Annotated in this window: 56 protein-coding genes, 1 pseudogene and 1 riboswitch (1 of these 58 running past the window's edge); of the genes and pseudogenes, 41 read left to right on the top strand and 16 right to left on the bottom strand. The window is 68.1% G+C overall.

The window, feature by feature from the left end:
* The 4 genes from ABD912_RS18030 to ABD912_RS18045 all read left to right on the top strand — a co-directional run.
* Positions 1–352: the end of a protoporphyrinogen/coproporphyrinogen oxidase gene (locus ABD912_RS18030; protein WP_345152999.1), read on the top strand. 1,034 nt of this gene lie to the left of the window's left edge; the window shows 352 of its 1,386 coding nt (coding positions 1,035–1,386); the start codon falls outside the window, past its left edge; it ends in the stop codon at positions 350–352.
* 42 nt (positions 353–394) lie between these two features.
* Positions 395–1,288: a 4-hydroxy-tetrahydrodipicolinate synthase gene (gene dapA, locus ABD912_RS18035; RefSeq protein WP_345153000.1), complete on the top strand. Its 894-nt coding sequence runs from the start codon at positions 395–397 to the stop codon at positions 1,286–1,288.
* A gap of 3 nt (positions 1,289–1,291) precedes the next feature.
* Positions 1,292–2,788, top strand: a complete 1,497-nt coding sequence (locus ABD912_RS18040) for an alanine/glycine:cation symporter family protein (RefSeq protein ID WP_345153001.1) — start codon at positions 1,292–1,294, stop codon at positions 2,786–2,788.
* A 109-nt stretch (positions 2,789–2,897) separates the two neighbouring features.
* Positions 2,898–4,391, top strand: a complete 1,494-nt coding sequence (locus ABD912_RS18045) for an aldehyde dehydrogenase family protein (RefSeq protein WP_345153002.1) — start codon at positions 2,898–2,900, stop codon at positions 4,389–4,391.
* 122 nt (positions 4,392–4,513) lie between these two features.
* Here ABD912_RS18045 and ABD912_RS18050 read toward each other — a convergent pair whose 3' ends face one another.
* Positions 4,514–4,927: a hypothetical protein gene (locus ABD912_RS18050; protein WP_345153004.1), complete on the bottom strand. Its 414-nt coding sequence runs from the start codon at positions 4,925–4,927 to the stop codon at positions 4,514–4,516.
* Between the two features lie 224 nt (positions 4,928–5,151).
* On the opposite strand from ABD912_RS18050, the gene ABD912_RS18055 reads away from it, so the two are divergent.
* The 14 genes from ABD912_RS18055 (at position 5,152) to ABD912_RS18120 (ending at position 17,080) form a co-directional block, all read left to right on the top strand.
* Positions 5,152–5,388: a DUF6480 family protein gene (locus tag ABD912_RS18055; protein ID WP_345153006.1), complete on the top strand. Its 237-nt coding sequence runs from the start codon at positions 5,152–5,154 to the stop codon at positions 5,386–5,388.
* Positions 5,389–5,526: 138 nt separating this feature from the next.
* On the top strand, positions 5,527–6,465 hold the full coding sequence (locus ABD912_RS18060) for an ABC transporter ATP-binding protein (protein WP_345153007.1): 939 nt from the start codon (positions 5,527–5,529) through the stop codon (positions 6,463–6,465).
* A gap of 2 nt (positions 6,466–6,467) precedes the next feature.
* Positions 6,468–7,316, top strand: a complete 849-nt coding sequence (locus tag ABD912_RS18065; RefSeq protein WP_345153010.1) for an ABC-2 transporter permease — start codon at positions 6,468–6,470, stop codon at positions 7,314–7,316.
* Between the two features lie 119 nt (positions 7,317–7,435).
* Positions 7,436–8,860 carry a sensor histidine kinase gene (locus tag ABD912_RS18070; RefSeq protein ID WP_345153012.1) on the top strand — a complete coding sequence of 475 codons (1,425 nt, stop codon included), beginning with the start codon at positions 7,436–7,438 and terminating at the stop codon, positions 8,858–8,860.
* Positions 8,838–9,578 (top strand): response regulator transcription factor, encoded by a 741-nt coding sequence (locus ABD912_RS18075; RefSeq protein WP_345153014.1) that lies wholly within the window; start codon positions 8,838–8,840, stop codon positions 9,576–9,578. The genes ABD912_RS18070 and ABD912_RS18075 overlap by 23 nt, the downstream gene beginning before the upstream one ends.
* A 5-nt stretch (positions 9,579–9,583) precedes the next feature.
* Positions 9,584–9,748 (top strand): hypothetical protein, encoded by a 165-nt coding sequence (locus tag ABD912_RS18080; RefSeq protein ID WP_345153015.1) that lies wholly within the window; start codon positions 9,584–9,586, stop codon positions 9,746–9,748.
* Positions 9,749–9,827: 79 nt separating this feature from the next.
* Positions 9,828–11,186: a M18 family aminopeptidase gene (locus ABD912_RS18085; RefSeq protein ID WP_345153017.1), complete on the top strand. Its 1,359-nt coding sequence runs from the start codon at positions 9,828–9,830 to the stop codon at positions 11,184–11,186.
* A gap of 170 nt (positions 11,187–11,356) precedes the next feature.
* Positions 11,357–11,962, top strand: coding sequence for a GNAT family N-acetyltransferase (locus tag ABD912_RS18090; RefSeq protein ID WP_345153018.1), 606 nt, complete (start codon positions 11,357–11,359; stop codon positions 11,960–11,962).
* A 101-nt stretch (positions 11,963–12,063) separates the two neighbouring features.
* Positions 12,064–14,298 (top strand): acyltransferase family protein, encoded by a 2,235-nt coding sequence (locus ABD912_RS18095; RefSeq protein ID WP_345153019.1) that lies wholly within the window; start codon positions 12,064–12,066, stop codon positions 14,296–14,298.
* Between the two features lie 224 nt (positions 14,299–14,522).
* Positions 14,523–14,828, top strand: a complete 306-nt coding sequence (rpsF, locus tag ABD912_RS18100) for a 30S ribosomal protein S6 (protein WP_345153020.1) — start codon at positions 14,523–14,525, stop codon at positions 14,826–14,828.
* 41 nt (positions 14,829–14,869) lie between these two features.
* A complete protein-coding gene (locus ABD912_RS18105) occupies positions 14,870–15,460 on the top strand; it encodes a single-stranded DNA-binding protein (RefSeq protein ID WP_345153022.1) in 591 nt (196 codons plus the stop codon).
* A 62-nt stretch (positions 15,461–15,522) separates the two neighbouring features.
* Complete coding sequence (gene rpsR, locus ABD912_RS18110) at positions 15,523–15,762, top strand: 30S ribosomal protein S18 (protein ID WP_149956646.1); 240 nt, start codon at positions 15,523–15,525, stop codon at positions 15,760–15,762.
* A gap of 15 nt (positions 15,763–15,777) precedes the next feature.
* Positions 15,778–16,230, top strand: coding sequence for a 50S ribosomal protein L9 (gene rplI, locus ABD912_RS18115; protein WP_345153023.1), 453 nt, complete (start codon positions 15,778–15,780; stop codon positions 16,228–16,230).
* Between the two features lie 178 nt (positions 16,231–16,408).
* A riboswitch (SAM riboswitch) is annotated at positions 16,409–16,522 on the top strand.
* Positions 16,523–16,570: 48 nt separating this feature from the next.
* Positions 16,571–17,080: a flavin reductase family protein gene (locus tag ABD912_RS18120; RefSeq protein ID WP_345153024.1), complete on the top strand. Its 510-nt coding sequence runs from the start codon at positions 16,571–16,573 to the stop codon at positions 17,078–17,080.
* On the opposite strand, the gene ABD912_RS23590 is transcribed toward ABD912_RS18120, so the two are convergent.
* The 3 genes from ABD912_RS23590 to ABD912_RS23595 form a co-directional block, all read right to left on the bottom strand.
* A complete protein-coding gene (locus ABD912_RS23590) occupies positions 17,077–17,175 on the bottom strand; it encodes a helix-turn-helix transcriptional regulator (RefSeq protein ID WP_425548104.1) in 99 nt (32 codons plus the stop codon). The two genes, ABD912_RS18120 and ABD912_RS23590, sit on opposite strands and share 4 nt — an antisense overlap.
* Positions 17,176–17,701: 526 nt before the next feature.
* Positions 17,702–17,935, bottom strand: coding sequence for a 4-hydroxyphenylacetate 3-hydroxylase C-terminal domain-containing protein (locus ABD912_RS18125; protein WP_345153026.1), 234 nt, complete (start codon positions 17,933–17,935; stop codon positions 17,702–17,704).
* Positions 17,896–18,144 (bottom strand): 4-hydroxyphenylacetate 3-hydroxylase N-terminal domain-containing protein, encoded by a 249-nt coding sequence (locus ABD912_RS23595; RefSeq protein WP_425548105.1) that lies wholly within the window; start codon positions 18,142–18,144, stop codon positions 17,896–17,898. The genes ABD912_RS18125 and ABD912_RS23595 overlap by 40 nt, the downstream gene beginning before the upstream one ends.
* Before the next feature lie 567 nt (positions 18,145–18,711).
* Between ABD912_RS23595 and ABD912_RS18130 the strand changes: the two genes are divergently transcribed.
* The 11 genes and pseudogenes from ABD912_RS18130 to ABD912_RS18180 all read left to right on the top strand — a co-directional run bounded on the left by ABD912_RS18130 (position 18,712) and on the right by ABD912_RS18180 (position 30,063).
* On the top strand, positions 18,712–20,157 hold the full coding sequence (locus tag ABD912_RS18130) for an ABC transporter substrate-binding protein (protein ID WP_345153029.1): 1,446 nt from the start codon (positions 18,712–18,714) through the stop codon (positions 20,155–20,157).
* A gap of 26 nt (positions 20,158–20,183) precedes the next feature.
* Positions 20,184–21,203 (top strand): ABC transporter permease, encoded by a 1,020-nt coding sequence (locus ABD912_RS18135; RefSeq protein ID WP_345153031.1) that lies wholly within the window; start codon positions 20,184–20,186, stop codon positions 21,201–21,203.
* On the top strand, positions 21,200–22,096 hold the full coding sequence (locus ABD912_RS18140; protein ID WP_345153033.1) for an ABC transporter permease: 897 nt from the start codon (positions 21,200–21,202) through the stop codon (positions 22,094–22,096). Before ABD912_RS18135 ends, ABD912_RS18140 begins: the two co-directional genes overlap by 4 nt.
* Positions 22,096–22,971, top strand: coding sequence for an ABC transporter ATP-binding protein (locus ABD912_RS18145; protein WP_345153034.1), 876 nt, complete (start codon positions 22,096–22,098; stop codon positions 22,969–22,971). The genes ABD912_RS18140 and ABD912_RS18145 overlap by 1 nt, the downstream gene beginning before the upstream one ends.
* Positions 22,964–23,812, top strand: coding sequence for an ATP-binding cassette domain-containing protein (locus ABD912_RS18150; protein ID WP_345153037.1), 849 nt, complete (start codon positions 22,964–22,966; stop codon positions 23,810–23,812). Before ABD912_RS18145 ends, ABD912_RS18150 begins: the two co-directional genes overlap by 8 nt.
* Positions 23,809–24,876: a sugar phosphate isomerase/epimerase family protein gene (locus tag ABD912_RS18155; RefSeq protein ID WP_345153038.1), complete on the top strand. Its 1,068-nt coding sequence runs from the start codon at positions 23,809–23,811 to the stop codon at positions 24,874–24,876. Before ABD912_RS18150 ends, ABD912_RS18155 begins: the two co-directional genes overlap by 4 nt.
* Positions 24,877–24,879: 3 nt before the next feature.
* Complete coding sequence (locus ABD912_RS18160; RefSeq protein WP_345153040.1) at positions 24,880–26,319, top strand: FAD-dependent oxidoreductase; 1,440 nt, start codon at positions 24,880–24,882, stop codon at positions 26,317–26,319.
* Positions 26,303–27,409 (top strand): sugar phosphate isomerase/epimerase family protein, encoded by a 1,107-nt coding sequence (locus ABD912_RS18165; RefSeq protein ID WP_345153042.1) that lies wholly within the window; start codon positions 26,303–26,305, stop codon positions 27,407–27,409. Before ABD912_RS18160 ends, ABD912_RS18165 begins: the two co-directional genes overlap by 17 nt.
* Positions 27,410–27,459: 50 nt before the next feature.
* Positions 27,460–28,017 (top strand): aminopeptidase P family N-terminal domain-containing protein, encoded by a 558-nt coding sequence (locus ABD912_RS18170; RefSeq protein WP_345153044.1) that lies wholly within the window; start codon positions 27,460–27,462, stop codon positions 28,015–28,017.
* 15 nt (positions 28,018–28,032) lie between these two features.
* Positions 28,033–28,701: pseudogene (locus ABD912_RS18175) on the top strand (M24 family metallopeptidase); the annotation flags it as partial.
* 117 nt (positions 28,702–28,818) lie between these two features.
* Entirely contained in the window at positions 28,819–30,063 is a 1,245-nt protein-coding gene (locus tag ABD912_RS18180; RefSeq protein WP_345153046.1) for an MFS transporter, read from the top strand.
* Between the two features lie 141 nt (positions 30,064–30,204).
* Here ABD912_RS18180 and ABD912_RS18185 read toward each other — a convergent pair whose 3' ends face one another.
* Positions 30,205–30,858, bottom strand: coding sequence for an EthD domain-containing protein (locus ABD912_RS18185; protein ID WP_345153047.1), 654 nt, complete (start codon positions 30,856–30,858; stop codon positions 30,205–30,207).
* Between the two features lie 399 nt (positions 30,859–31,257).
* On the opposite strand from ABD912_RS18185, the gene ABD912_RS18190 reads away from it, so the two are divergent.
* Both ABD912_RS18190 and ABD912_RS18195 read left to right on the top strand, forming a co-directional pair.
* Complete coding sequence (locus ABD912_RS18190) at positions 31,258–31,929, top strand: GntR family transcriptional regulator (RefSeq protein ID WP_345153048.1); 672 nt, start codon at positions 31,258–31,260, stop codon at positions 31,927–31,929.
* Positions 31,930–32,170: 241 nt separating this feature from the next.
* A complete protein-coding gene (locus ABD912_RS18195; protein ID WP_345153049.1) occupies positions 32,171–32,905 on the top strand; it encodes an IclR family transcriptional regulator in 735 nt (244 codons plus the stop codon).
* Between the two features lie 109 nt (positions 32,906–33,014).
* Here the strand turns inward: ABD912_RS18195 and ABD912_RS18200 are convergent, their stop codons facing one another.
* Positions 33,015–34,607 carry an acyl-CoA synthetase gene (locus ABD912_RS18200; protein ID WP_345153052.1) on the bottom strand — a complete coding sequence of 531 codons (1,593 nt, stop codon included), beginning with the start codon at positions 34,605–34,607 and terminating at the stop codon, positions 33,015–33,017.
* A 65-nt stretch (positions 34,608–34,672) separates the two neighbouring features.
* Positions 34,673–36,124, bottom strand: coding sequence for an aromatic amino acid lyase (locus ABD912_RS18205; protein WP_345153054.1), 1,452 nt, complete (start codon positions 36,122–36,124; stop codon positions 34,673–34,675).
* Between ABD912_RS18205 and ABD912_RS18210 the strand changes: the two genes are divergently transcribed.
* Positions 36,111–37,487: a PucR family transcriptional regulator gene (locus ABD912_RS18210; protein WP_345153056.1), complete on the top strand. Its 1,377-nt coding sequence runs from the start codon at positions 36,111–36,113 to the stop codon at positions 37,485–37,487. The two genes, ABD912_RS18205 and ABD912_RS18210, sit on opposite strands and share 14 nt — an antisense overlap.
* A 159-nt stretch (positions 37,488–37,646) precedes the next feature.
* Complete coding sequence (locus ABD912_RS18215) at positions 37,647–39,008, top strand: MFS transporter (protein WP_345153058.1); 1,362 nt, start codon at positions 37,647–37,649, stop codon at positions 39,006–39,008.
* Positions 39,009–39,104: 96 nt separating this feature from the next.
* On the opposite strand, the gene ABD912_RS18220 is transcribed toward ABD912_RS18215, so the two are convergent.
* Complete coding sequence (locus tag ABD912_RS18220) at positions 39,105–40,310, bottom strand: PucR family transcriptional regulator (protein WP_345153061.1); 1,206 nt, start codon at positions 40,308–40,310, stop codon at positions 39,105–39,107.
* A 120-nt stretch (positions 40,311–40,430) separates the two neighbouring features.
* Here ABD912_RS18220 and ABD912_RS18225 point away from each other — a divergent pair, with 120 nt between their 5' ends.
* From ABD912_RS18225 to ABD912_RS18255, 7 genes are read left to right on the top strand one after another with little or no spacing between them, the layout of a single operon-like run.
* Positions 40,431–41,207 (top strand): amino acid ABC transporter ATP-binding protein, encoded by a 777-nt coding sequence (locus tag ABD912_RS18225; protein ID WP_345153064.1) that lies wholly within the window; start codon positions 40,431–40,433, stop codon positions 41,205–41,207.
* Positions 41,204–41,845 (top strand): amino acid ABC transporter permease, encoded by a 642-nt coding sequence (locus ABD912_RS18230; RefSeq protein WP_345153066.1) that lies wholly within the window; start codon positions 41,204–41,206, stop codon positions 41,843–41,845. Before ABD912_RS18225 ends, ABD912_RS18230 begins: the two co-directional genes overlap by 4 nt.
* Positions 41,845–42,525, top strand: a complete 681-nt coding sequence (locus ABD912_RS18235; RefSeq protein WP_345153068.1) for an amino acid ABC transporter permease — start codon at positions 41,845–41,847, stop codon at positions 42,523–42,525. The genes ABD912_RS18230 and ABD912_RS18235 overlap by 1 nt, the downstream gene beginning before the upstream one ends.
* 31 nt (positions 42,526–42,556) lie before the next feature.
* Positions 42,557–43,396: a substrate-binding periplasmic protein gene (locus ABD912_RS18240; protein ID WP_345153069.1), complete on the top strand. Its 840-nt coding sequence runs from the start codon at positions 42,557–42,559 to the stop codon at positions 43,394–43,396.
* Positions 43,397–43,415: 19 nt separating this feature from the next.
* The gene (locus ABD912_RS18245; protein WP_345153071.1) at positions 43,416–44,231 is read left to right on the top strand and encodes a hypothetical protein; all 816 of its coding nucleotides are present in this window, start codon (positions 43,416–43,418) and stop codon (positions 44,229–44,231) included.
* A gap of 32 nt (positions 44,232–44,263) precedes the next feature.
* Positions 44,264–45,508, top strand: coding sequence for an NAD(P)/FAD-dependent oxidoreductase (locus ABD912_RS18250; protein ID WP_345153073.1), 1,245 nt, complete (start codon positions 44,264–44,266; stop codon positions 45,506–45,508).
* 1 nt (position 45,509) lies between these two features.
* A complete protein-coding gene (locus ABD912_RS18255; RefSeq protein ID WP_345153074.1) occupies positions 45,510–45,881 on the top strand; it encodes a RidA family protein in 372 nt (123 codons plus the stop codon).
* A gap of 72 nt (positions 45,882–45,953) precedes the next feature.
* Here ABD912_RS18255 and ABD912_RS18260 read toward each other — a convergent pair whose 3' ends face one another.
* From ABD912_RS18260 to ABD912_RS18270, 3 genes are all read right to left on the bottom strand, one after another.
* Positions 45,954–47,405, bottom strand: a complete 1,452-nt coding sequence (locus ABD912_RS18260) for an amino acid permease (RefSeq protein ID WP_345153076.1) — start codon at positions 47,403–47,405, stop codon at positions 45,954–45,956.
* Between the two features lie 497 nt (positions 47,406–47,902).
* Complete coding sequence (locus ABD912_RS18265; RefSeq protein ID WP_345153078.1) at positions 47,903–48,715, bottom strand: MoaF C-terminal domain-containing protein; 813 nt, start codon at positions 48,713–48,715, stop codon at positions 47,903–47,905.
* Positions 48,716–48,833: 118 nt separating this feature from the next.
* Positions 48,834–50,276 (bottom strand): APC family permease, encoded by a 1,443-nt coding sequence (locus ABD912_RS18270; protein ID WP_345153079.1) that lies wholly within the window; start codon positions 50,274–50,276, stop codon positions 48,834–48,836.
* Between the two features lie 225 nt (positions 50,277–50,501).
* On the opposite strand from ABD912_RS18270, the gene ABD912_RS18275 reads away from it, so the two are divergent.
* Positions 50,502–51,110, top strand: coding sequence for a TetR/AcrR family transcriptional regulator (locus ABD912_RS18275; RefSeq protein WP_345153082.1), 609 nt, complete (start codon positions 50,502–50,504; stop codon positions 51,108–51,110).
* Positions 51,111–51,177: 67 nt separating this feature from the next.
* Here the strand turns inward: ABD912_RS18275 and ABD912_RS18280 are convergent, their stop codons facing one another.
* The 5 genes from ABD912_RS18280 to ABD912_RS18300 all read right to left on the bottom strand — a co-directional run bounded on the left by ABD912_RS18280 (position 51,178) and on the right by ABD912_RS18300 (position 55,610).
* The gene (locus ABD912_RS18280; protein WP_345153083.1) at positions 51,178–51,846 is read right to left on the bottom strand and encodes a GntR family transcriptional regulator; all 669 of its coding nucleotides are present in this window, start codon (positions 51,844–51,846) and stop codon (positions 51,178–51,180) included.
* Positions 51,847–52,120: 274 nt separating this feature from the next.
* Positions 52,121–53,626, bottom strand: coding sequence for a tripartite tricarboxylate transporter permease (locus ABD912_RS18285; RefSeq protein ID WP_345153085.1), 1,506 nt, complete (start codon positions 53,624–53,626; stop codon positions 52,121–52,123).
* Positions 53,626–54,186: a tripartite tricarboxylate transporter TctB family protein gene (locus ABD912_RS18290; RefSeq protein ID WP_345153086.1), complete on the bottom strand. Its 561-nt coding sequence runs from the start codon at positions 54,184–54,186 to the stop codon at positions 53,626–53,628. Before ABD912_RS18290 ends, ABD912_RS18285 begins: the two co-directional genes overlap by 1 nt.
* Positions 54,176–54,562: a universal stress protein gene (locus tag ABD912_RS18295; protein ID WP_345153089.1), complete on the bottom strand. Its 387-nt coding sequence runs from the start codon at positions 54,560–54,562 to the stop codon at positions 54,176–54,178. The genes ABD912_RS18290 and ABD912_RS18295 overlap by 11 nt, the downstream gene beginning before the upstream one ends.
* 31 nt (positions 54,563–54,593) lie before the next feature.
* Entirely contained in the window at positions 54,594–55,610 is a 1,017-nt protein-coding gene (locus ABD912_RS18300; protein WP_345153090.1) for a Bug family tripartite tricarboxylate transporter substrate binding protein, read from the bottom strand.
* Between the last annotated feature and the right edge of the window lie 184 nt (positions 55,611–55,794).

The raw sequence follows: 55,794 nt of genomic DNA on the forward strand, positions 1-55,794 counted from the left end.
CTCCCCGGCCAGCCTGGGGCGCGCGCTGTTGGAGAAGAGCGACGAGGAAGTCATCCAGACCCACCTGACCGATCTCGACCAGATTCTCGGTCACGGATTCGCCGACAGCGTGGTCGAGGCCGAGACGGATCGGTGGGAGGTTGCTTCTCCCTACTGCTTCCCCGGGCGGGCCAAGCTCCAGTCCACGCTCATGCGGGGAACGGACCGCGTGTTCCTGGCGGGCGACTTCCTCGGAACCCTCTACACCGAAAGCTCCATCACCTCCGGATTCTCGGCCGCCCAAGAGGCAGCCAGCCTTCTGGCCACGCATCGCCAGGCCCCGCCCCATCCCGGCATCTCGTTCGTCGCCTGACCCGTCGTCGCCCCCAACCGTACTGAAGAAGAGGAACCAATCATGTCCAACGAACTCCGCGGTGTCCTCACCGCCCTGTCCACCCCGTTCAACCAGGACGAAACCATCGACGTCGACACCCTGCGCCTGATCGTCGACCGTTCCATCGACGCCGGCGTCGACGGCGTCGTGGCCGCGGGATCGACCGGCGAAGTCGGTGCCCTGTCTTCCGAGGAGCGCCTGCTCCTCATCGAAACCGTCATCAAGCAGGCGAACGGGCGCGTCCCGGTCATCGCCCAGACCGGCGCCACCTCGACGGGCGAGGCCATTCGGCTTTCGCAGGCGGCCGAGAAGCTGGGCGCGGATGTGCTCATGCTGATCACCCCGTACTACGAGCCGCTGTCCCTGGAGGAAACGGTCACGTACATCAAGGACGTTGCCCGCTCCGTCACCATTCCGGTCATGCTCTACAACATCCCGGCCGTCACCGGCGTCAACCTGGATCCGGCCACGGTCCGTGCGCTGGCCGAAGAAGTGGACAACATCCGGTACATCAAGGACTCGAGCGCGAACTGGGAGCAGGCGCTGCAGCTGATCCACCACCACTCGGATGTCATCGGCACCTTCATCGGGTGGGATGTTTACCTCTACAGCGCCCTTGTCGAGGGGGCGGCCGGCGTGATGGCCGGCACGGCCAACGTCGTGCCCAACGAGATCGTTGCCGTCAGCCGGCTGATCGCCGAAGGCGACCTCGCTGGTGCCCTTGAGCTGTGGAAGCAGCTGTACCCGGTCATCGATACGCTCCTCTCCTCTCCGTTCATCCCTGCCGTCAAGGCCGGCCTTTCCCTGCAGGGGCTTCCGGCCGGCGCGCCCCGGCGCCCCACGGCCGACCTCAACGCCGAGGAGCTTGCCAGGCTCCAGGACGCCCTGTCCGCCCTGAAGCAGACCGTGCGCTAAACGATGGGCAACGACGGCTTCGCCGAGCTTCTCTCCGGCATTTCCGACGCGATCTGGGCACCCATGGCGTACGTGGTGCTGGGGCTCGGCGTCGCGTACTCGTTCGCCACCAAGTTCGTGCAGTTCAGAAGGATCCCCGACATGCTCCGGCAGCTCAGGGAAACCCACCATGGCGAGGAAGGGGGCGGCCTGACGTCGTTCCAGGCCCTCGTCCTCGCGCTGGCCAGCCGCGTCGGTGTCGGGAGTATCGCCGGTGTTGCCACCGCCGTCAGTGCCGGCGGACCCGGCGCACTCGTCTGGATGGCCGTCACGGGCCTTGTCGGGTGCACCGTTGGCTACGCGGAGGCGACCCTGTCCCAGGCCTTCAAGCGCCAGGTCCAGGACGAGGACCGCCGCAAGGCCAACGAGGACATCGGCGGCATGCCGTACTACATCAAGTACGGCCTGAAGCTGCCGAAAATCGGTGCGCTTGTCGCCGTCCTGGGCGTGATCGGCTACGGCTTCATCTTCCCCGGATTCCAGGTGAGCACGATCGCGTCCAGCGCCGAACTTGCGTTCAACCTGCCGAACTGGGTTCCCGCCGTTGTTGTCACGGCCCTGATCGCCCTGGTCATCTTTGGCGGGACCACGCGGATCGTCAAGGTCACCCAGGCGCTCGTCCCCGCCTTGGCCATCGGCTACCTGGTCCTTGCGCTGGCCGTCATCTTCATCAACATCTCCAGCGTTCCCCAGGCCGTTGTCCTGATCTTCCAGTCCGCCGTGGGCATCCACCCGGTTCTGGGCGGCATCGCCGGTGCCGCCGTCGCCTGGGGCGTACGCCGGGCGGTGTTCGCCTCGTCCAACGGCCTCGGCGAAGCCACCTTCGCCGCGGCGGCGGCGCGCACCTCCCACCCCGGCAAGCAGGGCCTGGTCCAGACGTTCAGCATCTATATCGATGTGCTGCTGATCTGCATGGCCACCGGCCTCATGATGGTGGTCTCCGGCAAGTTCAACGTTGCCGACGGCTCCGGCGGCTACCTCGTCAACAACCTCCCGGGAGTCCCTGTCGGCGCCAACTGGGTCCAGGAATCCATCGATACGCTGCTGCCGGGTTGGGGAGCCGGGTTCGTTGCGGTCGCCGTGCTGCTCTTCGGGTTCACCTGCTTGCTGGCCTACTTCTACGTCGCCAACTCCAACCTTCTCTACCTGCTGGATGGGAAGCAGGGTCATGCGTGGAAGACGGTCCTCAAGATCGGCACCATGGCCATCGTGTTCTTCGGATCCATCGTCAACGCGCAACTGATCTGGGCGGCGGGCGACATCGGGCTGGGCCTGATCGCATGGGTCAACCTCATCTGCCTGGCTTTCCTGTTCCCGCTCGTCCGCAAGATCTACGGCGACTACGAGCGCCAGCGGAAGCTGGGGCTGGACCCCACCTTCGACCCCAAGGCCTTGGGGATCGAGGGAGCCGAGTTCTGGGAACACCAAAACGAAAAGTCAGCCTCCCCCGTCAAGCAGTAGGCCCCGGCCGGGCCCCTCAGGCGTGGGCCCGGCCTGCCGGCCTCGGCCCAGGCGGCGGATCGTGGCCGTGCGGCACACCCGTAGTCAGAGATAGAACGCAAGGAAAACCATGACCATCGCAGAAACAGGATCGTTCACCGTCCGCCGGGCGGCAGACGCGCCCGCGCCGTCCCTTCCGCCCTTCGGCCAGTTCATCGGCGGGACGTTCGTCGCGTCGAGTTCGGCCTCCACCGTCGATGTGGAGAATCCGGCCACCGAGGAGATCCTCACGCAGGTTCCCGCGGGTTCCGTCGAGGACGTCGACGCCGCCGTCGCGGCCGCCGCGGCGGCCAAGGCGGCCTGGGCGGCGAAGACCCCCAAGGATCGTTCCTCGGTTCTGCTGCGCATCGCGGACATCATCGAGGCCAACCGCGAACTTCTGGAAACCCTCGAATCCGCGAACACCGGCAAGCCGGCCGCCGTGGCCGAAGACGACATCTCGAGCGCGATCGACACTTTCAGGTTTTCGGCCGGCGCCGCCCGGGCCTTCACCACGCTCGGCGCGGACGATTACGCGGAAAACCACACCTCGGTGATCTTCCGCGAGCCCGTGGGGGTCGTCGGCGTGATCACTCCCTGGAACTACCCGCTGCTGATGGCCGCCTGGAAGATCGCCCCGATCCTGGCCGCCGGCAACACCCTGGTGCTCAAGCCCTCGGAGCAGACGCCGCTGACCACCCTCAAGCTGGCCGAACTCATCGCCTCCGAGGTTCCGGCCGGCGTCCTGAACATCGTCACCGGCTCCGGCCGGGTGGTGGGCAACCGGATCTCCGAGCACCCCGACGTCGACCTCGTGGCCATCACCGGAAGCGTCGGCAGCGGCCAGAAGGTCGCCGCCAACGCGGCCTCCACCGTCAAGCGCGTGCACCTGGAACTGGGCGGCAAGGCACCCGTCGTCGTCTTCGAGGACGCCGACCTGGAAGCCGCCGCCAAGGGCGTTCGAGAGGCCGGGTTCTGGAACGGCGGGCAGGAATGCGGCGCGGCGTGCCGCGTCCTGGTCCATGAATCGGTCGCGGACAGATTCACCGACCTGCTGGTGCGCGAGGTCAAGGAGATCTCCATCGGTGCTCCCGGGGCGGGCGAGGACGCCGAAATCGGTTCCATGATCTCAGGAGCCCACTACCGGAGGGTCCTGGAGGCGCTCGAGGACATCCGCAAGGACGGCCTGACGATCGCCGTCGGCGGCAACGCCCTGGAGGGACCGGGCTACTTCATCGAGCCCACCGTCGTGACCGATGTGCCTGCCGGCGCCGCGATCACGAGCACGGAGATCTTCGGCCCGGTCGTGTCGGTGGAAACCTTCAGCACCGACGAGGAGGCCATCGCGCGAGCCAACGAAACCATCTACGGACTTGCCGCCTCGGTGTGGACCACGAACGCCGCCCGCTCGCTGTCCGCCCCCCGTCGGCTCGACTTCGGCACGGTCTGGGTCAACTCGCACCTCGTCATCGCCAACGAAATGCCTTGGGGCGGCTTCAAGGGCTCCGGCTACGGCCGGGACCTGTCCATCTACGCCCTGGAGGACTTCTCCCGCACCAAGCACGTCATGTACAACCGCGGGTGAAAGCCTGCCTTTAGCGTGGTGTTCAGGGGCCACCTCCAACGTTCCCGGCCCCTGAACACCGCTTTTCGGTTCGCGGGCGCCCTTGGCTGCTCCGCGCCTGGGCCCGGGGGAGTCCAGGAGAGCTAGGATCCTCCCGGTCCGAAGATGAACTTCTCGGCGTGGGCGACCGCCTTCTTGAACGAGTCGTTGCGGAGGGCGGCCTGCTGCGCGTCCGCGGCACCGCCGGTTTCCACGTACTGGGTGAATCCCGGGCGCAGGACCCAGATGCCTCCCGTGGGAGGGAGGTAGAAGACCGCGAAGGAACGGGCCTCCTTCTCGTCCTGCCACACCGGAACGACGGCGACGGCCGCACCCGTGTCCACATTGATCCACTGGGCCCGCGGTCGCGGCTGGTCCTCGTCATAGACGCTGGGGTCCAGGAACGGGGCCGTGCCCGGGCCCCACTTTTCCTCGAACCTCTCATGAAACACGGGGAAGAGGTTGTCGTCGTACCGCCGCCAACCGGTATGACCCTCCCGGTCCTGTCCACCGAACATGTCGCTGCCTCCTACAGCTGATAGTCGCCCTGATCTGCATCCGTGGGTGCAGGTATTTTAGTCCCGAAGACCCTGCGGAAGCACGCATTTTCTCCGGACGCTGCCCCGCGGACATCCCCGGGAGCCGGCCCTGAACGTAGACATCGGATTGAGCAGCGACCTACCCTGAAATCGGGCTTTGCAGGTACCGCCCTGGAAGATTCCGCCGATGGCAGGAGCCGACAATGAACAGCCAGAATCCTGACCCGCTGGAGGACAACATCACCGGTTTGGAGCCTGGCGGCGGCGTTCCTCCGGGTGAAACGCCGCCGGCCGAGGCGCAGACCAGCCTCACCCAAGGGCACGACGAGGGCGGCCCGAAACCTTGGGTGCCATGGCTGTGGCTGACGGTGATATTGGGCGGCGCACTCGTCATCGTTCTCTTTTTCCTGCTCTACGCGGGAATCCTCGCCTTCGGCTAGCACCCGGGCACCGGCGATCCCAGACCCGGGCATCCACCCCTAGGGGATCACCCCTAGTCCCTTAGGCGGAGGCCGGCCGCCGCAAGATCATCCGCCGGGACGGCGCGGGCGGGGACCGGCTTCCGTAGCGTTGAAGCCATGATCCAGGCACACTCTCTGGCCAAGTCCTACGGCCCCAAGCGCGCAGTCGACGGCGTCACGTTCACTGTCCAGCCCGGCAAGGTCACCGGCTTCCTGGGCCCGAACGGCGCCGGCAAGTCCACCACCATGCGGATGGCCATGGGCCTTGACCGCCCCACCTCCGGAACCGTCACCGTCAACGGCAAGGCGCTCGCCGAGCACCGGGCCCCGCTGCGCGAGGTCGGTGCCCTGCTGGAGGCCAAGTCCGTCCACAAGTCCCGCACCGCCCGCGCCCACCTCTCGGCGCTGGCGGCCACCCACGGCATCGGCCGGGCCCGCGTCGACGAGGTCATCGGCATCACCGGCCTCGGCGCCGTCGCCGGCAAGAAGGTCGGAGGGTTCTCCCTGGGCATGGGCCAGCGCCTCGGCATCGCCGCGGCCCTGCTCGGGGACCCGCAGACCCTGATCCTGGACGAGCCGGTCAACGGCCTCGATCCCGAGGGCGTGCTGTGGGTGCGCAACCTGGCCCGCAGCCTCGCGGCCGAGGGGCGCACCGTGTTCCTCTCCTCCCACCTGATGAGCGAGATGGCGCAGACCGCGGACCACCTGATCGTCATCGGCCGCGGCAGCATCCTCGCCGACGCGCCGATCGGGGAGATCCTCGCCGCCCAGAACCGCACCCGCACGCTGGTGCGCACCGAGCAGCCCGCCGACCTGGCCAACGCGCTCGCGGCGCCCGGGGTCGGCGTGACCGCGCTCGACGCCGAGACGCTCGAGGTCCTCGGCGTGGACGCGCGGACCATCGCCCGGCGGGCGCTGGACCGGCAGATCCTCATCCACGAACTCACCCCGCTGCAGGCCTCCCTGGAAGAGGCGTACCTGGAGCTCACCAAGGACGACGTCGAGTACCACTCCGCGGGCATCGGGGCCGTCCCCGTCGCCGGAAAGCAGGCATGACCATGGCAACGCAACAGATCGCGGCCCTGCGGAACGACGCCGGCCGCACCGATGGTGCGCACCTGAGCTTCGGGCGCGTGCTGCGTTCCGAAACCATCAAGTTCACCAGCCTCCTGTCCACGCTGATCCTGGTGCTGGCCACCGTGGCCGTGCTGGTCGGCTTCGGCGCCCTCGGCGCCTGGGGCATCGGCTCCTCCCTCGAGGCCATGGGCCCGGAGATCTTCGAGGCCGAGGGCGGCCTCGACGGCATCGCCAACACCCTCGCCAGCACCGGCATCACCTTCGCCCAGCTGATCATCGGCTCGCTCGCGGTGCTGGTCATCAGCTCCGAGTTCGCCACCGGCTCGGCGCGGGCCACCTTCTCCGCGGTCCCGAAGCGCTACCCGGTGTTCCTGGCCAAGGCGTTGCTGGTTGCCGTCGTGTCCTACGTGGTGGCCGCCGCCTCCATGCTGCTCGCCGCCGTCGTCATCAACCCGATCGTCGAGCACTACGGGCTGGAGCAGGACCTCGGGTCCGAGGCCTTCCAGCGCATGCTCTGGATCGGCGCCCTGTACGTCACCGCGGTCGCGCTGATCGGCTTCTCGCTGGGAGCGCTGCTGCGCAACTCCGCCGGCGGCATCGTCTCCCTGGCCGGGCTGTTCTTCGTGCTGCCGATCGCCTTCCAGCTGATCCCGGGCGACTTCATCGCCGACCTGCGCCGGTTCCTGCCCTCCGAGGCGGCCAACCAGCTGATCAGCGGCGTCACGGGGCCGGACATGCTGGAGCTGTGGCAGTCCTGGCTGGTCTTCGGCGCCTGGGTGGTCCTCCCGCTGGCGGCCGCCGGGTTCGTCCTGCAGCGCCGCGACATCTAGCCGCACCACCTCAACAAGCGGTACCCCCACTAAGCCCCGGGCGGGGCGGCGGAACGAACGGCCGCCGCCTCGCCCGGAACACCCCTTCCACCCCGCCCGCCGGAAGCTAAGCTCAGACCATGACCCCAGCCCCGCAGCAGGAGACGCCGGAGATCCCCGACGTCTCCTTTGCCGAACTGTCGGCGCAGCGGCAGGGGCCGCTGCGCCGCTTCATGCGCGGGCGCCCGGTCACCGTGGACGTCATCGTCTGCCTGCTCTACCTGGCCTTCTCCGCCGCCGGCCCCGTGCAGGGGCTGCTGCGCGGGGAGTGGACCCCCGCGGCCCTGACGCTGATCATCGCGGCCCTGCTGTTCCTGCGCCGGCGCTACCCGATGGCGGTCCTGGCCGGCGTCACGGTCCTGGAGACCGCGGTGGTGGTGACCGAACCGCTGGACTCCACGAACGGCCTGGGCCTGTGGGTCGCCCTGTATTCGGCGGCCACCAAGTATTCCGGAAAGCGCATGTTCGCCCTGGCCGCGCTGATCAGTGCCGTCCAGGCGCTGGCGATGGCGGTCGTCCTGCCGTCGGCGGCGCTGCACCCGCTGCCGGGCCAGGAACTGGCCGCCGCCACGATCACCGAGGACCCGGCCATCGTGTGGCTGGGAGCGGCCCTGATGTCGGCGCTGAACCTCGGGGCGGTCGCGCTGGGCGCCTGGGTGCGCAACAGCCGGCTGCACGAGGCCGAACTGGCCAACTGGGCCAACCGCGTCCGCACCCTCGCCCAGGCCACCGAACGGAACCGGATCGCCCGCGAGATGCACGACGTCGTCGCGCACTCGCTCTCGGTGATGATCGCCCTCTCCGACGGCGCCTCGGTGGTCATCAAGCGCGACCCCGAACGCGCCGCCGAGGTGCTGCGCGAACTCTCCTCCACCGGCCGCGGCGCGCTCGCGGACATGCGCCGCGTGATCGGCGTCCTGCGGGCCGGGCCCGACGCGCCGCTGCAGCCGCAGCCGGCGGCGGGATCGCTGAAGGAGATGCTCGACGGCTTCCGCGTCGCCGGGGTGCCGCTGAAGTTCGAGCGCACCGGCCCGGACCTGCCGGAGGACGCCAGCTTCCAGCTCACCGTCTACCGCATCATCCAGGAGAGCCTGACCAACGTGCTGCGCTACGGCCGCGGGGTGAGCCGGGTGGAGGTGCTGATCGACCGCGACGGTGACACCGTGCGGATCAGGATCGCCGACGACGGCCAGCTGGCCGGGACGGCGCGGGAGCCGGTCGGCAGCGGGCAGGGCCTGCGCGGCATCGCCGAGCGGGCCGCGATCTTCGGCGGCTCCTCCTACGCCGGCCCGGGCCCGCAGGGCGGCTGGGTGGTCCATGTGATCATGACCGTCCCCGAGGACCAGCGCCGGCCAGACGACGACGCCGGCTCGCGCGCCGGGCGCGGGGGTGCTGCCCCCGCCGCACGCACCAACACCGCACACGCGGGCACCACACGCACCAACACCACAGAAACGAAATCCACGAGGGGGGAGGTCCGGAATGGACCACGCAACGACGCCTAGCGGCCCGATCGCCGATCGCGACCCGGAGGCGCCCATCAGCGTGCTGCTGGTCGACGACCAGCCGCTGCTGCGCATGGGGTTCCGGCTGATTCTTGAGGGCGAGCCGGACCTGCGGATCGTGGGGGAGGCCTCCGACGGCCGCGAGGGCGTGGCCGAGGCCGCCCGGCTGCAGCCCGACGTCGTGCTCATGGACGTGCGGATGCCGACGATGGACGGCATCGAGGCGACCCGGCGCATCGCCGCGGCCGGCGTCTCCTCCCGGATCATCATCCTGACCACCTTCGACCTCGACGAGTACGCGTTCGCCGGACTGCAGGCCGGCGCCTCCGCCTTCCTGCTCAAGGACGTCGCCCCGGAGGAACTGGTCCAGGCCGTGCGCCTGGTGGCCAGCGGGGACGCCGTCGTCGCCCCGCGCGTGACCCAGCGGCTGCTGGAGACCTACGTGCGCGGCGCCGGCGCCGCGCCCCAGCAGCAGCGCGTCCCGGAGCGGGACCCGCTGCTGGAGGACCTGACCCCGCGCGAGCTCGAGGTCCTGGGCGCGATGGCCGAGGGGCTCTCCAACGCGGAGATCGCCCATCGCTTCTTCCTCTCCGAGGCGACCGTCAAGACGCACGTGCGCCGGATCCTGACCAAGCTCCACCTGCGGGACAGGGTGCAGGCGGTGGTCTATTCCTACGAGACCGGGCTGGTGGTTCCCAGCCAGGGACTGGATTTCTGAGCCCCGTGAACATCGAGTTCCTCCGCAACCCGTGGTTCATGGTGTCGGTGCTGCTGCTTTCCGGCGGCGCGTTCCTGGTGGCGGTGCTCGGGGCGTCCGCCGCGGGCTGGAGTAGCATCGTGCTGGGCTCGGGGATGTTCCTCTTCGCCCGCTACCGGCAGGGCGTCTGACCGCGCCTGGCGCGCACCGCAGCAAGCCGGCCGACCCGCCCGACCAACCCAGTCCGACCAAACAAGGATGGCACCGACGATGGCCCCCAGCAGCACCGCGGAGGACAGCACCACCGGCCCGAACGGCGCTACCCCCAACGGCGCCGGCCCGGACGATGCCGCCCCGGATGATGCCGCCGGGCACCTGGCCGACCTGGGCGACTTCGTGGCCGCCTCCCCGTCCAGCTTCCACGCCGCCGCCGAGGCCGCCCGCCGGCTGGACGAGGCAGATTTCGTGTGCCTGGCCGAGGCCGACCCCTGGCCCGCCGGTCCCGGGTCCTACTACGCGGTGCGCGACGGCGCCATCATCGCCTGGGTGGTCCCCGAGGGCGCCGGCGCCGCCACCGGCTTCCACATCGTCGGCTCCCACACCGACTCCCCGTCCTTCAAGCTCAAGCCCAAGCCCACCACCGGCCGCCACGGCTGGCTGCAGGCCGGCGTCGAGATCTACGGCGGGCCGCTGCTGAACTCGTGGCTGGACCGCGAACTGCTGCTCGCCGGCCGGATCGCCATGCTGGACGGGTCCGAGCACCTGGTCCGCACCGGCCCGCTCCTGCGCTTCCCGCAGCTGGCCATCCACCTGGACCGCTCGGTCAACGAGGGGCTGACGCTGGACAAGCAGCAGCACATGAACCCGGTGTGGGGGACCGGGGACCCCGCAAAGGCGGACCTGCTGGCGCTGCTGGCCGGGGCCGCGGGGGTGGACCCGGCCCAGGTGGGCGGGTACGACGTCGTTGCCGCCGATGCGCAGCCGGCGGCGGTGTTCGGCGGGGACGGGGAGTTCTTCGCCTCCGGCCGGCTGGACAACCTCTCCTCCGTGCATGCGTCCCTGGCGGCGCTGATCGGGCACGCCGCCGCTCCCGAGGGCGGGCACATCGCGGTGCTGGCGGCCTTCGACCACGAGGAGATCGGCTCCGCCACCCGCTCCGGGGCCTCGGGGCCGTTCCTGCAGGAGGTCCTCGAGCGCATCTCCGCCGGCCTGGGCGCCGGCCTGGAGGACCGCGCCCGCGGGTACGCGGACTCGGTGTGCGTCTCCGCCGACGCCGGGCACGCCGTCCATCCGAACTACTCCGAGCGTCACGACCCGGCGAACCGGCCGCTGCTCGGCGCCGGGCCGCTGCTGAAGATCAACGCGAACCAGCGCTACGCCACGGACGCCGTCGGCGCGGCGCTGTGGGCGCGGCTGTGCGCGGAGGTGCAGGTGCCCTACCAGGAGTTCGTGTCCAACAACGTGATGCCGTGCGGCTCCACGATCGGGCCGCTGACCGCGACCCGGCTGGGCATCCGCACCGTGGACGTGGGCATCCCGCTGCTGTCGATGCATTCGGCCCGCGAGATGTGCGGCGTCGAGGACCCGCACCGGCTCTCCCGCGTGGCCCGGGCGTTCTTCGCCGCCTGAGCCGGGACTTTTCCCCAACGCTGTCCCCGGATCCGACGGAAAGGTGGTCCCATTCGGCCGGATCCGGGGACAGCGTGCGCCGTTGCGGCGGCTGACGCGTCGCCAAGCGCGGCCAGCGGGAGCATGATGGTGGATGGACACCGGCACGGACCCGAAGGACGGTGGCGAACATGCCGGAAGCGGCCTTTGCCTTCAAACCCACATTGCGGGGCGAACGGGCCCTGCTGCGCCCGTTCGAGCCGGCGGACATCGAGGCGATGGGCCCCATCCTGGCCGACCCCGAGGTGCTGCACCTGACCGGAAGCGTGCATACCTCCGCCGACCTGGTGGACCGCCCCACCGTCCTCGATGCCAAGACGCGCCTGTGGTACCGGACCCGCGCGGAGCAGCCCGACCGGATGGACCTGGCCGTCGTCGACCCGGCCAGCGGCGAATGCGTCGGGGAGATCGTGCTCAACGACTGGGAGCCGGGTAACCAGACGTGCAACCTGCGCATCCTCATCGGCCCCCGCGGACGCGGACGCGGCCTCGGCACCGAGGCCATCCGGCTGCTGCTGGACTACGCGTTCGCCCAGACGGACCTGTTCCGGATCGAGCTTGAGGTCTACACGTTCAACACCCGCGCGCTGCGCGTCTACGAGCGGGTGGGATTCATCCCCGAGGGCCGCCGCCGCGCCGCGCACGTCTTCGACGGGGTCCGCTTCGACGCGATCACCATGTCGGTGCTGCTGCCGGACTGGATGGAAGGGACAGCCCCCGCGGACCCGATGCCGTAGCCGAAACCGTCCACCGGGCCGACCTGGTGGAATTCGCCCGAGTGGAGTGCGGCCACCTGCACGCCATTACCCGTTTACCCTGCCGTGGTGGAGTGGTGGCCGTGAACCGCCCCGACCCGTCACCGCCGCCCGGGCACCCCTCCGCAGGGCTCCCATCCGCCGGCCCCCCAGCGGCCGAGTCCGCTCCCGGCCAGGCCCGCCGTTTCCTCCCCGAGGTCCAGGCCCTGCGCGCCCTGGCCGTCCTGCTGGTGGTCGCCTACCACTTCGCGCCCGGCCTGGTCCCCGGCGGCTTCGTGGGCGTGGACGTCTTCTTCGTGATCTCCGGATTCCTCATCACCGGCCACCTGCTGCGCGAGGTCCGCGCCACCGGCCGGATCGACCTGCCGGCCTTCTGGGCCGGGCGGGTGCGCCGGATCCTTCCGGCCGCGCTGGCCACCGTTGCCGCCGTCGTGGTTGCAACGCTGCTCCTGGAGCCGGAAACGCAGTGGGGGCTGGCCAGCCGCCAGGCGCTGGCCAGCGTCTTCTCCGTGCAGAACTGGGTGCTGGCCGCCGACGCGGTGGACTACCTGGCCGCGGAGCACCAGCCCACGGCGCTGCAGCACTTCTGGTCCCTGGGCGTCGAGGAGCAGTTCTACCTCGTCTGGCCGTTGCTGGTCGCGGGTGCGGCCGCCCTGGCCGCCGGCCGCACCGTGCTCCGGTCCCGATCCCGGCCCCGGGCGCCGTTCCCGCTCCGGTCGGGGGACCGTTTCCCGGCCCTCGCCGGGGCGCTGTTCGGCGCCGTGGTGGTGGCGTCCCTGGGCTGGAGCATCCACCTGACCGGTGCGGGAGACCCGGCCGCCTACTTCGTGACCCCCACCCGCGTCTGGGAACTGGCCGCCGGCGGCCTGCTCGCGCTGGGCATGGAGTCCCGGCCGGATCCGTGGCCCTGGCGCCCGTGGTTGTGGCCGGGGCCGGCCCGCGCGGCGGTGGCGCTCGCCGGATTCGCGGCCATCGCCGCGGCGGCCTTCGGGTACGACGCCGGCACCCCCTTCCCGGGTGGTGCGGCGGCACTGCCGGTGGCCGGGACGGCGGCCGTGATCGCGGCCGGGCGGACGTCCGGCCCGCTCGCGCTGAACCGGCTGCTGGGCCTGGCGCCGGTGCAGTGGGTGGGGGACGTGTCCTATTCGCTGTACCTGTGGCATTGGCCGGTGCTGGTGTTCCTGGGACCGCGCCTTGCGGGCTGGACTCGCGGCCGGGACCCGGGCGAGTCTCCCGGGTGGGAGGCTGCGCCGCAGGTTGCGGGTCTGGTTCTGGCCTCGCTGCTGCTGGCCGCGGCCAGCCACCGGTTCATCGAGGTTCCGGCCCGGCGGTTCGCCCCGCTCGCGGCGTCCCGCTGGCGGACCCTGGCGGCCGGGACCGCCGCCGTCGCACTCGCGGCGGGACTCGCCGTCGTGCCCGGGCTGCGGCAGCAGGCAGTGGTGGCCGGGCAGCAGGACGCGGCGGGGCAGCTGCTCGCCGACCCGCCTCCGGACTTCGGCGCCTCCGCCGGGGGAGGGCTGCCTCCGGCGTACGTGGACGGGACCCGGACGGTCGTCCCCGTGCCCGCGCGCGCGGAGCAGGACCGCCCCCGCTTGGGTGCCTGCATCCAGGGGCAATCCTCCGCAGAGAGGCACGAGTGCACGTTCGGCGCCGAGGGCGGGACCGTGACGGTCGCCCTGATCGGGGACTCCCACGCCGTCCAGTGGTACCAGCCGATGCTGCAGGCCGCGCAGCGCAACGGCTGGACCCTGGTCACCTACCTGAAGAATTCCTGCCCCTTCAGCGCCGCGACGCGCACGCTGGAACTCAAGGGCCGCACGGAATGCACCGAGCCGAACCAGCGGACCCTGGAACGGATCCTGGAGCGCGGGGACATCGACGCGGTGGTGACCTCCTACTGGGCCGGAGCCGAATTCGCCGGATCCGCGGCGGAGGGGTTCGCCGCCTACTGGGAACGGCTGGAGGACGCGGGGATCCAGGTGTACCCGATCGTGGACACCCCGCGGCCCGGGCACCGGGTCCCCACCCCGGACTGCGTCGTGGAGCATGCGCCGGCCCCGCGCCCGTGCGGCGCCCCGGAAGGCGCGGCCTTCGAGCGCGCGGACGCCACCCGGCAGGCCGCCAGGCTGGAGCCCCGGGTGGACGTGCTGGACTTCCGGGACAGGTTCTGCGCCGACGGTTTCTGCCCGGCGGTGGTCGGCAACGTCCTGGTCTACCGGGACCACCACCACGTCACCGACACGTACATGCGCACCCTGGCGCCGGCGTTCGGGGACCGGCTCGGTGCGGCCCTGCGGGCCGACGGGCTGGACTGGTGACATCCCGCCGTCCACAACCCCGGCGCGGCCCGCATCCGCGCACTGCCGGCCGGCGGGCGGGACCGCGCGCCCACCGGCGCGTTTAGGGTGGGGAGCGGGTATCCGGTAGGATGGGTCAGGCTGTTTCCGCCGTGTTCGCAACCGGACGAAGGCGGGAACACAACGCAAAGAACCTCCTGTTACGGATATCCCGTGACCGCTTAGCCCGAAGGAGGTGGGTTCACATGCGTGCTTATGAACTGATGGTGCTGATCGACCCCGAGGTCGACGAGCGTACCGTTGAACCGACCCTTGCCAAGTTCCTGGACGTCGTCCGCAACGATGGCGGAACCATTGACAACGTAGATGTCTGGGGCCGTCGCCGCTTGGCCTACGACATCAAGAAGAAGAACGAGGCCATCTACGTGGTGGTTAACTTCACCGCAACCCCGGCCACCTCCGCGGAGCTTGACCGCCAGCTGTCTCTGAACGAGACCATCCTGCGCACCAAGATCATCCGCCCGGAGGACCAGAAGGTTTCCGCAGAGTAATTCTGCGGTTTCCCTCGTAGAACAAGACGACAGGAGGCACGATGGCAGGCGAGACCGTCATCACGGTTATCGGTAATCTCACCGGTGACCCGGAACTTCGTTTCACCCCGTCCGGGTCCGCAGTGGCGAACTTCACCATTGCCTCGACCCCGCGGACCTTTGACCGTCAGAGCAACGACTGGAAGGACGGCGAAACGCTGTTCCTTCGCGCGTCGGTCTGGCGCGAGGCTGCCGAAAATGTCGCCGAGACGCTGACCAAGGGCATGCGAGTCATCGCCCAGGGCCGGCTGAAGTCGCGTTCCTACGAGACCAAGGAAGGCGAGAAGCGCACCGTAATCGAGCTCGAGGTCGATGAAATCGGCCCGTCGCTGCGGTACGCCTCCGCCAAGGTCACCCGCACCCAGCGCTCCGGCGGTGGTGGCAACGGTGGCTTCGGCGGCGGCAACGCCGGCGGTTTCGGTGGCGGCAACGCAGGCGCCAACGCCGGTGGTTTCGGTGGCGGCGGCAACGCCGGCGCCAACTCCGGTGGCAACTGGGGCGCCCCGGCCGAGGACCCGTGGGGTTCCCCGGCTTCCGGCAACAACGGCGGAGGCTGGGGCAGCAACCCGGGCTCCGACGAACCGCCTTTCTAAACAACTTATCCACCATCCCGCAGAGAACTTCTGCGGGCTCCCCTTAGTAAAGGAGCTCCACGATGGCTAAGGCTGAACTCCGTAAGCCCAAACCAAAGTCCAACCCCCTGAAGGCCGCTGACGTCAAGGTCATCGACTACAAGGACGTCGCGCTGCTGCGCAAGTTCATCTCCGACCGCGGAAAGATCCGTGCCCGTCGCGTGACCGGCGTCTCCGTCCAGGAGCAGCGCAAGATCGCTCAGGCCATCAAGAACGCGCGCGAAGTTGCCCTGCTGCCTTACTCCGGCGCTGGCCGCGGCTAAGGAAGGGAAACCAACATGGCAAAGCTCATTCTGACCCATGAAGTCACCGGCCTGGGTGCCGCTGGCGACGTCGTCGAGGTGAAGGACGGTTACGCACGTAACTACCTGCTGCCCCGCAACTTCGCCATCACCTGGAGCAAGGGTGGCGAGAAGCAGGTCGAGTCCATCAAGGCCGCCCGTGCTGCCCGCGCCGTCGCTTCCCTGGAAGAGGCCAAGCAGCTCGCTGCGTCCCTGTCCGCCAAGCCGGTCAAGCTGACCGTCAAGGCTGGCGCCACGGGCCGCCTGTTCGGCACCGTCAAGGCCGACGACGTCGCCAAGGCTGTCGAGGCCGCTGGCCTGGGCAAGATCGACAAGCGCAAGGTGGAAATCACCGAGCACATCAAGTCGACCGGTGCCCACCAGGCCACCGTCCGCCTGCACGAGGACGTCTCCGCGACCATCGACCTGCAGGTCGTCGCCGCGAAGTAAGTCTGGCAACAGCATTCCACCGGTGCCCTAGGGTGCCGCGTGGCGAAAGGGTCCCGCTTCGGCGGGGCCCTTTTGCGTTTCCTCAAATTGCGTTCTGACAGCCCGTTTCGACGCAGTACGCAACAGAAGCCCGGGTTCCTTTGACCGGGCGCCCGCCAGCGCCGTAGCGTTGGTGACGAATCAAGAGCGTCAACGCGAAGCCCTGGCTTGTTGGCCGACAACCCTCTTTCGGTAGTGGGGTGTTCCAGGTGATGATTCGGCCGCCCGGAAAACCGGCCGGCAAGTACCGCGTGGGGGGGGCGCCATACCACCCGCGCGCCCGACGTCGAAGGATCAAGCCATGGCCCTCACCGATGACCTCTCCGCGAACTCCCTGCGCACCGCCTTCTCCCGCTTCCCCTCCGGCGTCGCGGCGCTGTGCGCGATCGTCGACGGCGAGCCCCAGGGCATCGTCGCCTCCTCCTTCACCGTGGGCGTGTCCCTGGAGCCGCCGCTGGTGATGTTCGCCGTTCAGAACTCCTCCCGCACCTGGCCGGTGGTGCGCCGCAACGCGCGCATCGGCGTGTCCATCCTCGGCGAGGCCCACGAGGACGTCTGCCGCCAGATCTCCGCCCGCACCGGCGACCGCTTCGCCGGGCTGGCCCTGGACTCCACCGACGAGGGCGCGCTGTTCCTGCACGACGCCGCCCTGTGGCTGGACTGCTCCGTGGAGCAGGAGATCCCGGCCGGGGACCACCACGTGGTGCTACTGCGCGTGCACGGCCACGCCACGCACGACGACGCCCACGCCCCGCTGGTCTTCCACGGCTCCGCGTTCCGCCGGCTGCAGAGCCGCGACGCGCTGGTCTAGCCGCCCCGGTTCCCGGCCCGCGCCGCGAGATCCCGCCGATAGGCGTTGGGGGAGCGGCCGCAGGCCTGCCGGAAGACGCGGGAGAAGTGCCGCACGTCGCGGCCCCCACCGTTCGGCGACGAACCCCATGGCGTCCGCGAAAGAGGCGGTCACCAGGTCCACCGGCGCCGCCGACTCCCCGTTGAACCGCCGGGCATAGGGCAGCGTCGAGTCGTGGACCGTGAAGTCCTTGGGTCCCAGCGCCGCCGAGTTGGCGCCCTGTTCGATGGTGCTCCGGCCCGCCAGGTGCAGCGAGATGCCGACGAACGGGTCCGCCCCGGCCGCGGCCAGCCGTTTGGTTCGGTCCACCCAGTGCGGCCCGGAGGAAACCGTGAAGGGCCGGATCCCGTTGACGGTGACGGCCTCGATCAGCGCCGAAGGAGGGGTGCTCGCTCCTGATTCCCAGCGGCAGCATCAGCCCGTCCACCAGCACCCGCCGCTCGGGCAGGTGCGCCGCGGTGCGCGCGCAGTATCCGCCCTCCGGGCCGTCCTTTCCGCCATCCTCACCAAGCCATGCACGACGCCGGCCCGCGCCACCAAGGCGGGGCCGGCGTCGTGCGGTGCCCGCTAGAGATTGAACTGCTACAGGTTGAATCGGCCGATCATGTTCACGTCCTTATTGCGACCAGGCCCGGGACGGTCCAGTAGTCCTCGTCGCACTCGCCCATGAACTGGTCGGCGAACGCCCCCGTAGCTGCCCCGGTAGTAGCGCTCGTCGTGCTTGTGGCGGGAGCCGAACCCGGTGTTGGTGGCGTCCCACAGGGCCTTGAGGGTCTTCACGCGCTGCAGGGAATCGATGCCGTTGGACCCGGGCACATACTGGCCAGGAAGGACGCCTTGCAGTCCGGGCTGCGCCCCATCCAGCCGTAGGACATTTTGGCCCACTCGGCGATCGCGTCACGGCCCTTGATCAGGTCCGCGGAGGACTTCGGGGCCCTGAACCAAGCGTAGGTGCGGCCTTCCGCTGCCCCCAACCCTACGGATGTATGCCCCGCTGTGGGCGCAGAGTGCAGGAGGGGGGGCATCCCAGCTCAGAGCGTCTGGCCCGCCGCGGCCCGGGCCCGCCGGGACGGACCACCACATCCTGTGACCCGTGGTGCGGGTGTCAATGCCTGGGGTGTGGAACGGGATGGTGCTGGGCGCATGTGGTGGTTTCCTCCCGGGAGGCGACGTGCCCGGCGCCCGGGCGGCGGGGGCTTGGAAATGCGTCCGGCCGGCGCCGTCGAGGTGCCTCATTCCTTGGAGGCCGAAAACCGACAAATCACCATCGGGCATACCAAAAGTGGAAATTGGCCAAGAAATCTTGCCAATTAAGGTGACATGAACCACGTTCTATGGAAATCTGTATACCAGTTGAGGTCGACTGGTTCCTGCGAGATCGGATGCCGGGCCGAACTCACCGAACCGAGCGGCACTCCCTGATCAGCTTCGCCCGCCCCTAGGGCAGGCACATTGAAAGGTTTCCCATGGCTCGCACCACTTTCCGGATGACATCCCTGCTGGCGGCTTGCGTCGGCACGGGCCTTCTTGTGACATCTTGTGGTCTCTCCGCCCCTGCTTCGACGAATGGGGCCCCGTCCCGCGACGAGGCCGTGGTGATCGGTACACGCCTGATGGCGGAAACGCTCGACCCGCAGCAGGCCTCGAACGCAACCAACGAGTTCTACAACGCGCCGGTCTACAACACCCTGGTGACGTTCAACGCCCAGGGGGAACTCGCTCCCGAACTCGCCGTCGAGTGGGAGATCGCCAAGGACGCGAAGTCCTTGACCCTGAAACTGCGGGACGGCGTCACCTTCCACAGCGGCAACCCGTTCACGGCCGACGACGTCGTCTACACCCTGGAACGGGCCAAGAAGGTGGGCACCGGAGTCGCCGCTTTCATCGCGGGCGTCGAGTCCGCCACCGCCCAGGACGACTCCACCGTGACGATCAAGTTGCGCGAGACCAACCTGGACGCCATCAACGCCTTGAGCATGGTCTACATCCTCGACTCGGCCCTGGTGAAGCAGCACGAAGGCAACGACAACGCACAGCAGTGGCTGGCAAACAACGACGCCGGCTCCGGCGCCTTCGCGATGAAGGCCTTCAAGCCCAGCCAGCAGGTCTCGCTCGCCCGATTCGACGGCTACTGGGAGCCGCTTGCAGGCCGCCCGTCCGTCTTGGAAATGCGGATGATCCCCGAAGCCAGCGCCGTCCGCGATGAACTGCAAGCCGGCGGCATCGATATCGGCTACGAAATCGCGGCGGCTGACAAGCCCCTCTTCGAATCGTCCGACAAGTACCAGGTCGTCACCATCCCGGGTCCGATCCAGACCTACGTGAACCTGAATATGAAGGGCAAGTGGACCTCCGATCCCCGGGTGCGCGAAGCGCTGCAGCTTTCCTACGACTACCAGGGCCACCTGGACACCATCCTGCACGGCCGGGGCAAGTTCGCCACCGGCCTGGCTTCGGACACCGTCCGGTGCCGTGCCGAGCTGCCCGCGCTCCACCAGGACCTGGAACGGGCCAAGAGCCTGATCAAGGAGGCAGGCGCCGAGGGAGCGACCCTGACGCTCGCCTACCAAACCGGCCCGGTCGAGCACAACATGGCCGGCACCGTCCTCCAGTCTTCCCTGCGAGAGATCGGCCTGAACGTCGAGATCAAGAACGTGACCTTCCCGCAGTACCTGGAGATGCTCTCCTCGCCCGAGACGGTGCCCGACCTCGGGATCGCCTGGGACTTCGCCGCGTACCCGTCGGTCGGCCCCATGCTGCAGCGGGCCTGGCATTCCTCCGCGATCGGACAGACCAACGCGTCCCAGTACAGCAACGCCCAGGTCGATGCCCTTCTCGATGCGTCCGCGGAAAGCGTCGATGCCCAGCAGGCCTGTGACGACCTTGTCGAGGCCCAAAAGCTCATTGCCGCAGACCGTCCGACCCTGTACGTGGCCAACCGCGCCATCCAGATCATTGCCGACAAGCGCGTGACCGGCATCCAATTCATGCCCACGAGCCAGGTGTTCGACGCGAGCCTCATTGAGCTCGCCAAGTAACCGTCTGGCACAGCACAAGGGAAACAATGAACAAGTACATCTCACGGCGGGTCGGCCTGGCCCTGGTGAGCATCTGGGGAGTCGCGACGATCGTGTTCTTCCTCTCCAAGCTCATCCCCGGCGACATCGCACGCATCGCGGCGGGGCGGACCGCCACAGCAGAGCAGGTGGCCCAGGTGCGCGAGAAGCTCGGGCTGGACGAACCCCTGCTCGCGCAGTACGGCGCCTTCCTGGGGCGGGCGGTCCGGGGAGACCTCGGGACCTCCGCCTTCACGCACCAGAGCGTCGTGTCCGACATCGCGGCGGTCCTGCCCACAACGGTCCAGCTGGTGATCGTCTCCATGCTGATCACCCTGCTCATCGCGGTGCCGCTCGGGGTGGTCGCGGCAGTGAATGAGGGGCGTGCGGCGGACACCGCGGCACGGATCATCTTCGTGATCGGCGGCGGCATCCCCGTCTTCTGGCTGGCGATCATGCTGCGCTGGCTTCTGGGCGCCAACCTCGGCTGGTTCCCGATCTCCGGCACCAACGGCTTCGGGATGAGTCCACCGACGGTCACCGGCTTTACGCTGGCCGATTCGCTGGTGTTCGGTTCGGTCGCCAACTTCGTCGATTCGTTCCTGCACCTGCTCCTGCCGGCCTTGGCACTCAGCGCCCCGTTCGTGGCGACGCTGGCACGCAACGTGAGGTCGAACATGATGAGCGCCCTGAAATCTGACTTCATCTCCTTCGCCATCGCCAAGGGGGTGCCGCCCCGACGCATCATCGTTCGCCACGGCCTGCGCAGCGCCATGGGATCGACGCTCACCCTGGTGGGCATGCAGTTCGGGTGGATGATCAGCGCCGCCCTGCTGGTGGAGACGGTCTTCAGCCTGCCCGGGGTCGGAAGCTACCTGCACATGGGCATCATCAACCAGGACACGTTCTCGGTCCTGGGAGGGGTGCTGGTGATCGGAATCGTCTTCATTTGCCTTGCCGTCGTCGTCGACGTCCTCCAGATGGCCATCGACCCGCGGGTCCGTCTTTCCCAAGTAGGTGCACCATGACACTGCCAAACCTTTCCGCCCCCTCCGCGGCTGCCGGGATCGGGAGCCAGATCAACAAGGTGGTGCGCGGATTCTGGAACCGGCGCACGCCGTGGCTCGACCGGTTCTCGATCGTGCTCGTGGGGGTCATGGTGGCCATGGCTGTGCTGGGCCCCCTGTTCCTGCAGCATGACCCCTACCAGGCCAACAGCAAGGAAGCGCTGCTCCCACCCAGCCCCAGCCACTGGATGGGAACGGACGACGTGGGCCGCGATGTGCTCTCCCGCCTGGTCGTCGGTGCGGGCCAAACGATCTTTGCCGCCGCACTGATCGTCCTGCTCGCCACGGTGGTCGGGATCCTGGTGGCCAGCATCGCCGCGGTCTCGACCAAATGGATCGACGAGACCATCATGCGGGCCTGCGACATCTTCATGTCCCTGCCCTCCCTGGTGCTTGCCTTGGGCATTGCGGCCGCCCTGGGTTCGTCGATGACCTCGATCATCATCGCGATGGTCGGAGCGCTCTGGCCCAGCACCGCCCGGCTGGCCCGCGGCATCATCCGGGAAACCATGACCAGCACCTACACCGAAGCCGCCCGTATTCTCGGCGTTTCGAAACCGCGGCTGCTGCTCAAGCACGTGTTGCCCAACTCCCTGGACGCGATCTACGTGCACGCCAGCATGGAGGTTTCCGGAACGATCGTGATGATGTCCGGCCTGGCCTTCCTGGGCGTCGGGGCGCCTCCGCCCAGCGCCGACTGGGGCTCCATGATCGCCCAAGGCAAGGACTACATCACGAGCGCATGGTGGGTGGCCCTCTTCCCCGGCATCGGGATCACGCTCGGAGCCATCGCCTTCGGCCTGCTGGGCGATGCGGTACGAAACTATGTCGACCCGACCACGAGGAGGTCCTAGTGGAAAACGGCACCCCTCTCCTTCAGGTGGAGAAGCTTTCCGTCCACGTGCCCGAAGCCAACCGGATCGACCGGGGGCGGGGGGACCTGCTCCTTGTCGACGACGTGGGCTTCGACATCCAGCCGGGGGAGCGCCTCGCCCTGGTGGGCGAATCGGGATCCGGAAAGTCAATGACGGCCAAGGCCATCATGCAGTTGGACCGGAACATGGCCCTGAGCGGCTCGATCCGCTGGGAGGGCCGCGAACTGGTCGGCGCGCCCCCGGCCACCATGCGCCAATTGCGCGGCAGCGCCATGTCCATGATCTTCCAGGACCCGATGACCGCGCTGAACCCCGTGCTGACCATCGGGGAACAGGTGGCGGAGCCGCTGCTCGTGCGCGGCGTGCCTAGGAAAAAGGCGTATGCCCGTGCGGCGGAGGCGCTGCAGAGGTTGAGCGTCCCCCGGGCGCAGGAGCGTCTCAAGGCCTATCCGTCGGAGTTCTCCGGCGGCATGCGGCAGCGCGTCGTCATGGCGGCGGCGCTGATCAATGAGCCGAAGCTCCTGATCGCCGACGAGCCAACCACCGCCCTGGACGTTCGGGTCCAGGGCCAGGTGCTGGGACTGATCGAGGAACTGTCCGAGGAGCTGAACCTGGCGGTCCTGTTCATTACCCATGACCTGGCCATCGTGGCGGGCCTCGCCCACCGGGTCGCGGTCATGTACCGGGGCCAACTCGTGGAGGAGCAGCCCGTGGAGCGCCTGTTCGATGCCCCGACGCACCCGTACACGCGTGGCCTGCTGGCCTCCATCCCACGGCTGGACGCCGATCCGTCGGTCCGGCTGCGAACCGTGGAGGACTTCATGGACATGCAGGAAGGAGCACACAATGCCTAACGCCCTACTCCGAGTGCAGGGGCTTGCGAAGACCTTCGGGAAGGGCCGGCGCGCCCACCGTGCCCTTGACGACGTCACTTTCGACATCAACGAGGGCGAGGTTCTTGGGTTGGTCGGCGAGTCCGGCTCCGGGAAGTCCACGACCCTGCGTTGCATGATGGGCCTGGAGAGACCCACTGCCGGGTCGATCATCTACAACGGCGAATTCGAGCTTGGCTCCGCCAGCAAGGCCCAGCTTGCCGCCTACCGCCGCGACGTGCAGATGGTCTTCCAGGACCCGTTCTCCAGCCTCAATCCCAGGATGACGGTCCGCCAGATCCTCGAGGAACCAATGGTGGTGGTCGGGGGCTTCCCGGCGGCGGAACGGCGGGAGAGGATCCTCTCCCTGCTGAACATGGTCGGAATGTCGGAGCAGCACCTGGAACGCTATCCGCGGGACTTCTCCGGCGGACAGCGCCAGCGCATCGCGATCGTCCGAGCCCTCACGGTCGGCCCCAAGCTGCTCGTGTGCGACGAGCCGGTGTCGGCGCTGGACGTTTCGGTCCAGGCCCAGGTGCTCAACCTGCTCAAGGACATGCAGCGGCAGCTGAACCTCACCGTGCTCTTCATCGCCCACGACCTGGCCGTCGTGAAGTACCTGTGCGACCGGCTCGTTGTGCTGAACCAGGGACGCGTCGCGGAGGCCGGCCCCGTCGCCCGGGTGTACGCGGATCCGACGTCGGAGTACACCCGCGAGCTGCTGGCGGCGGTTCCCGTGCCGGACCCGCGGCTGGAACGCCAACGCCGCCGTGGCGGCCCCTCTCCGGTGTTGGCCACCCAAGCGGCGGGAGAGCTGGCATGAACCGGATCGGCGCCGACGTCAAGTTCCAGGACGGGGCCAACGTGCTCTGCGACGACCCGGCGGCAACGCTGGGAGTGCTGGCGGAGCTGGGTTTCTCCGGCATCCTCGTGCGCACCCTGGACGAGGCCTTCCCCGACCTTGACGCCGGCCGGATCCGCGAATTCGCCCAGGAAGCCGCGGCGCGGGAGATGTTCGTCCAGGTCGGGCTCGGGAAGGTCAACCCCTACATGACCGCCGAGCAGCCGCGCGTGCGGGCACTCGGTGGCGGCAGCCACGCCGCAGGCATGGCAAGGATGGTGGAGCTCTGCGCGGAACACGGGTGGTTCGAGGCCTGGACCGCACTGGGCGGGTTCAAGAAGTACCCCGGGCTGTTCTGCTTCGACCGTTTCCGGACCGACTGCACCTGGGAAGAGCAGCTCGACGCGAGCGCCAACTACTTGGAAGTGCTCGCCCCGATGCTGCGCTCCCACGGGGTCAGGCTCAACATCGAAACGCACGAGGAGGTCACCTCCCACGAAATCCTGCGTCTGATCGACCGCATCGGAGAGGACGTGCTCGGCGTCTGCTTCGACCCGGCCAACGTGGTGCTCAGGGGCGAAACCCCGGCGGCGGCCTCCGGCCGCGTCGCACCCTTCACCCACATGACGCACCTGCGCGACGTGCACCTGGTGCCGACCCAACAGGGTATCTCGCGCTTCCTGGCTCCCTTGGGGACCGGGGCGATCGACTGGTCCTCCGTCCTGGACCCGCTCTTGGCGCACCGGCCCGGAATCGACCTGTGCATCGAGGCCGTGGGCGCCACCCGCGCGGAGATGCCCTTGAGCCCGGAAGACCCGCTCTGGCGCGGAGCCCATCCGGATCTGGACGAGGAGGAACTCGGGGTCCTCCGGCGGTGGGCGGACGACTACCCCTCCCAGGTGGTCCGGCGCGAACGCCCCTCCGTCGAGGAGTTGCGGCTCCACCGTCCCGCCCAGGCCGCGCAGATCGAGTTCCTCCAGACGTCCCTGTCGAACCTTCGCCACGAACTTGCCCAACTCCAATCCACCGTCAACACGAAGAGGTAATCCATGACTGACACCCTTGGCCTCCGTCCGCTGGCCGACGCGGTTTCCTGCAACGTGATTTTCCCCGGCGATCCGGGCTACCAGACCGCCCGCCGCATCTGGAACGCGGACATCGACCGCCACCCGTCGGCCATCGTCCAGTGCCGCACGGCCCAGGACGCCGCCGCCGCGCTGTCATGGTGCGCCGAACGCCGGGTGCCGATCACCGTGCGCGGCGGAGGGCACAACCTGGCCGGCACCAGCGTCGCCGACGGCAGCGTCCTGATCGACACGGGCCTCATGCGCCAGGTCTCGGTCGACACCGCTGCCCGGACCGTCACCGTCGGCGCAGGCTGCCGCTGGGGCGACGTCGACCGTGCCGCCGAGCCGCACGAGATCGCCATCCCCGCCGGCGTCGTCTCCCACACGGGCGTGGCGGGACTGACGCTCGGTGGCGGGATGGGCTACCTGTCCCGCATGTTCGGCTCAACCGTCGACTTCCTGCGGGAGGTGGAGATCGTCACCGCCGACGGCGCCATCCGGCGCGTCAACGCACAGAACGAACCGGACCTCTTCTGGGCCCTCAAGGGTGCGGGCCACAACTTCGGCATCGCCACCGAGTTCGTCTTCGACTACGTTGACCTGCCGGGCCTGGCCACCGTGCGGATCGGGCTCTACGCCGCCGAGGACCGGATGCCCCTGCTTCAGCACTTCCGTGACCATGCCCCGGCCATGCCGGACAACGTCGGAACGTACGTCCGCCTCTACCGTTGTCCCGAATACTGGTCCCAGGTCCCGCGCGAGCACCGCGGCCGGCAGATCATCTCCGTCGCCACCGTGACCTACGGGGATCCGGCCGAGGAACCGGGCCTCACGGCGCCGATGTTCGGCACCGCCCAGCCGATCTACACCAGCGTCCGGACCATCCCGCACGTGACCCTGCAGCATGCCACAGACGACGAGTTCCGCTACGGCATCTCCCACTACTGGCGCCACATGGCGTTCCGTGAGATGCCGGACGAGATGCTCGAGGCGGTCCTTGAGAAGGTCGACGCCTACCCCGGCCGCTCGCTGAACTCCAGTTCCTTCATCACCCACCAGGTCATGTGCCCGTTCGAGCTCATCGCGGGCAAGACGACGCCGAGGGACCACAGCAACGATTCGACCACCGGAATCCATTCGCGCTGGGCCGGCAACATCGGAGCGGACTGGGAGTACAGCGACGAGCGTCCGGCCCTGGTCCATTGGGTCAAGGGCTTCTCCGGCGCGCTCCAGCCCTGGGAGAACGGCACCTACATCAACTTCACCTCCGAACACAGCGACGCGGCCTCGGGGCGCGAGATCTACGGGGACAAGTTCGACCGCCTCGTCGAGATCAAGACGCGGTTCGATCCCGACAACGTGTTTGCCCGCGGCCTGGTCGACCTGCAGGAGGAGGGGGCCGCCCATGCGGGACGCGAGTGAGGTCCGTCCGCCCGCCCTGATCGGGGCGGACAGCACGAAGTTCCCCTTCGCCGAGGGCAAGGACGCGGCCTGGATCCTGCACAAGAGCGTCGAGTACGGGCTGGACGGCGTCTACTTCCGGTCCGTGCTCGACCTCAGCCCCACGCTGGACCGCGCGCAGCTGCGCGACGTGGCCGCGCAGGCGAAGGAGGCCGGGCTTTGGCTTGAGGCAGGGATCGGGAAGGTCAACCCCTTCTCCACCCCGGAGGCCCCCGGGATCCGTGCCTTGGGCCAGGGCGACTACCTCAAGGGCATGTCCCTGCTGGTGGAGGCCGCCGCCGAGGCGGGGGTCCACGAGCTGTGGTCGGCCACCGCGAACTACCAGTTCACGCTCCCGGCCCCCTACTCCTGCGACCGCTTCCGCACGGACGTGCCGTGGACCGACCAGCTGCGGGCGACCGCCAGGTTCCTGCACCGACTTGCCCCGGTCCTGCGCGACCACGGATCCCACGTGAACCTTGAGACGCACGAGGAAATCACCTCCTTCGAGGTGGTGCGCCTGGTCGAAGAGGTGGGCCCGGACGTGCTCGGCATTACCTTCGACACGGCCAACGTCCTGGTGCGTTGCGAAGATCCCGTGGCCGCCGCACGACGGGTGGCCCCCTACGTCAGGGCCACCCATGTGCGCGACGTTGCCCTGACGTTCACGGACGCGGGCATCAGCAGGTTCCTGATGCCGGTTGGGCAAGGATGCCTGTCCTGGCCCGAGGTGATCTCGCCCTTGCTGGAGCGGTCCCCGATGGAACGGCCCCTGATGCTCTCCATCGAGGGCGTGACGCGCAGCCGGGCGGAAATGACCCTGCCGCTCTACGACCCCGTCTGGCAGCAGGGGCATCCGGACCTCACGGCGGCCGAGGCGCTCGCCGTCGTGCATCTGGCCCGGCGGTACGGCGACCGTGCGGACCGGGGCGAGGCGCCCGACCTCAAGGCCCTGCGGGCGCCCCTCCAGCCGACGGAACCACTGGATTTCCTGTTCGAGAGCGTGAGGCACCTCCGCAAGGTCCTCGACAGCCTGGCCGCACGCCGGGAGACCAAGGCCGTAGCCCGATAGCCACCCATTCCTTACATGACGATTCCCACCCACCTAGGAGTTATGCACCCATGAACCCCGTATCAGCCCATGCCACCACGGACTACCCGACCCTGAGCCTGGCCGAGCGCGACCGGCGATGGGCCGCCGTCCGCCAGCTCCTGGCCGACCACTCGCTCGACGCGATCGTTGTCTTTGGACTGGGGCGAGACGCCACCGACGCCTACCTGACGAACGAGGCCAAGAAGGCCATCGTTGTGATGACCCGCACCGAGGACCCGGTGATGCTGCTCGGAGACGTGCCCCTGGAACGCTACGATGCGCCCGGGCAACGCTGGGAGCGGTGGGCGGACCAGTGGCGGCACGGCGACCAGCTGGCCATGCTGGCCGACCTGCTCAAGGAACGCGGCCTGGACCGAGGCACCGTCGGGATCGTTGGGTTGACCGGCCGCTTCGTCGGCGAGGCCCGTGGCACGATCTCCTACACCACCTGGCAGGAGGTCCTGCGGAGCCTGCCGAAGGTGAACTGGGTGGACGTGGCCGCCGCCTACGAAGTGCTCGCGCTGGTCAAGAGCCCGGAGGAACAGGTCCTCCTGCGGAAGGCCGCTTCCCTCGGCGAGGCGGCCTGACAGGCGTTCGCCGAGGCCTCCCGCGAGGGCGCCTCCGAGCACGAGGTCGCCGCCGCGGCGGTCCACGCGATCGTCAGTGGGGGCGGGTGGATCCGGCAGCCCTTCATGCTCCAACGCGCGGGGCGTGAACGCTTCGCCTGGGCACCGCCGGAGTGGTTCTACATGGGCGGGGCGCCCCACATCCTCTCCACCGGCGACACGATCGCGGCGGAGATCTTCTCCTTCTACGGCGGCATCGAATCCCAGCAGCAGATCGACGTCAGCATCGGCGAGCCCGACCGGCTACTCCGGGAGCTCGAAGAGGTGTGCCTGGAGTCCTACCACGCGGGCCTGGCGGTGCTGCGCCCCGGCGTGCGCTTCGCGGAAGTGGCGGCCGCGATGGAGGAGCCCCTGCACGCCTCACGGACCTGGAACACCGGTCCGATGATCCAGACCGTTTCCCCGTTGTTCAACAGCGCCACAAGGCTGCACCCCGAGGTCGACCCGGCGCTGACCCACTTGGAGAAGCTGCCCTCCGGCGTGGGGCTGGACGGTGACTTCGTCCTCCAGGAGGGCCATGCCTTCGCCTTCGAACCCAATGCCCTGCGGGACGGAAAACGGGTCTGCATCGGCGGCACCGTGCTGCTGCGCGACGGGATGCCCGAGGAGCTGAACCGCATCCCGAACCGACTCAACGTCGTATAGCGCCATGGAGTTGCAGGGGGCGGAGCGGGGGCCGGGTCGTCCGCTCCGCCCCCTGCTGCGGCAGGGCCCCGGGGGTGCCCCGGGACGTATCACCAATCGACCGGAAGAGAGTGCAAAGTGGATGAATCGCAAGGGGCAGGCGCCAAGGGCCCGGGACGGATGGCCAAACTGCTGCCCCTGGCGGCCATTTACTTGACGGCGGCCGGGATGAGGCCGGTGATCACCTCCTTGGCGGCGGTCCTGGACCAGGTCCGGGTGGATTTCGATGCGCCCGTGGTGCTCTCGCTCCTGGTCTCCTCGCCCATGCCGATCTTCGCCATGGCGGGTTTCCTCACGCCGCTGGTTGTGCGGCGGCTCGGCACCGTCGGGGCCATCTTGGCCGCGATCGTGGTGTGCACGGTGGGGCTGGCCTTGCGGCCCTGGGGCTCGCTGGCTCAACTGGTCGCCTGCACGGTGCTGGCCCTCTGCGCCACGGCGCTGATCAATGTGCTTCTGCCCGCCCTCACCGCCAGCTATTTCCCTGACCGGATCGGATCGACCACCGGGGCCTATACCGGTGTCATGACGGTCAGCACCACTATCGCAGCCGCCGCCACAGCACCCCTCGCGCTGTGGCTGCAGAACTGGAACCTAGCCCTGACAATCTGGGTGGTGTTCCCCGTCTTGGCGGCCCTTCTCTGGCTGCCCTTGCTCCGGCGGGCGAAATCAGAACCGGAAACAGAAAGCCCGTCCCCATCCCAGGCGAAACAGCGCCCGACGAAGACCGGGTTCACGGCCCTGCTGGTGGTCCTGTTCGCCACCCAGGCGGCCTTGGCCTTCACCATCATGGGCTGGTTCCCCACCATGATGCTGAGCCGGGGACTCAGCGCCGACGTTGCGGGGTACGTTTTCGCCCTCCTGCTGGTGGTCGGCCTGCCCGTGGGGCTGATCGCCCCGACCCTCTTCGGCCGAGGACACCGGATCGGCGTGCTTGCGACCCTGTCGTGTGCGACGATCGCCGGCTGCGCCGTTCTCCTTGTGCCGAACCTGGGCCTCGCGGGGGCCGTGATTGCGGCGCTGCTGCTCGGCACCGGAACCGCGATCTTCCCCGTCGTCCTGGCGATCATCGGAGACCTGGGCCGGCTGACGGGGCAAGGGGTCGCCCTCTCGGGCCGGGTGCAGAGCCTCGGGTATGCCACCGCGACGGCCGTTCCGCTGCTGGCAGGGCTGGCCACCGGTTCCGACTGGTCGTTCATGTACATCGCGCTGATCGCCGTGGCGTGCGTGCAGTTCGTTGCCGGGGCACGGCTTGTGGCCGGAATCGTCCGCCTCAAGAGCCGTGTCAGGGATGATGCGAAAGCGGCGCTCGCAGCCAGACAATAGCCGTGTTTCCGATGCCGTGGGTGGCGATCCTGTCTCGGATCGCCACCCACGGTTCCACGGTGCGGCGCAGCGCGCAGGCCGCCGAATGCCTATGTTCCGGCACCAAGACTTTTGGCGGGGACGGAACGGCGAACTACAGGCCTACCTGGAGCGTTCCCGCAGGGACCGCTCCAGGTAGGCCGGCTCCGGGAAGAACTGCAGGCGCCGCATGGACGCGCGTTCGGTCCGGGCGCTGTCCACCATGGCCTCGCCGTCGAGGTCCATGATGCGCTTGCCCTCGTCGGAGTCGAAGAGGTCCGTGGTCAGCGACTGCGGGGACCGCAGCAGGCTTTCGTACCACCCGTCCATCTCCACCGCGCCGGGCGAACAGGAGAGGACGTAGCTTTGGGTATACCGCACGACTCCCGGCATGTGCCGTGTCACCTTTGGCGCGTGCGAATTCCACCAGTGGTTCCGGAACTGCTCGCCGGACAGCGCAGCGAGCCGGCGCTGGGTTCCCAGTCGCAGCGGACCGGCCGCCGGCTGGCCCGGCTTCGAAGGCCGGCTCCGGTCGAAGACGGTCCGCTCGGCGACGGAATAGGTGTCCATGCCCTGGAGGAGGCCAGTCCAAGTGCCCTCCCGCGACAGGTTCTGAGGCACCCCGTAGGCGTGGAACAGTGCCGTGATTTCGTCGACGGAAGCCGTGGCCGGGCCCGCCTCGAAGCTTCCCGGCACGACCAGGTCGACGGCGCATTGCTCGGCAAGCCCGGAGGCCGTCAGTTCGTCGGCCAGGGCCTGGAGATCGGCCTCCCTCACGGGCTCCCGAAAGATCCAAACGCGTTTTGTGCGGAAAGAAACGGTCATCGACACTCCCTGTCATTGGCGGTGCGAAGGAAGCCCTCCACTCGAGGGGCTTCAACGAGGATGTCAGACAGATGGTATACCAAAATGTGTTGCGCGGGGCGGGCGCTCGGACCGGCGGGTCGTGTCCCGGCAGTGGGGCGCCCAAAGGGGGACGGGAACCGGAAGCGGCGCCCCACCATGGGAGATGTCGAGTCCTGCCTGCGGGCCATGCGGGATTGGGGGTGGTTTAATATACCAACTTGCTGGTCAGGGGCAGCTGGCCAGTACCTGCGTCGCGGCCCACACGATGGGTACCACTTGGACACCAACGCCTTGTTCCGCCCCCGGAGCATCGTGTCTCTTGGAGGACCTATGTCACCAGCTACCCGGCCGACCGATGGTGCGGCCATCGAGCCCACCCTCGCCAAGGGCATCTACGAGTGGTTGAGGGAGCGCATCATCGACGGCACGTTGAAGCCCGGCGAGAGGATTCGCGAACGGGAGGTGGCGGAAAAGCTCAAGGTCTCCAGGATCCCCATCCGCGAGGCCCTGCCCCAACTGGAGAGCGAAGGGTACGTCACCACGATTCCGCGTCGCGGGGCCATCGTGACGCGGATGGCTCGACAGGACGTGGACGAGCTGTTCGAAGTCCGTTCCAGCCTGGAGGTCCTGGCGGCCAAGCTCGCCGCGGAAAGGTGCGCCCAGGGGGCGGACACGACGGCCTTGTCGGCCTGCCTGGCCGAGGCCGAGGAGGCCGTTGCCGAGGGCGACAACCCGCGGATCGCCGAGGCGAATTCGAGGCTCCACGAGGAGGTCCTCAAGCTGACGGGTAACTCCTTGCTGCAGCACATCATGGTGCCCATCAGCGGGCGCGTGCAGCGGTTGTTCCACATCGTCACCGAGCGGGACCATGCGGCCGTCCATGCGGAGCACGTCGCGCTGTGCAAGGCGATCCTCGCCGGGAAGTCCGAGCTGGCCGAAGCCTTGGCCTTCGTCCACGTTGAGATCAGCCGCCAGGAAACCTCCCCGGTGTTCGCCGAGTAGCCAGGGCCGGGGCCGGATCGGCGGGGCCGCGGTCCGTGCCCGGAGGGGTGCCCCTCTGCTTCTTGGGGGATTGCGGATGGGATGCCATCGGTACGGTGTGGGGATCTTGCGGGTTGGCTGATCGCCATTTTTGTTCTATAATCGAACTCAAAGTGCATAAATAGAATTCCTGCGTCCAAGGTAGCCCCGCGTGGCACGCGACACAATGCCCCGTCCCCATCTTCCCGCCGAAAGGTCTGCCGTGCCGAAGACTGCAGAAGCCGCCAAGCCCGCCGATTCCGCGCATTCACAAACGCTCTCACGCGGCATCCGGCTGCTGGAGATCCTCGCCGAAGCCCCCGGGCCGATGACCATCGCGGAACTGGCGGAGTCCATGGGCGTGCACCGCTCGATCGCCTACCGCATCCTGCGCACGCTGGAGGACCACCGCCTGGTCATGCGCGACGAATCCGGCCGGGTGCTGACCGCGCCCGGGCTCGCCGCGCTGGCGCGGAGCGTGCAGCGCGACCTGCAGACGGCGGCACTGCCCGAACTGACGGTACTGGCGAACGAGTTGTCGATGTCCGCACTCGTCGTCGTCTGGGACACCCGCGAGTGCATCACCCTGGTCACGGTGGAACCGCGCGAGGGCCACGCGACCGTGCTGCAGCGCCCCGGTACGCGCCACCCGATCGGGCGGGGGGCGCCCGGCATTGTCATCCAGTCCACTTACACCGAGGAGGAGTGGTACGCCTCGGGAGGCGAGGAGGATTATCGGCCGGTCGTGGAGAAGGCGCGCCGGGCCGGGTTCGCCACCAGCCACGACGAGGTCATCCCCGGGGTCTCCTCCGTCGCCGCCCCGCTGGTGGTGCCGGGCCAGCTGCGCGCCGCGGTCGCCGTCGTCTACGCCTCCGCGGCCAGCAGCCTGGACGGAGCCGGCATCGGCCGGCGCCTGGTCGAGGCGGCCAGCGCCATCGAGCGCGCCTTGGGCGCCTGATACCCGGCAAAACGACGACGGCGGGAAGGCGCCTGGGGTGCCCTCCCGCCGTCGTGCGGTCCTGGCGTCCCTGGACGCATCCGGTGCGCACCCAAGGCGCCTGGGGCGACTATCGGCGAGAGGCTCCGTCTTGCAGGCTGGCCGCGGCGAGGGCCCTGACGGAGACCTTGTCGAGCTTCCCGGAGCCGTTGCGCGGCACGGCCGTGGTCAGCACCAGGTTTTTCGGGATTTTGTAGCGGGCCAGGTGCAGCCCCGCGAAGGTGCGGACTTCGTCGATGGTGGGCTCCTGGTGGTCGCGCAGGCACATCACCGCGGTCACGGACTCTCCCCAGTCCGGGTCATCCACCCCAACCACGGCCACGTCGAGCACGCCCGGGTATTCCATCAGGACCCGTTCGACCTCCGCCGGGTACACGTTTTCGCCGCCGGTGATGATCATGTCCTTGAGCCGGTCGACGATGTAGAAGAAGCCGTCTGGGTCTTGGTATCCGATGTCGCCGGTGCGGAACCATCCGTCCGTGAAGGCGGCCGCGGTGGAAACCGGGTCCTGCCAGTAGCCGGGGGTGACGTTGGGGCCTTTGACCCACATCTCGCCCGGTTCCCCGGCTGCGGCCTCCTTGCCGGTTTCGGGATCGACGATGCGAACCTGCGTATGCGGCATGGGCATCCCGCAGGAGCCGGCCTTGGCGTGCGTCAGTTCGGCAGGAAGGTACGTCGCGAAGGGCGAGGTTTCGGTCAGGCCCCACGCCTGCTGGACGGCGACACCCTTCACCTCGTACTGGCGCAACAGGATCGGGGGGACGGGCGCACCCGCGCAAATGAGGGACCGGAGGGATGACAGGTCGCGGTGCGCGAACTCTTCGGTCGCCTGCATCGCGGAGAGCATGGCCGGGACGAGGAAGGCCTGGGCGACGGAATGGCGTTCGATGTCCCTCAAGGCCTCGCGGGGGTCGAACGCGCGACGGATCACCGTTCGTCCACCGCGGACCAGGTTGCGGATGGTCAACGCGTTCAGGCCGCCGATGTGGAACAACGGGGCGACCGCCAGGTTCGTGTCCCCGCGCCGGGTGTCGACCAGGGAATCGACGTTGAGCTGGTTCCACCAGAGGTTCCCGAACGTGAGCTGCACGCCCTTGGGCCTGCCGGTGGTGCCGGACGTAAACATGAGGATGGCGAGGCCTTCGTCCCCGGCGGAAGCAACCTGAGGCACGGTTGAGGCGCCGCCACGGAGGAATTCCGACAGCCGCGAATATCGCGGGGAGAATTCCGGCGGGGCGGGGACTTCGGCGTCGTTGTCGACCACCAGCACGCAGGTGCCGGAGCCGAGACCTCCCCGGTTCTGGACGACGTCGACAACGTCCAGGTGGGTCGGCTCGACGACCAGGACCGTTGGTGTGGACATCTCCAGCAGCCCCTGTACCTCGCTGGGTGCGAGCCGGAAGTTCAAGGGCTCGAACACGGCGCCCACCCACCACGAGGCCAGCATCGTTTCAATGAACGTCACGCTGTTGAGGCCGAGGTACGCCACCCGATCGCCCGGCCGTAACCCGGCTGCCGCCAGCGCCCCGGCAAAAATCCGCACCTCGGCGACCAACTCGGCGTAGCTCCACGTCCGGCCGCCATAGACCAATGCCTCCTGCGACGGGAAGTACGCTTCGTGGCGCAACACGCCTGCGGTGGGGTTGATGTTCGTCCTGGACATGCGGTCTTTCTTTCTGCTCGGTTGAAGAGGCGGTGCTTGTGGGTGGGAGCCTTGCCGGACCACGGCTAGGCCGTTGCCTGGGCCCCGACGCTCGAGTAGGCCGACGCTGCCACTTCGACAGCCCCGGAACCGAGGCCATCCAGAACCTGGGCGACCATGCCCAGGTTGTCGCCGAAATCCTCCGGGTCGCTGCCGAGCGGGAACGCGGCGAGAACGTCATGCTGGAACGATTTGAGCCGCTCGGGCACGGGGGTGTTCCTGCGGGCGATGGTGTGTGCGGAGACGAGGGCCAGGACGGCCAGGTTCGCGTCCAGCGCCGTCCTGACATGTTCGCTCTTGTTCCAGGCCAGAAGATCGGGGGTGCCCGTATCCGTCTGGCTTCCGCCGGCGACGCTGATCAGCGAAGTGGTCGCGGCGGTTCGGGCTTCCTCGGCCCAACCCGCCGAAGTCATGTAGAACAGCGATACCTGCGGTTCCGCTTCCGTGGCAATGAGTCCGTCGCCCAGCTCGCACAGCCGGTTGACCTGGGACGTGGCCAGTTGGCAGACGTCGGCCCACGCCCTGCTCAGCGCATCGAGGCTCGGCGCGACCATGGGATTGTGGTAGCCGCCGTTGGACAGCATGGTCCCCGTCGGGTGCTCCGCGGAAGGCGGGCAGAAGACCGGGTTGTTCGAGGAGGCCTGCAGTGAAATGAGGGCGCATTCCTCAACCGACTTCTGCGTCCTGTGCAGCCATCCCAGAAGCCTTGGGGCGCTCCTGAACGAAACGGGGGCCTGGTATGGAGTCTCGTCGGCCCGAACGGCAGGACCCAGCAGATCGCGCATGGCATCCAAGGCGGCCACCTGATGGGGGTCGTTCCATAGTCTTCCCAGGTCCGACGCATAGTGCGCGCTGGGCGAGCCGATGGCTGCGGCGGCCAAGGCGAAGACCGCGGCGGCCTTGCCGAACATGCCCCGGCCGTTGACTGCGGCATCGGCGAGGACTGCGGTGCCGACCGGGGAACCGTTGATCAGGGCCATGCCTTCGCCGATTTCCAGGGTCCCGTTGAAGGTGGAGCGCAGCAGGGTCCCCAACGGGATGATGTCTCCGGGTTCCCCGTTGCCGTACCGGGGTACCGGGGCCAGCCCCGAGTCGAGCAGGCCCAGAAGCCGGTCGACCGTTGTGGGCCTGAGGCAGGCGGTTCCGTTGAGGACGTCGGTGAGCCGAGCGAAGACGATTCCGCGCACGAGCCGTTCGGGAAGTGGTGTGCCGAAGGTGGCCGGGGTGGAGGGCAGCCTTGTCGAGTATTCCGTGCGGTCGTTGCGCGAGAGGACGGCCTTGGCGCCGGTGTGGTGTTTGGTGGTCACCCCATAGACATGCTCGGACGAGTGGGCTTCGGTGAACGCAAGGAACTTGTCGCGGTTGCCTTCGATTCTGCTCTTGGCCGAGGTGGTGAGGACACAGGCTTCTCCATGGTGCGCGACCTTGGAGAAGTTCTCCAGGGACAAATCTTGGACCTCGTCGATGAATACGCTCAACGTGACGCTACCTCTCCTCGTTTTGCCGGGGCCGGCCCGGAACCATTGGGAACAACATAGTGAGAAAAGGGTTGTGTCCCGTCCGAAATATTCAGAGGATTTTCCGTTCCCATTCGACTCCGTTAGGAAAAGGAGAAAAGCGGGCCGCGGTGGACGCGGGGTGGGCCATAATCGTGGATATGTCATTGCAGAGGACGCCGTGAACACCGAACTGCAACGTCTGGCGGACCGCCTCGCAGAGAAGCTGGGCCGCGCCGTTGAAATCGACGACCGTCAGATGCTGCCACTGGCCGTGACGCGGCAGTCAGGGACCGTGGACAGCGTCCGGGTCACCTCCGTCTTGAACCGGGAGTCGTCGCCGGAAGTGCGTCGGTTCATCTACTCGCTGGGAATCGACAAGTCCGTTGGACCGGTGAGGTATCCGGCGAACAAGGAACTGGGCACTTGGCCACGGATCGGTTTTCCCCTTCGCCATGAAGGCGTCCTGCACGGATACCTGTGGCTCATCGACGAGCCGTCCCTCAGCGAACCCGAACTCCACCTGTGCGAAGCCACCGCGGACATGGCTACCGAGGTTTTGTTGGCCGAAGCGCAGGCGCAGGCCACCAACCTTGATCGTGAACACGCGATCGTGCAGTACCTCTTGGGGGACGACGCGTTCCGGGACATGCCGGACTCCGAGGGCATCGTGTCCCTGGCGGAAAGCATGACTGCCGTCTACGGTGCCATCGGCAAAAACGGCCAGGGCCTCACCCGCTCCGAACAGCGGTCGCTGGCTTCGAACCTCTCCTACATCCGGCCCAGCGGCCGGTCGGTGCTGGGGGCAACGGAGCACGGGTTGCTGCTGGTTGCCCCCTCCGAATTCGTTGCCAAGAGACTGGAGCCTTTCAAGGACGACGTCGGGCGGTGGGCCGAGAAGGGCGGCCACGTCGTGAAGGGGTGGGGGATTGGTTCAGAAGCCCTCGGCCTCGAATCCCTCCGCGCGTCCGTGGCCCATGCACGGCACGCCAGCAGGGTGGCGGGTGCTTCCGGCCGCGAGGAGGCGCATTGGAGCACGCTCGGCGCGGACGTTGCGTTCTTCGGCCTGGAGTGGAGCATCGAAACCATCCGCCTTCTCTATCCCGGGGTGGAGGTGCTCCTGCTCCCCGAGAACAGGACGCTGCGTGAAACCCTCATGGCCTACCTGGATTCCGGCGGCGATACTGCGGTGGCCGCCGAAGCGTTGAATGTCCATCGAACCACCTTCTACTACCGCCTCGACAAGCTCCGCAGCGTCCTCGGGACCGGTTGGGAGCGCGGAGAGCACCGGCTGGGAGCCCATCTGGCCCTGCTGCTCGCGCGGCGTCTGGAAGCGGATTCGTAAATATTAGGAATGGGGCCCCCAGATCTCAGTTTCGTTTGGAATGAGACATGCGTCACCGAATGTAGCCTCGGTAGGCAGATGATCCCGGCCTGGTTGGCAACTCAGCCCCTCCGGCCGGGGCTCCACCGAACCTCCCCTCCCACACATCAGAGGATTCCCGTGCCAAACAATTCCATCGACGATTCGAAGCTCTCGAAGTTCCAGGTAAGGACGGCCATCTACGGCAATGGAGGGCACCTCTGCGACGGCTTCGTCCTTGGGGCCATCGTTCCCGCCCTGCCGATCTTCGCGCGCAGCCACGAGATGACTCCCCTGATGAGTGGGCTCATCGGTTCGTCGGCCCTGTTCGGAGTGTTCCTCGGCAGCGCCGTCTTCGGGATGGTCGCGGACAGGATTGGCCGCCGCAAGGTGTTCCTCCTCGGCCTGTCCGCCTTCGTCGTGCTCTCCCTGGCGCAGTTCTTTGTCACCGGCCCCGAGTCCCTTTTCGCCATCCGCCTCCTCCTCGGAGTCTTCATCGGCGCCGAATACGCCGTGGCCACCACGCTTGTTGCCGAGTTTGCCCCGAAGAAGTACCGCGCCACGTTCCTCGCCCTCGGGCCGGCGATGTGGACGGTTGGATACGTGCTGGCGATCTTCGTCGGGACGCTGATGGAATCCCTCGGCGACGATGCCTGGCGCTGGATCCTCATGACCAGCGCCATCCCATCCCTCGTTTTCCTCCTCCTGCGCCGCAACACCCCCGAGTCGCCGCGCTGGCTTGCCGCCCAAGGGCGAACCGCGGAGGCCCTGGAGATCCTTCGCGCCCACTACTCCGCGGAAGCCACCGTCGAAGACCTGAAAATCGACGAAGGTGCCGGCCAGTCCGGCACGTCGGCCCTGAAAACGCTGCTGTCGAACCGCTACCGCAAGCGACTGGCTTTCGGATGCCTCTTCTGGATCTGCCAGGTCGTCCCCTACTTCGGCGTGTTCATGTTCCTGCCGAGCATCATCACCTCGCTCGGCATCGAATCCGGGTTCTGGCAGACCCAAAGCGTCAACCTCTTCCTGCTCGTCGGCGGCGTCGTCGGCATCCTGACCATCAACCTGACCGGGCGCAGGACCTACACGCTCATTTCCTTCAGCCTCCTGGCTGCCAGCACGCTCGCCATCGGGCTTTGGCAATCCGCTCCCACCGTCGCCGTCATCGGCCTCTTCGCCGTCTTCGCGCTGGTTTCCTCCGCCATGTCGGCCCTGGACACCATCTACCCGAGCGAGATGTTCCCCACGGAGGTGCGCTCCACCGCGAACGGAATCTGCGTCGCCGCCAGCCGCATCGGCGCCGCCGTCGGAGTGTTGCTGCTGCCCCTTGGCGTCAGCGCCCTCGGTGCACACACCACGGTCCTGATCACGGCCGGCATCGCAGCACTTGGACTGCTGGTCAGCATCGCCTGGGCTCCCGAGACGGCCGGCAAGTCCCTTGGCAGCGTTGCCGACTTGGAGGAGGACCCGAACGGCGCAAGCAGTGCGGTTCACGCACTGTGATCGAAAAATCCCGGAAACGGTAGTGCGGGGCGGACACCACGGGTGCCGCCCCGCACCTGTTTCTGGACCAGGCGGCGGAGCCGCCGGCGCGAATCCTTATGGCCCGGCGGGGTCGTCCTCAGATCCGGAGGCTCGGAGGTGGGCCCGCCAGACGCGGAGGGCCAGGTGCGCCGATGTTTGATCCCAGCCGGAGGACAGGATTTGGTCCCCGGCGATTTCCTTGACCCTGCCCAGGCGGTAGTAGAGCGTGTTTCGTTGGATATGCAACGCGCCGCAGGCCTGGCGCGCGTCGCAGCAGCTGTCCAGATAGGCCAGGAGAGTCTCCCACAAGATCGGCGTTCCGCGCTGGATCAGGTGGTGTGCGGACGGGCTGATGGAGCGCACCAGTTCGCTCGACCACGGGTGTCCCTTGAGGAGCGTCCACGCTCCAAGCTTCTCCCATTCCCGCACCTCTTCCTGGCCGTCCCACCTCGCCACCAATGCCGTAAACATTGCACGGGACAGGGCTTCGCGCGGGTCTTCCGTGGTGGCAAGCAGGGTGCGGCCCGCGGCGCGGAGGCGAAGCCGCGTTCGGCGGCAGGACAGGTGCACCGCCCGAAGCAGGGTGTCGTGGTCTTGGTCTCTGGAGCGGCTTCGCGTGACCAGGACAAGCCGGTCCTCGTTCGGGGCCCCGATGAAGCCCCCGGGCCGGGTTGTGGTCAGGAGGTCGGCGAGCAGTTCGACGACGTCGGCCGTCGTGACGGTGTTGTTGGAGGCCCCTGCGCTCGAGAGCGCGAAGCTCCAGACGGTCGCCGGCCCGAGTGAGATCAGCCTGCCGGCCCGGCCCGCTTCGTCGAGGGCTTCACTGCGCCCCTCGAGGAGAAGCGTGTTCGTGAACTGGATGCTGCTTGCCAGGATGGCGTCGGCCTGCTCGACGTTCCGAGCCAGGATGTCGCGCACCCTTGCGGCATAAGTTCCGGTGAGGTCCACTTCCGCGTCCGTGAGGCGGGGCTCGTTGATGACCCACAGGAATCCGAGAAGGCGCGCGCCGGTCCGGATGGGGAAGCACCATCGGGGCAGGGTGTGCAGGGTCGGATGCGGCGGCACCTCCGTCGGCTTGGTTGCCTGAGCCAGGTTCAGCTCCCGGACATATTCGACCACTTCCGCCGACGTCCGCCGGTTGAGGATGGCGTCGGACCGGATGGGGTCGATGCGGCCCACCTGCGCGCTCGCCGCAATGACCTCGACGTGTTCGTTGTCTATGGCGATGGAGCGCCCCAGCTTCTCGCACAGGTCGTCGGCCAGGCCCTGCAAATCAATCATTGGGCAATTGTCCAAGATTTGCTCCACGAACGTCTAAGGAAACGGGGTGCCCCGCCTTCGTAGGGTGAAGGACGTCACCCCGGATCGGGTGATGCGCGACACAACTCTACGGAGGTACCGATGCTCACGAAGACCCCCACCGTGCTCGCTGCGGAGGTGATCGGACTTCACAAATCCTTTGGCTCTCTCCGCGTCCTCGACGGGGTGAATTTCAACGTCGAGGAGGGCGAGGTCGTGGCCATCATCGGCCCCAGCGGATCCGGCAAGAGCACCTTCATCCGGTGCCTCAACCTGCTGGAAACCCCGTCCGGCGGGTCGTTGAGCATCAACGGCCGCAACGTGTGGGGGGAGGGCCGCGGCCCAAGCCGGCAGGAACTGCAGGCGCTTCGAAGAGATGTCGGAATGGTTTTCCAGTCCTTCAACCTCTTCCCGACCCACACGGCCCTGGAAAATGTCTCGCTCGCCCAGATCCATGCCTTGGGCCGGGGGAAGAAGGAAGCCGACGCCCGCTCCTTCGAACTCCTCGCCAAGGTCGGACTGGCCGAACGCACCGACCACAAGCCCGCCCAGCTGTCCGGCGGCCAGCAGCAGCGCGTTGCCATCGCCCGAGCCCTGGCCCTTGACCCGAAGATGCTCCTTTTCGACGAGCCGACGTCGGCGATCGACCCGGAGTTGCGGGTGGAAGTGCTGAGGGTGATGCGCGACGTCGCCGCCACGGGCGTGACCATGCTGGTGGTGACGCACGAGATGCAGTTCGCCGAGCGGGTGGCGGACCGCGTTGTCTTCTTCGCCGACGGGCAAATCGTCGAACAGGGAACGCCGCGGCAGATCTTCCACGCGCCCCAGCACCAGCGCACCCAACAGTTCCTCTCCGCGGTCCTCGAGGAGGAGCTGTGAGCGCGGAAATTCTCCTGCGCTCCCTGGGATTCACCCTGCTGGTGACCGGCGCGTCCTTTGCCGTGGCGGCGGTGTTGGGCCTGTTCGTCGTGGCGGCACGCCGCTCCGGGAACCGGATCCTGCGCGGGGCGGCCACTCTCTGGATCACCGTGATGCGCGGCGTTCCCCCGCTGGTCTGGCTGTTCGTTGTGTTCTTCGGCATCACGATCCAGGGGGCCAGGCTCACTCCCGTCAGCGCGGCGATCGTCACCCTGGGTGCGGTGGGCTCGGCCTATCTTGGCGAGGCGTACCGGGCCGGCCTCGAATCGGTTCCCGCATCCCAGCGCGAGGCCCTCTCCGCGCTCAGCGTTCCGCGGTGGGCGTCCCTGCGGCTGGTGATCCTTCCACAGGCCCTACCCATCATGGTCAGCGCCGGCGCGGCATTCGGCATCCACTTGCTGAAGGACACGGCGTTGGCGTCGCTGATCGGCGTCCAGGAAATGACGTACCTGACCAATGACGCGGTGCAGCGTGGCGCGGACGGCTTTGTGGCCTTTTTCCTGCTCGGGCTCGCGTACCTTGCCCTGAGCGCACCCGTGGGCATGTTGGCCAGGTCCATCGAGCAGCGGGTCCAACGAAACAGGATGGCGGTGGCGTGATGCTTGAGGACATCCAGGCACTGCTGCCCGGCCTGGGGCTGAGCGTCCGGCTCATGATCGCCTCCCTGGCCATCGGATTGCCCCTGGGGCTGGCCGCCGGCCTGGCGCTTTTTGAGGGCGGCAGGGCCCTGCGCTTTGCCGTCGCCCTGTTCACCGAGATCGGCCGCGGGTTCCCCGCCCTGGTCACGCTCTACCTCTTCTACTTCGGCCTGCCCTCCCTGGGCGTCGTCCTGGATGCCTTTCCCGCACTGGTGGCGGCATTCGGCTACACGACGGCGGCCTACACGGCGGACATCTTCCGCAGCGCCTTGGCGAGCATCCCGAAGGCGCAGCGCGAGGCCGCGGCGGCGCTGGCCCTCGGCCGATGGAAGACCTTCCTCCTGGTCATCTGTCCCCAAGCGGTTCGGATCGTCCTCCCGCCGGTCATCGGTTTTTCCATCATCGTCTTCCAGGGAACCGCGCTGGCCTACAGCATCGGTCTCCGGGAGCTTGTCAGCCGCGCCTACGACCAAGGCACCCTGCGGTTCGACACGCTGCATTTCATGCTCATCGCCGCCGGCATGTACCTGGCCGTGGCCCTTGGCATCGCGGCCGTCGCCCGCGTGGTCCAACACCGCATTGAGGGAACGGCCAAGATCAAGGCCCGCCCCGCCCCTTCGACGCTCAGCACCACAGCCTGAGCCCCTCCACCCGCCTCCAAGGAGCAAAAACATGTCCAAAAAGACCCTTGCCATCGCTGCCGTGTGCGCCTCCGCCGCGCTCCTGCTGACCGGCTGCACCGAGGCCCCAACCCAAGCGGCCAGCGGGAACTGCACTCCCGAGTGGGAGTTCGAGACGATCCAGGACGGCAAACTCGTCATCGCCGCCGTCGGTACCCTTCCCTACGTCGACATTCGGCCCGGCTCCACCGAAGCCGGAGGGATCGACGGCTCGTTCTACACCGAGTTCGCCAAGCGCGCCTGCCTGACCCCCGAGTTCCGGAGCCTGGGCGGCCCCGCTGCCGTCGCGGCCATGACCGAAGGCCAGGCCGACGTGGCGGCCGGAGGGTGGTACGCCACACCGGCACGTGGCGAATCGATCGGCCAGACCTTGCCGGTCTGGTTCAACTACAACGGCATCGTCTCGGCCTCCGGACTCGGTACCGTCGAGGAGCTCAAGGGCAAGACGGTCGGTGTTGTCGGCGGATCGGTGTACGTGGCACCGCTCGAGAAGGCGGTCGGTGCGGACCACGTGCGCCAGTACCAGAGCGCGGACGCGATCCTGCAGGACCTCAAGGCCGGCCGCATCGAAGCGGGGATCGGGACCGCGGTGGAGCTGGGACACCAGGTCCAGGCGCGGGGGGAAACAAACCTGCAGGTCGTTGTCCTGGACGAGGATCCGAAGTACCCGGACCTGACCCAGGGAGGCGACGTCAACTTCCCCCACACCAAGGACAACGCCGCCCTCGGCGACGCCTTGGAGGAATACATCGCCGACATCCAGTCCAACGGCACCGTCGAGCGGGTCCTCGCCGAGTACGGTGCCGGCGACCCCAAATACACCACCAAATAGGGGGCGGCACCCAATGCACATGGCCACGTTGGTGAACGAGGCGATGTTCGGCCTCACGTTGCGGGGCCATCCCGCCACCCGCGCGGAGGTGCTCCCCGGATGGGGGCCCTCCGGCCGCCTTGGAGTACTCGTGCGCGAACCCTTCGGCGCCTTGGGTGCCAGCCTGCTCATCCAGCTGGCCGTCACGGCCTTCTACGACGCCGTTCCCTCCCGCCGGGAGGCGGCCCCCCAGTACCCGGAGATCTACCTTTTCCACCTCGGGGGACGCTTCGGAGACCACCGGCCCTTCGACTTCTGGCCGCCGCGCAAGGAGGTTTTCCTCAAGGGCGAGCCGTTGGAGGTGCTCGAGGCCCTCAACGACCGGGCGATTACGGTCCTCGCCCTGCCGGAAGTCGCCATAGGGCACGGCCCGACGGCGGAGGCGGACGGCCGGCTCGATGCCTCCGGGGCGCCGTGGTCCGAGGCGAACAGCTTCCGCGAGCGCACCACCGCCGCCTACGTGTATTCGGCGGACGGGAAGGCCGCCAACGGCAACCTGCGGATCCAGGGGCTGGACGGGGTCTTGGAGCAAAACGGCCAGCGCGCCGCCAGCCCCGAACGCAGCCTCGAGTGGTTCCAGGGCCTGCGGCCCGAAGAGCTTCCCACGGCCCTGCCCGGTCCCGGCACGCTGGCCCAAACCAGGTTTTGGGCGCGCACGCTCACGGACCGCTTCCACGAAGTGGACGCACGGACGAGATCCCTGGTCAGGGAGAGGGCGGCTGCGCGTTTGGCCGCGGGCAAGCCGACCGAAACCTACCGGCGCCTCGAGCCCGGCGAAGCACTGCAGCTGCTCTAGACACCGAACGATACGAAGAAAGAGAAGAATCCATGACTACCGCAATCATTGGCGGCGGCGTCGTCGGCCTGAACCTCGCGTGGAGCCTGCGCCAGCGGGGGGAGGACGTCACCGTCGTCGAAGGGGGCCGGATCGGCAACTCGGCCTCCGGCGTGAACGCCGGCTGGGTGACGCCCTCCCTGTCCACGCCCCTGGCAGCGCCGGGCATCGTCAAGACCGGCATCAAGCACATGTTCGACAAGGACGGGGCCCTGGTCATCAAGCCCCGCCCGGACACCGCGTGGATCAAGTGGCTGTGGAACTTCAGCCGTTCCGCCCGGCCGGCCGCCTACGAACGCGGGGTCAAGGCCCTGCTGCACCTCAACGAGCACACCCTTGACCTCTTCGACCAGCTGCGTGAGGACGGCGTCGAATTCGAGATGCGCAACGCGGGGATCCTCGCCCTTGCCTTGGAGGAGGGAGGGTTGGGCTGGTTCAGGCAGCTGTTCGATCAGCTCACGCCCCTGGGGTTCAAGGGCGGGATCGAATACCTGACTCCGGACGAAGCCCGCGCACTGGACCCCGCCGTCGGACCCGACATCAAGGAGGCCGCGCACACCCTGATCGACCGCTTCGTCGATCCCGACGGGCTCCTGGCCGGGCTCCTGCAGCGCCTGACCGGGATGGGGGTGGAGGTGCACCAGAATCGGCCCGTCCATTCCCTGTCCCGGAGCGGCTCCTCATGGACGATCCACACGGACCAGGGACCGATCCAGGCCGACCGTGTCGTCGTCGCCCTGGGAGCGGCAGCCAACCGGCTGCTCAAGTCCGTCAACGTCAAGCTGCCCATCATCGGCGCCAAGGGGTACTCGGTGGAACTTGAGGGAAGCGGCGTTCCGCCCCGCCACGCCCTCTACCTGATGGAAGCCAAGCTCGGGCTTTCGCCGCTCGGCCGGGGCGTGCGCATCGGCGGCTTCTTCGAACTGCCGGGGACGGGCAGCGACGTCTCCCCGCGGCGCGTGGAGCAGCTTGTCCAACAGACCCGTCCCTACCTGGGCGGCTGGACCCCGGAATCGGTCAACATCACGGCCGGGCGGGCCGGCTTGCGCCCCTCGACGCCGGACAGCCTGCCCTTCATCGGTCCCGTGCCCGACGTGGAGGGCCTCTATGTCGCGGCCGGCCATGGAATGCTCGGCGTCACGCTGGCCCCCGCCACGGCCGCCGCCCTCACCTCCATCATCATCGACAGGGTCGTCCCCGAACATGTCCTGCCTTTCCAGCTCGCCGGGAGAATCTGAAATGTCCGAAAAAGCAGTCACCGCTCCGCCCGCCCCCTCCTGCCGGCAGGCAGGGCAAACGCTCTACCTGTCGGGTCAGGTAGGGGCCGATGCCAACTGGGTGCCGGTCGCCGGCACCTTCAAGGACGAAGTCCGCCAGGTGTTCCGCAACGTCGAATCGGTGCTGCAGTCTGAGGGGGCGTTTCTCCACGAAATCGTCCATGTCCGCACCTACCTCGCGGACTTCGCGGATTTCACGGAATTCAACGAGGTCTGGGCGGAGGTGTTTCCAGACAACCCGCCGGCACGTGCGACCGTGCAGGCGGGTCTTCACCCTCCGTTCCGCATCGAGGCCGAGGTGGTGGCCCACCTGGGCCAGGACCGGCAGCGTTAGCCGGGCCCAAAGCCAGCGGAACGACGACGGCGGGAGGGCGCCCGGGTGCCCTCCCGCCGTCGGGCGGCTGGGTCAGTCGCGGGTGGCGAGGTCGTGCCGGTAGTTGGGGCTGTCAGGGTTGAGCACTGAGTGCCGGCGTCCGTAGGCGAAATAGATGATCAGGCCGATCACCAGCCATACGCCGAACCGGACCCAGGTCTCCCAGTGCAGCTGCAGGATAAGGAACAGCGAGGACAGTACGCCGAAGATGGGGACGAAGGGCATCCACGGCAGCCGGAACGTGCGGGGGGCGTCCGGGCGGGTGTAGCGGAACAGGATGACCGAGATGCACACGACGACGAAGGCCGAGAGGATGCCGATGTTGGTCAGGTCGGCCACGGCGCGGATGGGGAAAACCCCTGCCAGCAGGGCGGACGCGATCCCGGCAATCCACGTTACCCGCTGCGGGGTGCCGGAGTGGTCGGTGTGGGCGAACCAGCCGGGCAGCAGTCCGTCGCGGCTCATGGAGAACCACACCCGGGTGACACCGAGCAGGAACGTCAGCATGACGGTGAGGATGGAGATCACGGCGAACACCGAGATGATGGTGGCAATCACCGGCAGGCCCACGCTGTTGAAGGCCGAGGCGAAGCCGGCCGTGGGGTCAATGTCCTGGTAGTTCTGCATGCCGGTCAGCACCAGGGTGGCGCCGACGTAAAGAACCATCGCGATGACCAGGGAGAGGAGGATGGCCTTGGGCATGTGCTTGCGGCCGTCCGTCGCCTCCTCGGCGGCGGTGCTCATGGCGTCGTAGCCGAAGACGGCGAAGAAGACGGTGGCCGCCCCGGCAAGCACCGGGCCGAAGCCCGAGGGCATGAATGGGTTGAAATTGGCCGTGTCGATGTAGAAGACGCCCAGGCCGATGATGAACAGGATCAGCAGGACCTTGATGGACACCGCGATCAGTTCGAAGCGGCCGAAGGTCTTGGTGCCGCGGCTGAGGATGAAGGTCACCAGCAGGCAGAACAGGATGGCGGGCAGGTTGATGATCCCGCCCTCGCCCTCGTCGGGGGTTGAGGTCAGCGTGGCCGGCAGTTCGATCCCGACGCCGGCAAAGAAGGCCTCGGCGTACCCGGAGATGCCGATGGCCACCACCGCGACGATGGCGATGTACTCCAGCAACAGGTCCCAGCCGATGAACCAGCCGATGATCTCGCCCAAGGCCACGAACCCGTACGTGTAGGCGGAGCCGGACCGGGGGATCATGCCGGCGAACTCGGCATAGGAGAGCGCGGCCGCCGCCGAGGCCAGCCCGGCGATCAGGAAGGAGATCAGGACGGCGGGTCCTGCGCCGGGGTTGTTGGCGTCGCCGTGCGCCACGAGCCCGGCCAGGGAGAAGATGCCGACGCCGACGATGCCGCCGACGCCGATCGCCGTCAGTTGCCACAAACCCAGGCTCTTGTTCAGCACGCCGTGCTTGGTCTCCTCCTCGACGAGGTCGAGGGGCATGCGCCGCAGCACGGACTTGGGATTTCGCACTTTCATGAGCTGTCCTGCCTTGGTAAGGCCCCTTTCGGGCGGGTGATGTTCTATCGCCAGAACCAGAAGCGGCAGGTGGCCGTGATGGGCACCTTACGCTTCAGGGTGGTGGCTTGCTCGGGAAGCGTCGGAGATGAAGCGGACCTGGCGGTTGCCGGCCGTGTGCCGAGGATTGCACGAGAAGGGCGTCAAGGTCCACGTTTGTTGTCGCTGTGCCTTGCAAGGGGCATCCCGGGACCACGGTTGAGGGAGCGCGAGCGTCTAACATGCCGGGATCCGAGCCCGCATCGCGGCGACTGGGCCGGAAGGAAAGCGGCAACACGGAACGACGGCGGCGGGAGGGCACGTGGGGTGCCCTCCCTGGGGTGGGTGGATGGTCCAGGCCCGGTGGTTCGGGGGTCCTAGGGGTCGGAGGGGTGTTCGAGGCACCTTGCGGCCCTAGATGCGGTGATGGGGCGAGCACCGCCGCTATTCATTCGTCCGGCGGCACACGATTCGACGCCTTATCCGGCCGGGTAGTGCGTTTCGTTCAAGACGGTGAATTTGCTGTCGAAGGGGAGGTGCATGGGTGCCAGGGTCGGGCCATCCCAGCAGAACATGCGCCCGATGGACCGCTCGTTGGTCAAGTCAATGACCACGAACGATTCGACCGGCATGACGGTTTCGCTCCAGTAGAGGAGCACGACGCCGTCGGCGAGTTCGAAGACGCGGATGGGGTCGACGTCGCCTAGGCCGCTTTCCGCCCCTTCGATGCAGTACCAGACGAAGGTGCCGGAGTTGAGGTAGATGTGCTCGTAGCGCTCGGTGGGGCTGTAGCGGTAGAAGATGCGCTTGCCAACGAGCTCGTTGCTCTCGGCGCGCGGTTCGAGCTCGCCCGTGCCGGCGACCCGGCCGGAGAGGAAGCCGGTGTGCATGCGGACCTCGCCGTCGCGGTTGACGAAGGAGGAATCCGCGACGGTGACCTTCCCGTCGGCGCGGTTGATGATCATCGTGACGTCCTGGGTCTTGGTGCCTTCGCCCTTGAGGAAGTCGACGTAGAAGATCTCCTCGCGCACTTCCACGGCCCGGTACGGGTGCGTGCCGGTCGCACCGGCGTTCTCGCCGTCGATGATGGTCCAGGTCACCTGGCCGGAGTCGAAGGCGTGGGTGATCGTCCATCCGTTGTCGAAGACGATCTCGAGCGAGGTTCCCTCGAGCTTGTTGCTCGCGGGAAGGGACGGGTCGCCGAAGCCTTCGAGCATGGCCGTCACGGCCGGCCATTCGTCCTGGGGAACGTAGCCATTGTCGGCCTGTGCGGTTGCAGTGTTCTGAGTCATGGGGGGTGTGTTCCTTCGTTGTTGTCGTTGGCGGGTGGATCGGGGAGAGCCGGAAATCCGGCCCGGAGGGCAGCCGGCGGCCACCTTTTGCGGTGGTGGCGGGGGAGCCGGGGGGGGGTTAGACGCCCGAGGCGTCGTAGTCGATGGCCGGCTTGCGGGCTGCGACGGCGAGCCCGGCGGCGAACACGGCGGGAATGAGGAGCAGGAGCCACTTCGCGATGCCTCCGGCTCCGCCGAGGAGGGCGTCGTAGTTGGAGATCGTGAGGTAGCCGATCAGGAGGAAGGCCAGGCAGGACAGGACCGGGGCGATGGTGGTCACCCAGAGGTTGTCGCGGCTCTTCTGGCGGGCGAAGTGGACGATGATGGCCACGGACGTGAGGATCAGGATGGTGATGAATCCCGCGGTGCCCAAGGCAACGAGCCAGGCGAAAACCGTGCCGATAGGGTCCGCGCCGAAAACCTGGAACGCACTGATGACGAGCAGGACGCCGACGCCGTTGACGAGGGCGGCGGTCGCCGGTGCGCCGGCCCGGCTCGTGGCGGCCAGCCTGGTTGGCAGGGTGCGGGCGCGTCCCAAGGCGAACAGGTACCGGGCGAACATGTTGGACAGGCCCAGCAGCATGGCGATGAAGCTGGTGACAACCAGGACCTGCATGGCGGTGCTCAGCCATGGCCCGGCGTTCGCCGCGGCCAGCCCGAAGATGAGTCCGGCCGGGTCGTTGGCGGCTTCGGTTTGGATGCTTTCGGTGCCGACGGCCCCGCTGATCGCCCAGGTGGAGACCGTGTAGAAGATTCCCACGAAGGCGATGACGAGGTACAGCGCGCGGGGGATCGTCCGGCGGGGGTTGATGGCCTCTTCGGAGAAGACGACGGTCGCTTCGAAGCTCGTGAAGCAGGTAAAGGCGAACAGCAGCGAGATGCCCAGACCTGGCCCGAAGACGGTTTCCCCGGTGAATCCGTCGAAGCTGAAGATGCCCCACCCCTGTTGCGCGATCAGGGAAACAACGAGGGCGCCGATCACCAGGGTTTCGCCGACGATGAGAACGCCCAGCACCTTGAGGCTGGCATCGACGCCCTTCATCGTCAGGAGCGTCGTGAGGACAAGCGCTGCGATGATCCAGGCGTAGACGGGAACCTCGGGGCCGCCGAGCCCGAGGACGAGCTGCTGGGCGAAGACCCCGAACTGGGACCAGAGGCCGGACTGGAGAGCGATGTAGGTAAGGACGGCGATGCCCGCCGCGCCCGTGGCCCACCGTGTTCCCAGGCCCTTGGCGATGTAGGCGACGAAACCTGCAGCGTTCGTGATTTCCCGGCTCATCCTCAGGTACCCGACCGAGAAGAGCGCGATCAGCAGGGCCGCGATGGTGTAGATGACAGGCGTCCCGGGTCCGCTGGCCGCAAAGAGCACGGGGCTGGCTCCGACCACTGCGGCGATCGGGGCCGCGGCTGCGATCACGAAGAAGGCGACGGCGAGGACGCCGAGGCGGTTGGGGCGCAGCCCCGCGGGGCCAGATACCTCCGCGGGGGCCGGCGGAGCCGACTGTTCGGATGAGTGCTTCATGGACGGGACCTCTCGATAACACATCGCCCTGGGGCCGATGCCCCGGCGGAATGGTGGATTTTCCGGGAGGTTCGTGAGACCGGTCCATTGAACCCCGCAATGATCCCCCCTGTGGGTTGGATCACCCTTAGAACTGTACGTATGTATAGTTTTCTGGTCAAGAGGGGGCGCTAGTCGCGTTTTCCCTGCGAGAAAGCCGGCGTCGCGGACCCGTAGACTCGTCCCATGAGCACTGGAGCCGAGCGCCTGCCGTACGGGGAAGGCCGTGAAGCACTAATGTCCGCGGTCGTGCGGATCGTCGCCGCCAAGGGACTCCGTGGCGTCACCTACCGGGGGGTGGCGGCGGAGGCGGGGGTCAACCACAACCTGATCTCCCACCACTTCGGATCGCTGGACGCGCTGCTGGATGCCACGATGGAATGGGCCGTCGAGCGGGCCATCGCAACCACCGAGCTGGACCTCTTCGCCGAACTCGACGAGCGCTATGCCGACGCCCTTATCGCCTCCGTCTCGGCCGAGCCGGAACTGCACCTATTCCAGCTCGAGATGATCCTTGAGGCCAGACGCCGGCCCGAACTGCGCGAGGCATCGCAGCGGTTGTACGCGAGCTACGTTGCCTCCGTGCACGAGGGCCTCCGGCGCCGGGGCATCGAAGCGGACGAGGACCTGTGCCGTGCCGTTTTCGCGGCGCTGGACGGGCTGATGCTCCAATTCCTCACCCAGGGCAACCCGGCCGCCATCAGATCCGCGGTGCTGCAGCTGCGGCAGATGCTTTCGGCCACCCTGGAGCACCACGTGCCCGAGCAGCGGGGGACGCGCACGCCCGTCGAATGACGCCGCCCTCCCGCCGCCGTCGTACTGCGCAGCATGGGTGGGTGCGGTAGGTTTCAGGCGCGGGAGCCTAGGCGGTCTCGAGGACCCCGATCGCCCGGCGCCCCAGGCTGCCGACGACGTGCCGCTGCATGGACTCGCGGGCGCGGTCCGCGTCGCCGGCGATGACGGCGTCGGCGATCTCCTCGTGCTCCTTCTGCACGCGCGCCCGGTCCTTGGCCGAGTCCTTCTGGCTGTTCAGCCCCACCTGCCGGTAGCGGTCCGCCTTGTCCCAGAGCCCCTCGAGGATGCCGATGAGCAGGGGACTGTGGGAGGCGGTGTAGATGGCCCGGTGGAACTCGCGGTGGGCCGTCATCGCCTCGAGGTCGGCGGCGGCGCTGAGGGGTGTCAGGCGCTTGAGCGACTCCCTGATGTCCGCGATGTCGCCGTCCGTGCGGCTGGCCGCGGCCAGGCCGGCCGCCATGGGATCCAGGCTCTCCCTGATTAGGTAGAGATCGCGCGCCTCGTCCGCGGTGAGCGGAGTGACCCGTGCGTCGCGGTGCGATTCGAGCTGCACCATCCCCTCGGCCGCCAGCCGGCGCAGGGCCTCGCGCAGCGGAGTGGTGCTGACGCCGATTTCCTGCGCCATTTGCGCCTGGCTGAGGACGGACCCCTGCGGGATCTCTCCGGTGAGGATGCGCCGGCGGATCTCGTCATAGGCATAGGCGCTCTTGGTCAGTGCTACGGGAGGGGTGGGCACCGCGGGCTCCTTACTGCCTTCTCGGCGACGCAGGTTATTGGCTATAGCATACCCGTCCGGCTGCCGGCGGCCACGGGAGAGGGCGGCGCGGCAGCCGGACGGGTATGCTGGCCGGCTTGCGGCTTTTGCAGGTCCATACGTCGGATACATGGCGACGCGTCACCCTGCGCCCGACGCATGGACATGCAGGATCGTGTCAGGCTGCCACGACCACGACCACGACGGCGTCGGCGGTGGGTGCTTTCGTTCGCTAAGCGCGGGGCCGTCCCCCGCGCTAGACGTCCGCTCGGGTGCGGGAGATGATCCGGCGCCAGACCGTGTAGACGAGGACCAGGGCGAGGATGCCGTAGAGGGTCCAGGTGACCGGGCTGTGGACCAGGACGGAGACCTCGCCGCCGCTGGACATCATGGCGTTGCGCAGGCTGGTCTCGGCCAGCGGGCCCAGGACGACGCCGATCATGATCGGTGCCAGCGGGAAGCCGTAGCGGCGCAGGACGAAGCCGAGGACGCCGATGCCCAGCACGATCAGCAGGTCGGAGATGGCCGCGCTGGTGGCGTAGACGCCGAGCCCGCAGAAGACCGTGATGCCCGCGTACAGGTAGGGCTTGGGGATCAGCAGGAGCTTGGCCCACAGCGGGGCGAACGGCAGGTTGAGTACCAGCAGCATGACCAATCCCACGAACAGGCTGGCCAGCAGCGCCCAGACCAGGTCGGCGTTGCGCTCGAACAGAAGCGGTCCGGGCTGCAGCCCGTACTGCTGGAATGCGGCGAGCATGATCGCGGCCGTGGCGGAGGTGGGCAGGCCGAGGGCGAGCAGGGCGCCCATGGCGGTGCCCGAGGTCGCGTTGCCGGCGGCCTCCGGCGCCGCGACGCCGCGGATGGCGCCGTTGCCGAACTGCGGGTCCCGGCGCTTGCGGTCCAGTTGCCGCTCGGTGCCGTAGGCCATGAAGGTGGGCACTTCGGCGCCGCCGACGGGGATGACGCCGAACGGGACGCCGAACGCGGTGCCGCGCAGCCAGGCCGGCAGCGCCTCGCGGAACTCGCGCTTGGAGAGGTAGGGGCGTCCGGAGACGGCGATCGCCGAGAGCTTGGGGTCGCGGTGGATCCGGGAGGCGACGTGGAGGACCTCGCCCAGGGCCAGCACGCCGACGGTGATGACGATGATGCTGATGCCGTCGAAGAGTTGCGGCATGTCCGCGGTGAAGCGGGAGGCTCCGGAGATGCCGTCGATGCCGACCACGGCCAGGGCCAGGCCGATGACGAGGGCGGAGAGGCCCTTGACCACCGAGTCGGAGACGACGGAGGCGGTGGCGATGAAGGCGAAGACGGCGAGCGCGAAGTACTCGGCGGGGCCGAACATCACGGCGATGTCGGCGAGCTTGGGGGCGAAGAACACCACCAGCGTGGTGGCGATCAGGCCGCCGATGAACGCGCCGATGGCCGAGGTGGCCAGCGCCTGCGGCGCCCGCCCGAGCTTGGCCATGCGGTGGCCCTCGAACGTGGTCGCGATGGCGGTGGCGCCGCCGGGGGTATTCATGAGGATGCCCATGGTGGAGTCGCCGAACAGGCCGCCGAAGTAGACGCCGGCGAACATGATGAACGCGCCGACGGGGTCCAGGCTGAAGGTGACCGGCAGCAGGAGGGCCACGGCCATGGAGGATCCGAGGCCCGGAAGCACGCCGACCGCCGTGCCGAGGAACGCGCCGACGAAGACCCACAGCAGGTTCATCGGGGTGAGGGCCTGCGAGAAGCCCTCCATAAGCAGGGACAGGGATTCCATCAGCCGTAGATTCCTTCCAGGATGCCCGCGGGCAGGTTCAGGCCCAGCCCGGCGCCGAACGCCAGCTGGATGCAGGAGGAGAACACCAGCGCCAGGCCGACGTCGAACAGCGGGCGCCTGCTGCCCAGGGCCCGGGACACGCCCCAGAACAGCAGGGCCGCGGAGATCAGCCAGCCCACCGGGACCAGCAGCAGCGCGAAGGCCAGGAAGGACGCGAAGACCAGTCCCAGGGACTTCCAGTCGGTGTGGAAGCGGGGGTTGCCCTCCGTCGGGGGGACGGGCTCGGGCTTGCGCAGGGTCTGCACGGCCAGCAGCGCCGCGAGCACGAACACGGCGATGGCGATCAGGATGGGGAAGAACGTCGGGCCGGGGACCTTGGCCCCTGCGGGGACGTCCATGGTGACGATGCCGACCACCAGGTAGGTGCCGATGGCCGCCAGGATCCCGGCGACGACCAGCCCGCTGCGCCCGGTCCAGAATCCGTGCCGTCCCTCGAGGGGCTGTTCGGGGGTCCGTGCCAGCTCGCCCGTGTCGGGGCTGCCGTGTGCGTCAACGCTCATCGGAGGCCGCCTTCACGGTGAGGACGGGAACGGGGGAGCCGAGGATGATGCTCTGGGCGTCGGAGCCCAGGATGATCTTGCTGACGCGGGAGCGGGTCCGCACGCCGATGACCACGAGCGCTGCGCCGGTTTCGGTGGCTGAATCCAGCAGTTCCTCCGCCGCGTGGCGGCCCTCGGGGTCGCGCCGGAGCAGCGTCGCGCCGCCCTCCAGGGCCGCCTGCAGGGCCGGGTCCTCCGGAGCGGTGGGAGCGGTCTCGTTCCTGTCCCCCAGGGGGAAGATGGCCAGCGGCTTGCCGGTGGATCCGGCCGCCTCGATGCCGTGGCGGAGGGCGGCCTGGCCCTCGGCGGTGCGGCTGTATCCAACGAGGATTGTCATGGTGTCTCCAGTGTTAAAGGGTGTGGGGGCCTCAGTAGCCGAGTTCGTTCCAGATTTCGTTCACGGATTGGCTCTCCTTGGCGATGAAGCGTTCGAAGTCCTCGCCGGTCAGGAACCTGTCCGTCCATTGGTTGCGTTCGATGGCGTCGGCCCACTCGGGGGTCCCCACCACCTCGGTGACGATGGTCTGCAGTTCCGTCTTCTGTTCCGCGGTGATCCCGGGGGCAGCGACGATGCCGCGCCAGTTGGTCAGTTCGATGTCGTAGCCGAGCTCCTTGAGCGTGGGCAGGTCGATCGACGCCACGGGCTCGGGAGCGGAGACGGCCAGCGCCTTGAGGCGGCCGGCCTCGATCTGGTCGGCGAAGTCGACGTAGCCGCTCACGGAGGCCTTGATGGTGCCGGACATGAGCGAGGTGGCCAGCTCGCCGCCGCCGGAGTAGGCGATGTAGTTGACCTCGGTCGGTTCGATCCCGCTCGCCTGGGCCAGCTGGGTGATGATCATCTGGTCCACGCTGCCGAGCGAGCCGCCGCCGAAGGCGAAGGCGCCGGGATCGCGCTTCCAGACGGCGACCAGGTCGTCGACCGTGTTGTAGGGCGAGTTGGCCGGGACCACCAGGACGTCGTAGTCCTCGGTGATGCGCGCGATGGGGGTGACGTCCTCGAGCGTGGTCTCCGAGCCGTTGATGTTGATGGCCCCCAGCATGGTGATGCCCATCAGCATCAGGGTGGTGTGTTCGCCCTCCATGCCGGCGAACTTGGTCAGGCCGATGGTCCCTCCCGCGCCGGGGATGTTGACCACCTGGGCGTTGTTCACGATGCCCTGCGCGCGCATGGCCTGCTGGGCCTCGCGGGCGGCGCCGTCCCAGCCGCCCCCGGCACCGGCGGGCGCGATGAGCGTCATCTGGCTGCGGGCATTGTCCCCGGATCCGCTCGCCGAGGCGTTGACCGTGGCCAGCGCGACCGCTGCGGTTCCGAGGACCGCGAAAACGGCGAGGGCAACCCGCCGGGCGGGGGTCGGACGGGGTGTGGGCTCCGGATTCGGCTTCACTGCCGCTCCTTTCGAGGGATGTTTGGCCAAGGGATCTTTGGCGGCCAGAACGTCAACGCGTGTGACGGCCGCCACTCGATGTAGCTTATAGGCTGTTATCTATAGCTGTCCACAGCGACCCTTGCCACCGGGGGAGGGGCCCTCGGGGAGTCGAAGGGTCTGGCACCCCCGGGGGCGGGTGGGG

It is taken from the genome of Arthrobacter ginkgonis, from assembly GCF_039540195.1.
In the GTDB taxonomy this organism is placed as follows: Bacteria; Actinomycetota; Actinomycetes; order Actinomycetales; family Micrococcaceae; genus Zafaria; species Zafaria ginkgonis.

Bases quoted from the DNA above. Each gene is read 5' to 3' on its own strand.
- ABD912_RS18065 (WP_345153010.1), top strand. From the start codon at position 6,468: ATGGCAACGCAACAGATCGCGGCCCTGCGGAACGACGCCGGCCGCACC.
- ABD912_RS18275 (WP_345153082.1), top strand. From the start codon at position 50,502: ATGAGCACTGGAGCCGAGCGCCTGCCGTACGGGGAAGGCCGTGAAGCA.
- ABD912_RS18140 (WP_345153033.1), top strand. From the start codon at position 21,200: ATGACACTGCCAAACCTTTCCGCCCCCTCCGCGGCTGCCGGGATCGGG.
- ABD912_RS18250 (WP_345153073.1), top strand. From the start codon at position 44,264: ATGACTACCGCAATCATTGGCGGCGGCGTCGTCGGCCTGAACCTCGCG.
- ABD912_RS18200 (WP_345153052.1), bottom strand. From the start codon at position 34,607: ATGTCCAGGACGAACATCAACCCCACCGCAGGCGTGTTGCGCCACGAA.
- ABD912_RS18290 (WP_345153086.1), bottom strand. From the start codon at position 54,186: ATGAGCGTTGACGCACACGGCAGCCCCGACACGGGCGAGCTGGCACGG.
- ABD912_RS18245 (WP_345153071.1), top strand. From the start codon at position 43,416: ATGGCCACGTTGGTGAACGAGGCGATGTTCGGCCTCACGTTGCGGGGC.
- ABD912_RS18240 (WP_345153069.1), top strand. From the start codon at position 42,557: ATGTCCAAAAAGACCCTTGCCATCGCTGCCGTGTGCGCCTCCGCCGCG.
- ABD912_RS18070 (WP_345153012.1), top strand. From the start codon at position 7,436: ATGACCCCAGCCCCGCAGCAGGAGACGCCGGAGATCCCCGACGTCTCC.
- rpsR (WP_149956646.1), top strand. From the start codon at position 15,523: ATGGCTAAGGCTGAACTCCGTAAGCCCAAACCAAAGTCCAACCCCCTG.
- ABD912_RS18160 (WP_345153040.1), top strand. From the start codon at position 24,880: ATGACTGACACCCTTGGCCTCCGTCCGCTGGCCGACGCGGTTTCCTGC.
- ABD912_RS18285 (WP_345153085.1), bottom strand. From the start codon at position 53,626: ATGGAATCCCTGTCCCTGCTTATGGAGGGCTTCTCGCAGGCCCTCACC.
- ABD912_RS18165 (WP_345153042.1), top strand. From the start codon at position 26,303: ATGCGGGACGCGAGTGAGGTCCGTCCGCCCGCCCTGATCGGGGCGGAC.
- rpsF (WP_345153020.1), top strand. From the start codon at position 14,523: ATGCGTGCTTATGAACTGATGGTGCTGATCGACCCCGAGGTCGACGAG.
- ABD912_RS18225 (WP_345153064.1), top strand. From the start codon at position 40,431: ATGCTCACGAAGACCCCCACCGTGCTCGCTGCGGAGGTGATCGGACTT.
- ABD912_RS18075 (WP_345153014.1), top strand. From the start codon at position 8,838: ATGGACCACGCAACGACGCCTAGCGGCCCGATCGCCGATCGCGACCCG.
- ABD912_RS18170 (WP_345153044.1), top strand. From the start codon at position 27,460: ATGAACCCCGTATCAGCCCATGCCACCACGGACTACCCGACCCTGAGC.
- ABD912_RS18260 (WP_345153076.1), bottom strand. From the start codon at position 47,405: ATGAAAGTGCGAAATCCCAAGTCCGTGCTGCGGCGCATGCCCCTCGAC.
- ABD912_RS18040 (WP_345153001.1), top strand. From the start codon at position 1,292: ATGGGCAACGACGGCTTCGCCGAGCTTCTCTCCGGCATTTCCGACGCG.
- ABD912_RS18210 (WP_345153056.1), top strand. From the start codon at position 36,111: ATGAATACGCTCAACGTGACGCTACCTCTCCTCGTTTTGCCGGGGCCG.
- ABD912_RS18295 (WP_345153089.1), bottom strand. From the start codon at position 54,562: ATGACAATCCTCGTTGGATACAGCCGCACCGCCGAGGGCCAGGCCGCC.
- ABD912_RS18265 (WP_345153078.1), bottom strand. From the start codon at position 48,715: ATGACTCAGAACACTGCAACCGCACAGGCCGACAATGGCTACGTTCCC.
- dapA (WP_345153000.1), top strand. From the start codon at position 395: ATGTCCAACGAACTCCGCGGTGTCCTCACCGCCCTGTCCACCCCGTTC.
- ABD912_RS18190 (WP_345153048.1), top strand. From the start codon at position 31,258: ATGTCACCAGCTACCCGGCCGACCGATGGTGCGGCCATCGAGCCCACC.
- ABD912_RS18090 (WP_345153018.1), top strand. From the start codon at position 11,357: ATGCCGGAAGCGGCCTTTGCCTTCAAACCCACATTGCGGGGCGAACGG.
- ABD912_RS18270 (WP_345153079.1), bottom strand. From the start codon at position 50,276: ATGAAGCACTCATCCGAACAGTCGGCTCCGCCGGCCCCCGCGGAGGTA.
- ABD912_RS18050 (WP_345153004.1), bottom strand. From the start codon at position 4,927: ATGTTCGGTGGACAGGACCGGGAGGGTCATACCGGTTGGCGGCGGTAC.
- ABD912_RS18120 (WP_345153024.1), top strand. From the start codon at position 16,571: ATGGCCCTCACCGATGACCTCTCCGCGAACTCCCTGCGCACCGCCTTC.
- ABD912_RS23595 (WP_425548105.1), bottom strand. From the start codon at position 18,144: ATGCCCCCCCTCCTGCACTCTGCGCCCACAGCGGGGCATACATCCGTA.
- rplI (WP_345153023.1), top strand. From the start codon at position 15,778: ATGGCAAAGCTCATTCTGACCCATGAAGTCACCGGCCTGGGTGCCGCT.
- ABD912_RS18135 (WP_345153031.1), top strand. From the start codon at position 20,184: ATGAACAAGTACATCTCACGGCGGGTCGGCCTGGCCCTGGTGAGCATC.
- ABD912_RS18220 (WP_345153061.1), bottom strand. From the start codon at position 40,310: ATGATTGATTTGCAGGGCCTGGCCGACGACCTGTGCGAGAAGCTGGGG.
- ABD912_RS18235 (WP_345153068.1), top strand. From the start codon at position 41,845: ATGCTTGAGGACATCCAGGCACTGCTGCCCGGCCTGGGGCTGAGCGTC.
- ABD912_RS18055 (WP_345153006.1), top strand. From the start codon at position 5,152: ATGAACAGCCAGAATCCTGACCCGCTGGAGGACAACATCACCGGTTTG.
- ABD912_RS18155 (WP_345153038.1), top strand. From the start codon at position 23,809: ATGAACCGGATCGGCGCCGACGTCAAGTTCCAGGACGGGGCCAACGTG.
- ABD912_RS18255 (WP_345153074.1), top strand. From the start codon at position 45,510: ATGTCCGAAAAAGCAGTCACCGCTCCGCCCGCCCCCTCCTGCCGGCAG.
- ABD912_RS18150 (WP_345153037.1), top strand. From the start codon at position 22,964: ATGCCTAACGCCCTACTCCGAGTGCAGGGGCTTGCGAAGACCTTCGGG.
- ABD912_RS18060 (WP_345153007.1), top strand. From the start codon at position 5,527: ATGATCCAGGCACACTCTCTGGCCAAGTCCTACGGCCCCAAGCGCGCA.
- ABD912_RS18085 (WP_345153017.1), top strand. From the start codon at position 9,828: ATGGCCCCCAGCAGCACCGCGGAGGACAGCACCACCGGCCCGAACGGC.
- ABD912_RS18045 (WP_345153002.1), top strand. From the start codon at position 2,898: ATGACCATCGCAGAAACAGGATCGTTCACCGTCCGCCGGGCGGCAGAC.
- ABD912_RS18105 (WP_345153022.1), top strand. From the start codon at position 14,870: ATGGCAGGCGAGACCGTCATCACGGTTATCGGTAATCTCACCGGTGAC.